General features: G+C 63.3%; 55 protein-coding genes and 1 pseudogene (1 of these 56 running past the window's edge). 27 read left to right on the plus strand and 29 right to left on the minus strand.

The features are described 5' to 3' along the window. Positions 1-3363 (minus strand): ATP-dependent RNA helicase HrpA (gene hrpA / locus AAHE99_RS21195; RefSeq protein ID WP_342119345.1); only part of this gene is annotated, 3363 nt, incomplete at its 3' end. 56 nt (positions 3364-3419) lie between these two features. Between hrpA and argA the strand changes: the two genes are divergently transcribed. Then, positions 3420-4730, plus strand: coding sequence for an amino-acid N-acetyltransferase (gene argA / locus AAHE99_RS21200; RefSeq protein WP_342119346.1), 1311 nt, complete (start codon positions 3420-3422; stop codon positions 4728-4730). A 25-nt stretch (positions 4731-4755) separates the two neighbouring features. After that, positions 4756-5028 (plus strand): oxidative damage protection protein, encoded by a 273-nt coding sequence (locus AAHE99_RS21205; RefSeq protein WP_057261247.1) that lies wholly within the window; start codon positions 4756-4758, stop codon positions 5026-5028. 49 nt (positions 5029-5077) lie between these two features. Here the strand turns inward: AAHE99_RS21205 and AAHE99_RS21210 are convergent, their stop codons facing one another. Both AAHE99_RS21210 and rpiA read right to left on the minus strand, forming a co-directional pair. Next, positions 5078-5455, minus strand: coding sequence for a hypothetical protein (locus tag AAHE99_RS21210; protein WP_342119347.1), 378 nt, complete (start codon positions 5453-5455; stop codon positions 5078-5080). 24 nt (positions 5456-5479) lie between these two features. Further along, the gene (rpiA, locus tag AAHE99_RS21215; RefSeq protein ID WP_342119348.1) at positions 5480-6157 is read right to left on the minus strand and encodes a ribose-5-phosphate isomerase RpiA; all 678 of its coding nucleotides are present in this window, start codon (positions 6155-6157) and stop codon (positions 5480-5482) included. 81 nt (positions 6158-6238) lie between these two features. On the opposite strand from rpiA, the gene AAHE99_RS21220 reads away from it, so the two are divergent. Genes AAHE99_RS21220 through AAHE99_RS21235 form a run of 4 tightly spaced genes read left to right on the plus strand, consistent with a single transcriptional unit; the run spans position 6239 to position 8721 of the window. After that, a complete protein-coding gene (locus AAHE99_RS21220; RefSeq protein ID WP_342119349.1) occupies positions 6239-6604 on the plus strand; it encodes a response regulator in 366 nt (121 codons plus the stop codon). Between the two features lies 1 nt (position 6605). Continuing rightward, the gene (locus AAHE99_RS21225) at positions 6606-7235 is read left to right on the plus strand and encodes a chemotaxis protein CheC (RefSeq protein ID WP_342119350.1); all 630 of its coding nucleotides are present in this window, start codon (positions 6606-6608) and stop codon (positions 7233-7235) included. Beyond that, positions 7232-8188: a diguanylate cyclase gene (locus AAHE99_RS21230; protein ID WP_342119351.1), complete on the plus strand. Its 957-nt coding sequence runs from the start codon at positions 7232-7234 to the stop codon at positions 8186-8188. Before AAHE99_RS21225 ends, AAHE99_RS21230 begins: the two co-directional genes overlap by 4 nt. Next, the gene (locus tag AAHE99_RS21235) at positions 8185-8721 is read left to right on the plus strand and encodes a dihydrofolate reductase family protein (protein ID WP_342119352.1); all 537 of its coding nucleotides are present in this window, start codon (positions 8185-8187) and stop codon (positions 8719-8721) included. The genes AAHE99_RS21230 and AAHE99_RS21235 overlap by 4 nt, the downstream gene beginning before the upstream one ends. Here AAHE99_RS21235 and AAHE99_RS21240 read toward each other — a convergent pair. The 8 genes from AAHE99_RS21240 to edd are packed head-to-tail and all read right to left on the minus strand — an operon-like array spanning position 8718 to position 15173. Then, positions 8718-9068 carry a DUF3147 family protein gene (locus AAHE99_RS21240; protein WP_342119353.1) on the minus strand — a complete coding sequence of 117 codons (351 nt, stop codon included), beginning with the start codon at positions 9066-9068 and terminating at the stop codon, positions 8718-8720. The two genes, AAHE99_RS21235 and AAHE99_RS21240, sit on opposite strands and share 4 nt — an antisense overlap. A 9-nt stretch (positions 9069-9077) precedes the next feature. Beyond that, the gene (locus AAHE99_RS21245) at positions 9078-9458 is read right to left on the minus strand and encodes a hypothetical protein (protein ID WP_342119354.1); all 381 of its coding nucleotides are present in this window, start codon (positions 9456-9458) and stop codon (positions 9078-9080) included. Continuing rightward, a complete protein-coding gene (locus AAHE99_RS21250; protein ID WP_342119355.1) occupies positions 9455-10480 on the minus strand; it encodes an acyl-CoA dehydrogenase in 1026 nt (341 codons plus the stop codon). Before AAHE99_RS21250 ends, AAHE99_RS21245 begins: the two co-directional genes overlap by 4 nt. Further along, positions 10480-11694 (minus strand): DUF3667 domain-containing protein, encoded by a 1215-nt coding sequence (locus AAHE99_RS21255; RefSeq protein WP_342119356.1) that lies wholly within the window; start codon positions 11692-11694, stop codon positions 10480-10482. The genes AAHE99_RS21250 and AAHE99_RS21255 overlap by 1 nt, the downstream gene beginning before the upstream one ends. A 51-nt stretch (positions 11695-11745) precedes the next feature. Beyond that, on the minus strand, positions 11746-12129 hold the full coding sequence (locus tag AAHE99_RS21260; RefSeq protein ID WP_342119357.1) for a hypothetical protein: 384 nt from the start codon (positions 12127-12129) through the stop codon (positions 11746-11748). Then, on the minus strand, positions 12126-12629 hold the full coding sequence (locus AAHE99_RS21265) for a Rhs element Vgr protein (RefSeq protein WP_342119358.1): 504 nt from the start codon (positions 12627-12629) through the stop codon (positions 12126-12128). Before AAHE99_RS21265 ends, AAHE99_RS21260 begins: the two co-directional genes overlap by 4 nt. Next, on the minus strand, positions 12629-13249 hold the full coding sequence (gene eda, locus AAHE99_RS21270) for a bifunctional 4-hydroxy-2-oxoglutarate aldolase/2-dehydro-3-deoxy-phosphogluconate aldolase (RefSeq protein WP_057261271.1): 621 nt from the start codon (positions 13247-13249) through the stop codon (positions 12629-12631). Before eda ends, AAHE99_RS21265 begins: the two co-directional genes overlap by 1 nt. Position 13250: 1 nt before the next feature. Further along, positions 13251-15173 (minus strand): phosphogluconate dehydratase, encoded by a 1923-nt coding sequence (gene edd, locus AAHE99_RS21275; protein WP_342119359.1) that lies wholly within the window; start codon positions 15171-15173, stop codon positions 13251-13253. 191 nt (positions 15174-15364) lie between these two features. Between edd and pgi the strand changes: the two genes are divergently transcribed. The 5 genes from pgi (at position 15365) to AAHE99_RS21300 (ending at position 21327) form a co-directional block, all read left to right on the plus strand. Next, positions 15365-17014 (plus strand): glucose-6-phosphate isomerase, encoded by a 1650-nt coding sequence (gene pgi / locus AAHE99_RS21280; RefSeq protein ID WP_342119360.1) that lies wholly within the window; start codon positions 15365-15367, stop codon positions 17012-17014. After that, positions 17011-17904, plus strand: coding sequence for an SMP-30/gluconolactonase/LRE family protein (locus tag AAHE99_RS21285; protein ID WP_342119361.1), 894 nt, complete (start codon positions 17011-17013; stop codon positions 17902-17904). The genes pgi and AAHE99_RS21285 overlap by 4 nt, the downstream gene beginning before the upstream one ends. Positions 17905-17922: 18 nt before the next feature. Beyond that, complete coding sequence (gene zwf, locus AAHE99_RS21290) at positions 17923-19395, plus strand: glucose-6-phosphate dehydrogenase (RefSeq protein WP_342119362.1); 1473 nt, start codon at positions 17923-17925, stop codon at positions 19393-19395. After that, the gene (locus AAHE99_RS21295) at positions 19395-20249 is read left to right on the plus strand and encodes an SIS domain-containing protein (RefSeq protein WP_342119363.1); all 855 of its coding nucleotides are present in this window, start codon (positions 19395-19397) and stop codon (positions 20247-20249) included. Before zwf ends, AAHE99_RS21295 begins: the two co-directional genes overlap by 1 nt. 136 nt (positions 20250-20385) lie before the next feature. Continuing rightward, positions 20386-21327, plus strand: a complete 942-nt coding sequence (locus AAHE99_RS21300) for a diguanylate cyclase (RefSeq protein WP_342119364.1) — start codon at positions 20386-20388, stop codon at positions 21325-21327. Here AAHE99_RS21300 and AAHE99_RS21305 read toward each other — a convergent pair. From AAHE99_RS21305 to AAHE99_RS21315, 3 genes are read right to left on the minus strand one after another with little or no spacing between them, the layout of a single operon-like run. After that, entirely contained in the window at positions 21324-21599 is a 276-nt protein-coding gene (locus AAHE99_RS21305; protein WP_342119365.1) for a DUF4242 domain-containing protein, read from the minus strand. The two genes, AAHE99_RS21300 and AAHE99_RS21305, sit on opposite strands and share 4 nt — an antisense overlap. A gap of 59 nt (positions 21600-21658) precedes the next feature. Next, a complete protein-coding gene (locus tag AAHE99_RS21310; protein WP_342119366.1) occupies positions 21659-22909 on the minus strand; it encodes a D-amino acid dehydrogenase in 1251 nt (416 codons plus the stop codon). Positions 22910-22911: 2 nt separating this feature from the next. Continuing rightward, a complete protein-coding gene (locus AAHE99_RS21315) occupies positions 22912-23286 on the minus strand; it encodes a hypothetical protein (RefSeq protein WP_342119367.1) in 375 nt (124 codons plus the stop codon). A gap of 80 nt (positions 23287-23366) precedes the next feature. On the opposite strand from AAHE99_RS21315, the gene tal reads away from it, so the two are divergent. From tal to AAHE99_RS21350, 7 genes are all read left to right on the plus strand, one after another. Beyond that, the gene (gene tal / locus AAHE99_RS21320) at positions 23367-24296 is read left to right on the plus strand and encodes a transaldolase (protein ID WP_342119368.1); all 930 of its coding nucleotides are present in this window, start codon (positions 23367-23369) and stop codon (positions 24294-24296) included. 129 nt (positions 24297-24425) lie between these two features. Then, the gene (locus AAHE99_RS21325; protein ID WP_342119369.1) at positions 24426-25616 is read left to right on the plus strand and encodes an efflux RND transporter periplasmic adaptor subunit; all 1191 of its coding nucleotides are present in this window, start codon (positions 24426-24428) and stop codon (positions 25614-25616) included. A gap of 12 nt (positions 25617-25628) precedes the next feature. Continuing rightward, positions 25629-28775: an efflux RND transporter permease subunit gene (locus AAHE99_RS21330; protein WP_342119370.1), complete on the plus strand. Its 3147-nt coding sequence runs from the start codon at positions 25629-25631 to the stop codon at positions 28773-28775. Further along, positions 28772-30220, plus strand: coding sequence for an efflux transporter outer membrane subunit (locus tag AAHE99_RS21335; RefSeq protein WP_342119371.1), 1449 nt, complete (start codon positions 28772-28774; stop codon positions 30218-30220). The genes AAHE99_RS21330 and AAHE99_RS21335 overlap by 4 nt, the downstream gene beginning before the upstream one ends. Next, positions 30220-31293 (plus strand): patatin-like phospholipase family protein, encoded by a 1074-nt coding sequence (locus AAHE99_RS21340; protein WP_342119372.1) that lies wholly within the window; start codon positions 30220-30222, stop codon positions 31291-31293. The genes AAHE99_RS21335 and AAHE99_RS21340 overlap by 1 nt, the downstream gene beginning before the upstream one ends. Before the next feature lie 89 nt (positions 31294-31382). Then, positions 31383-33185, plus strand: a complete 1803-nt coding sequence (locus tag AAHE99_RS21345) for a methyl-accepting chemotaxis protein (protein WP_342119373.1) — start codon at positions 31383-31385, stop codon at positions 33183-33185. A gap of 141 nt (positions 33186-33326) precedes the next feature. Next, positions 33327-34400, plus strand: a complete 1074-nt coding sequence (locus AAHE99_RS21350; RefSeq protein ID WP_342119374.1) for a hypothetical protein — start codon at positions 33327-33329, stop codon at positions 34398-34400. 69 nt (positions 34401-34469) lie between these two features. On the opposite strand, the gene hemW is transcribed toward AAHE99_RS21350, so the two are convergent. From hemW to AAHE99_RS21375, 5 genes are read right to left on the minus strand one after another with little or no spacing between them, the layout of a single operon-like run. Continuing rightward, a complete protein-coding gene (gene hemW / locus AAHE99_RS21355; RefSeq protein WP_342119375.1) occupies positions 34470-35708 on the minus strand; it encodes a radical SAM family heme chaperone HemW in 1239 nt (412 codons plus the stop codon). After that, complete coding sequence (gene rdgB, locus AAHE99_RS21360) at positions 35705-36289, minus strand: RdgB/HAM1 family non-canonical purine NTP pyrophosphatase (protein ID WP_342119376.1); 585 nt, start codon at positions 36287-36289, stop codon at positions 35705-35707. The genes hemW and rdgB overlap by 4 nt, the downstream gene beginning before the upstream one ends. Before the next feature lie 9 nt (positions 36290-36298). Continuing rightward, on the minus strand, positions 36299-37027 hold the full coding sequence (gene rph, locus AAHE99_RS21365) for a ribonuclease PH (protein WP_342119377.1): 729 nt from the start codon (positions 37025-37027) through the stop codon (positions 36299-36301). Between the two features lie 7 nt (positions 37028-37034). Next, positions 37035-37967: a PP2C family protein-serine/threonine phosphatase gene (locus AAHE99_RS21370; RefSeq protein WP_342119378.1), complete on the minus strand. Its 933-nt coding sequence runs from the start codon at positions 37965-37967 to the stop codon at positions 37035-37037. Positions 37968-37979: 12 nt separating this feature from the next. After that, positions 37980-38972, minus strand: coding sequence for a serine/threonine protein kinase (locus AAHE99_RS21375; protein ID WP_342119400.1), 993 nt, complete (start codon positions 38970-38972; stop codon positions 37980-37982). A 97-nt stretch (positions 38973-39069) separates the two neighbouring features. Between AAHE99_RS21375 and AAHE99_RS21380 the strand changes: the two genes are divergently transcribed. Next, on the plus strand, positions 39070-39960 hold the full coding sequence (locus AAHE99_RS21380) for a YicC/YloC family endoribonuclease (RefSeq protein WP_342119379.1): 891 nt from the start codon (positions 39070-39072) through the stop codon (positions 39958-39960). A gap of 65 nt (positions 39961-40025) precedes the next feature. On the opposite strand, the gene AAHE99_RS21385 is transcribed toward AAHE99_RS21380, so the two are convergent. After that, positions 40026-41327, minus strand: a complete 1302-nt coding sequence (locus tag AAHE99_RS21385; RefSeq protein ID WP_342119380.1) for a M20/M25/M40 family metallo-hydrolase — start codon at positions 41325-41327, stop codon at positions 40026-40028. A gap of 49 nt (positions 41328-41376) precedes the next feature. Between AAHE99_RS21385 and AAHE99_RS21390 the strand changes: the two genes are divergently transcribed. Then, positions 41377-42120, plus strand: coding sequence for a DUF72 domain-containing protein (locus AAHE99_RS21390; RefSeq protein WP_342119381.1), 744 nt, complete (start codon positions 41377-41379; stop codon positions 42118-42120). 19 nt (positions 42121-42139) lie between these two features. Here AAHE99_RS21390 and AAHE99_RS21395 read toward each other — a convergent pair whose 3' ends face one another. Both AAHE99_RS21395 and AAHE99_RS21400 read right to left on the minus strand, forming a co-directional pair. After that, the gene (locus AAHE99_RS21395) at positions 42140-43024 is read right to left on the minus strand and encodes an alpha/beta hydrolase family protein (RefSeq protein WP_342119382.1); all 885 of its coding nucleotides are present in this window, start codon (positions 43022-43024) and stop codon (positions 42140-42142) included. After that, on the minus strand, positions 43021-43605 hold the full coding sequence (locus AAHE99_RS21400) for a TetR/AcrR family transcriptional regulator (RefSeq protein ID WP_342119383.1): 585 nt from the start codon (positions 43603-43605) through the stop codon (positions 43021-43023). Before AAHE99_RS21400 ends, AAHE99_RS21395 begins: the two co-directional genes overlap by 4 nt. Before the next feature lie 104 nt (positions 43606-43709). On the opposite strand from AAHE99_RS21400, the gene gmk reads away from it, so the two are divergent. From gmk to AAHE99_RS21415, 3 genes are read left to right on the plus strand one after another with little or no spacing between them, the layout of a single operon-like run. Continuing rightward, entirely contained in the window at positions 43710-44348 is a 639-nt protein-coding gene (gene gmk / locus AAHE99_RS21405; protein WP_342119384.1) for a guanylate kinase, read from the plus strand. 27 nt (positions 44349-44375) lie between these two features. After that, a complete protein-coding gene (gene rpoZ / locus AAHE99_RS21410) occupies positions 44376-44579 on the plus strand; it encodes a DNA-directed RNA polymerase subunit omega (protein WP_005665923.1) in 204 nt (67 codons plus the stop codon). A 24-nt stretch (positions 44580-44603) separates the two neighbouring features. Beyond that, positions 44604-46883: a RelA/SpoT family protein gene (locus tag AAHE99_RS21415; protein ID WP_342119385.1), complete on the plus strand. Its 2280-nt coding sequence runs from the start codon at positions 44604-44606 to the stop codon at positions 46881-46883. 50 nt (positions 46884-46933) lie between these two features. Here AAHE99_RS21415 and AAHE99_RS21420 read toward each other — a convergent pair whose 3' ends face one another. The 7 genes and pseudogenes from AAHE99_RS21420 to greB all read right to left on the minus strand — a co-directional run bounded on the left by AAHE99_RS21420 (position 46934) and on the right by greB (position 51905). Beyond that, on the minus strand, positions 46934-47101 hold the full coding sequence (locus AAHE99_RS21420) for a hypothetical protein (RefSeq protein WP_342119386.1): 168 nt from the start codon (positions 47099-47101) through the stop codon (positions 46934-46936). Between the two features lie 70 nt (positions 47102-47171). Continuing rightward, positions 47172-47351: pseudogene (locus AAHE99_RS26820) on the minus strand (transposase); the annotation flags it as partial. 104 nt (positions 47352-47455) lie between these two features. Then, positions 47456-48679, minus strand: coding sequence for an ABC transporter permease (locus AAHE99_RS21425; RefSeq protein WP_342119387.1), 1224 nt, complete (start codon positions 48677-48679; stop codon positions 47456-47458). Between the two features lie 4 nt (positions 48680-48683). Next, positions 48684-49367 (minus strand): ABC transporter ATP-binding protein, encoded by a 684-nt coding sequence (locus AAHE99_RS21430; protein ID WP_342119388.1) that lies wholly within the window; start codon positions 49365-49367, stop codon positions 48684-48686. Beyond that, positions 49364-50578: an efflux RND transporter periplasmic adaptor subunit gene (locus AAHE99_RS21435; RefSeq protein ID WP_342119389.1), complete on the minus strand. Its 1215-nt coding sequence runs from the start codon at positions 50576-50578 to the stop codon at positions 49364-49366. The genes AAHE99_RS21430 and AAHE99_RS21435 overlap by 4 nt, the downstream gene beginning before the upstream one ends. 10 nt (positions 50579-50588) lie before the next feature. Then, entirely contained in the window at positions 50589-51269 is a 681-nt protein-coding gene (locus tag AAHE99_RS21440) for a YIP1 family protein (RefSeq protein ID WP_342119390.1), read from the minus strand. Between the two features lie 72 nt (positions 51270-51341). Beyond that, entirely contained in the window at positions 51342-51905 is a 564-nt protein-coding gene (gene greB, locus AAHE99_RS21445) for a transcription elongation factor GreB (RefSeq protein WP_342119391.1), read from the minus strand. 18 nt (positions 51906-51923) lie between these two features. On the opposite strand from greB, the gene AAHE99_RS21450 reads away from it, so the two are divergent. The 4 genes from AAHE99_RS21450 to AAHE99_RS21465 form a co-directional block, all read left to right on the plus strand. Beyond that, the gene (locus AAHE99_RS21450; protein ID WP_342119392.1) at positions 51924-53003 is read left to right on the plus strand and encodes a sensor histidine kinase; all 1080 of its coding nucleotides are present in this window, start codon (positions 51924-51926) and stop codon (positions 53001-53003) included. Beyond that, a complete protein-coding gene (locus AAHE99_RS21455; RefSeq protein ID WP_342119393.1) occupies positions 52996-53643 on the plus strand; it encodes a response regulator transcription factor in 648 nt (215 codons plus the stop codon). Before AAHE99_RS21450 ends, AAHE99_RS21455 begins: the two co-directional genes overlap by 8 nt. Positions 53644-53760: 117 nt before the next feature. Further along, entirely contained in the window at positions 53761-55341 is a 1581-nt protein-coding gene (locus AAHE99_RS21460; RefSeq protein WP_342119394.1) for a GGDEF domain-containing protein, read from the plus strand. 364 nt (positions 55342-55705) lie between these two features. Further along, positions 55706-56030, plus strand: partial view of a flagellin N-terminal helical domain-containing protein gene (locus AAHE99_RS21465; RefSeq protein WP_342119395.1) — the 5' portion only. The gene runs 1163 nt beyond the window's last position; only the first 325 of its 1488 coding nucleotides appear in the window; its start codon is at positions 55706-55708; its stop codon lies beyond the right edge, outside the window.

A 56030-nucleotide genomic window follows, 5' to 3' on the forward strand; every position in this document is an offset into this window, starting at 1 on the left:
GGCGCCAGCACCGCTGCCGATGCCGCCGCCCGCGAGCTGGGCCAGTTGCGCGGCGGAGGCAGGCGTGTTGCCGCCTTCGGCCATGCGCTGGAAGCTCTGGCGCGCCTGCAGGCCGTATTCCGCCTGCAGGGTGGCCAGGTTGCGGCCCATGTCGAGCTGGCGGCCATGTTCATCCACCACCTTGAAGTTCATGAAGTGGTGCGCCGGCAGCTGCTCCGGCTTGAAGTCGGAGGTCAGCACGCTGATCGTGATCTGCTTGCGGATATCGGCAATGATGGCGTCAATCAGGTCGCCGCGACCGAACTCGGTACGTTCGCAGAACTTGGCGGCGTAGTCCGGCAACGGCACCATGTGGCGGCGCTGCTTCTGCGGCAGGGTCTTGAGCAGCAGGTGCACCTTCTCCTTCAGCATGCCCGGCACCAGCCACTCGCAGCGTTCGCGCGAGAGCTGGTTCAGCGCGTACAGCGGCACCGTCAGGGTGACGCCGTCGCGCGGGGTGCCTGGCTCGAAGTGGTAGGATAGCTGCATCTCCATGCCGGCTGCCATCATCTTCTTCGGGAACAGGTCGGTGGTGATGCCGGCAGCTTCGTGGCGCATCAAATCGTCGCGGATCAGGAACAGCAGCTTCGGATTATCGGCCGAGGCGTCCTTGTACCACTTCTCGAAACCGGCGCCGTTCACCACGTCAGCCGGAATCTCCTTGTCGTAAAAGGCTTCGATCAACTGGTCGTCCACCAGCACGTCCTGGCGGCGCGACTTATGCTCGAGGTTCTCGATCTCGCGCACCAGCTTGTGGTTATGGGCGAAGAACGGCGCGCGGGTATCGTAATCGCCGCCGACCAGCGCGTCGCGGATGAAGATTTCGCGCGCCTCGGCCGGATTCCTGGCGCCGTAGTTGATGCGGCGCTGGCTGTACACCACGATGCCGTACAGGGTGGCGCGTTCGGAGGCGGTGACCTGCGCCGGGCGCTTCTCCCAGCGCGGCTCGCCCCAGGATTTCTTCAGCAGGTGGCCGCCGATCTTCTCGATCCATTCGGGTTCGATGCGGGCCACGCAGCGGGCGTAGAGGCGCGTGGTTTCCACCAGTTCGGCGGAGACGATCCACTTGCCGGGTTTCTTCGACAGGTGCGAGCCTGGCCAGATGTGGAACTTGATGCCGCGCGCGCCAAGGTAGGCGCCGCCCGGTTCATCATCGCCCTTGAAGCCGATGTTGCCCAGCAGGCCAGTGAGCAGGGCCATATGCAGCTGGTCGTAAGTGGCCGGCAGCTCGTTGGTGCGCCAGCCCTGCTCTTTCACGATGGTGAGCAGTTGCGAGTGCACGTCGCGCCATTCACGCAGGCGCAGCTGGTTCAGGAAAGTGGCGCGGCAGGTGTCCATCAGCTGGCGGTTGGACTTCTTGTGCTCGATGGCGTTCTCGAACCACTTCCAGATTTTCAGGTAGCTGAGGAATTCGGATTTTTCGTCGGCGAATTTCTTGTGCGCTTCGTCGGCGGCTTGCTGGTGTTCGACCGGGCGGTCGCGCGGGTCCTGCACGGACAGCGCAGAAGCGACGATCAACACTTCGGTCAGGCAATGGTATTCCTGCGCGGCCAGGATCATGCGGCCGACGCGCGGGTCGAGCGGCAGTTTGGCCAGCTTGCGGCCCAGTGGGGTCAGCGCGTTGTCGTCATCGACGGCGCCCAGTTCCTGCAGCAGCTGGTAGCCGTCGGCGATGGCGCGGCCCAGTGGCGGTTCGATGAACGGGAAAGTCTCGACATCCGTCAGGTGCAGGGACTTCATGCGCAGGATGACGGAAGCCAGCGAGGAGCGCAGGATTTCCGGGTCGGTGAACTTTGGGCGCTGCAGGAAGTCCTGCTCGTCGTACAGGCGGATGCAGACGCCGTCGGCCACACGGCCGCAACGGCCGGCGCGCTGGTTGGCTGCCGATTGCGCCACTGGCTCGATCTGCAGCTGTTCGACCTTGTTGCGGTAGCTGTAGCGCTTGACGCGCGCCAGGCCGGCGTCCACCACATAGCGGATGCCGGGCACGGTCAGCGAGGTTTCCGCCACGTTGGTGGCCAGGACGATGCGGCGCGCGTTGGTGGTGCGGAATACGCGGTCCTGTTCTTCCACCGACAGTCGGGCGAACAGGGGCAGGATTTCCACGTGCGGCGGGTGGTGCTTGCGCAGGGCTTCGGCGGCGTCGCGGATTTCGCGTTCGCCGGGCAGGAAGACCAGCACGTCGCCGCTGCCGATGCGGCAGACTTCATCGACGCCGTCGACAATGGCTTCCATCAGGTCGCGCTTTTCGCGCGCGGCGGCGGTACGGGCGCCTTTGGCGTCCGGACTTGGCTGGGCGCCTGCTGCGGTGACCTGCTCGCGCTCCACGGGGCGGTAGCGCACTTCGACCGCGTACAGGCGGCCGGAGACTTCAATCACCGGTACTGGCGGCATGCCTTCCTGCGTGAAGTGGCGGGCGAAGCGTTCAGCGTCGATGGTGGCGGAGGTGATGATCACCTTCAGGTCCGGGCGGCGCGGCAGGATCTGCTTCAGGTAGCCAAGCAGGAAGTCGATGTTCAGGCTGCGTTCGTGGGCTTCGTCGATGATGATCGTGTCGTAGCCTTTGAGCAGCGGGTCGGTTTGGGTTTCTGCGAGCAGGATACCGTCGGTCATCAGCTTGACCGACGCGCCTTTGCTCAGGGTGTCGTTGAAGCGGACTTTATAGCCGACGTTTTCGCCCAGCGGGGTGCCCAGTTCTACGGCGATGCGTTTGGCAGTCGATGATGCGGCGATCCTGCGCGGTTGCGTGTGGCCGATCAGGCCTTTCTGGCCGCGCCCCAGTTCCAGGCAGATTTTCGGGAGCTGGGTGGTCTTACCGGAGCCGGTTTCGCCGGAGACGATCACTACCTGGTGTTTCGTCAGGGCTTCGGCGATTTCCGCACGACGGCCCGAGACAGGCAGGTCTTCAGGGAAGGTGATCGGGGGCAGCGGGTTACGGAAGGCTGCGGCGGCCTCACGGGCGGCGCGCTGTTCCGGCGTCTCCCGCTCACGGCGGCCTTCACCCCGCTCGCCAGAGCCTTGCTGTGGGCGCGCAGCGTCACGGCGTCCATCCTCGCGGCCAGGCGCGTTGCCCGGCGCACGGTCGGCGGCGCCTTGGGAACGGCCTTGCGGGCGGCGTTCGGCGGCTGGGCCGGCGGATTGCGGCTGGCGCGCACCTTCCTGGCGAGCCTCGCGGCGCGGGGAGCCTGCGGCGTCACCAGATGCGCGGGCGGCGGCATCGGCGGCACCAGGCGTGCGGACGCCACCTTGCGCAGGGGCGCGGCGGGCTTGCGGGCGCTGGGAACCGGGTTGCTGGGGAGGATTCTTCTTGCTTGCTTCTGACATCGTTTTTTACATAGTTTGGGCGCGAAAACCGCGCAGCGCATTATAATGCGCGGATAATGGAAAACCCTATCCAATTCGTCTCCTGGCTGCGCTCCGTCGCTCCCTATGTCCACGCCTTCCGCGGCAAGACCTTCGTGGTGGCATTCCCCGGTGAACTGGTGTCGGCAGGCGCCCTGCCGGTGCTGGCGCACGACCTTTCGCTGCTGCACGCGCTGGACATCAACGTCACCGTGGTCTACGGCTCGCGCCCCCAGGTCGCCGAGCAGCTCGCCCTGCGTAACGTCGAAGGACGTTTCCATAATGGCATCCGCGTCACCGACACCGCCGCCATGGAATGCGCCAAGGAAGCCGCCGGCGAGCTGCGCCTCGATATCGAGGCCGCCTTCAGCCAGGGCCTACCGAACACCCCGATGTCGCACGCCGCCGTCCGTATCATTTCCGGCAACTTCATCACCGCCCGTCCCCTGGGCGTGATCGACGGCGTCGACTTCGAACTGACCGGCGTGACCCGTAAGGTCGATGCCGAAACCCTGCATTCGATCATGGGATCGGACGGCGTGGTGCTGCTGTCGCCACTGGGCTTCTCGCCCACCGGCGAAACCTTCAACCTGACGATGGAAGACGTAGCCTGCACCGCCGCCATCGCCCTGCACGCCGACAAGCTGGTCTTCATCACCGAAACCGAGATGATGACCGACGCTGCCGGCGTGGAAATCCGCGAACTGTCCTCGCACCAGGCCGAGGCCGTGCTGCAAGCCGGCTTCCTGCCGGATAACACCGCCTACTACCTGAAACACTGCGTCAAGGCCTGCAACAACGGCGTCGAACGTTCCCACATCGTGCCGTTCGCAATGGACGGCTCGGCCCTGCTGGAACTGTTCACCCACGACGGCGTGGGCACCATGATCTCGCACGAGAACCTGGAATCGCTGCGCCCTGCCACCATTGAAGACGTGGGCGGCATCATCAAACTGATCGAGCCGCTGGAAGCCGACGGCACCCTGGTCAAGCGCGGCCGCGAGCTGATCGAGCGCGAAATCGAGATGTTCTCGGTCATCGAGCACGACGGCGTGATCTTTGGCTGCGCCGCCCTGTACGCCTTCCCGGAAGAAAAAATGGCCGAAATGGCATGCCTTACCGTCAACCCTGATGTGCAAGCCCAGGGCGACGGCGAGCGCATCCTGAAGCATATGGAAAACCGCGCCCGGGCGCAGGGCATCAGCAAGCTGTTCGTGCTGACCACCCGCACCGCGCACTGGTTCATCAAGCGCGGCTTCGTGCCCGCCACTGTCGACGCGCTGCCGAAAGACCGCCAACGCCTGTACAACTGGCAGCGCAAGTCGCAGGTGTTGATCAAGACCTTATAATCGTATTTTTGAGGAGTACCGAAAGATGGCCCGTACCGTCCACTGCATCAAACTGAACAAGGAAGCCGAAGGCCTGGACTTCCCGCCATATCCGGGCGAGCTGGGCAAGCGTATTTATGAATCCGTGTCCAAGGAAGCCTGGGCTGCCTGGATCAAGCACCAGACCATGCTGGTCAATGAGAACCGCCTGAACCTGGCGGATGTGCGCGCGCGCAAATACCTGGCGGCGCAGATGGAGAAGCACTTCTTTGGTGAAGGCGCGGACCAGGCGGCGGGTTACGTGCCGCCTTCGGCCTAAACCGGTAAACCAGGGTCAGACCCAAGGGTCTGACCCAGATTTGCCGGGTTTAGCGGCTCGCCACAGTCGAATACATCGGCTTACACTGGCGCAGCTCACAACGCGCCAGGAACACCTTCCCATTATCGCAAGCCATCCGGTACACCTCCACCGGACCAGCCTCCGTCACCAGCCCTGCCCCCTGCCCACCGCGGCACTGTTCGGCCTTCGCCAGTTTTTCCACCGTCGCCGATGAAATCCCCGGGCGGAACTCCACCTTCTGCACTTCCACGCCGTCCACGACAATCCGCTTGGCGCTTTCGTGCTCCTGGGCAGTCTTGCGCTTCACGGGCGCCTGGGCGACCTTGGAATCTTTATTCAGGAAAGGGATGTAAGAACAGGCACTCAACAAACCAGCAGCAAGCAACAGCAGGGACAGTCGTTTCATGGGCTCTTTCTAAGGGAAAGGAAATTAGTACTTAACGGTACGCACACCGTCAGCGGTGCCCAGCAGGCACACATTGGCGCCACGGGCCGCGAACAGGCCCACAGCCACCACGCCGACGATCTGGTTGATCCGGGTTTCCAGCGCTACTGGATCGGTAATCGACAAGCCAGCCACGTCAATGATATTGCCGCCATTGTCGGTCACGAAGATCTCATCCGAACCGGCCTTGGTACGCACTTTCGGCTGGCCGCCCAGGGCCGCCAGCTGGCGCATCACCGCATTGCGGGCCATCGGCAGCACTTCCACCGGCAGCGGGAATTTGCCCAGGGTCTCTACCAACTTGGAACCATCAGCGATGCAGACAAACTGCTTCGATACCGACGCCACGATCTTCTCGCGGGTCAGCGCCGCGCCGCCGCCTTTGATCATGTGGCCGGCCGCGTTGATCTCGTCGGCGCCATCAATGTACACCGCGATCTCCGAAACCTCGTTAAGATCATAGACAGGGATGCCGTGGCCGGCCAGGCGCGCCGCAGTGGCTTCCGACGAGGCAACCGCACCCTTGATACGGTGCTTGATCTTGCCTAATTCATCAATGAAGAAGTTTGCGGTGGAACCGGTGCCTACGCCGATGATTTCGCCGTCGATGACGTATTCGATAGCGGAAATAGCAACAGCCTGTTTCAATTTGTCTTGCGTCATAGTTACAATGGATTCAAGGAAGCGGATAAAAAGGATGGCGTATTTTATCCGAACTGCCACACTAACCCGGGAAAAACAGCAATGAAGCCAAGTACCGTACTCATCGTGGATGACAGCCGCGTGTCGCGTATGCTGACCCGCCAGCACATCCAGGTGCGCCATGCCGACTGGGTGGTTGAAGAAGCCGCCAACGGCGATGAAGCCATCGCCAAGGCCCAGGGCCTGCAGCCCGACCTCGTGCTGCTGGACGTGAACATGCCGGGCATGAGCGGGGTCGAAGCCGCTGCCGCCTTGCGCGTGATGCTGCCCAATGCCCACATCTCACTGCTGACCGCCAATGTGCAGGCTGCCACCCGGCAGCGGGCCGAGGCGCTCGGTGTCGGCTTTATGGAGAAACCAATCACTGCCGAACGCATCGCGCAGCTGATCGCACCGCTGGAAGCCTGATATGGTCAGGCTGACCGACCTCGAACACGACGCCCTAGTCGAGTTGTTCAATATTGGCATCGGCCAGGCGGCCCTGGCCATGAGCGAGATCGTCAACGAAACCGTCACCATGTCGGTGCCGGCGATCAGCTTCCTGACCCGCGCCGCCGCCGCCAAGCTGCTGGCTAGCCGCAGCACCGGCAACGGCCGCCTGTGCGGCATCAGCCAGCACTACAGCGGCGCCTTCGAGACCGAAGCCATCCTCATGTTCCCCGAGGAGAAGAGCCAGGAAATCGTGCGCCTGATGGTGGGCGAGTCGATGCCCCTGGCCGAGCTGTCGGCCATGGAACAGGAGGCCATGAGTGAGATCGGCAATATCCTCTTGAACAGCTGCGTGGGTTCCCTGGCCAACCTGCTGGGCCGCGAGCTGAATGGCTCCCTGCCCGACTACCACGTCGGTTATAGCGAAGAGATCCTGGTGCAGGCCGGCAGCGGCGAAACCGCCGTGCTGATGCTGCATATCGAATTCACCATCGAGCGCCAGCATATTACCGGCGACGTCGCCTTCATCATGGACATGACGGCGCTGCAGGACTTGAAACAGCACGTGGCGGAGTTCCTCGAACGCACCGTCGGCGGAGAGCAGCCATGAGATGCTCGGTCGAGTCCCTGCCCCTGCTGCAGGGCGTCATCGATTGCATCGATGTGGGCACGCTGGTGCTGGACTCCAACCAATGCATCGTGCTGTGGAACCGCTGGATGAGCCAGCACTCCGGCGTGCTCAGTGCCGAAACGCTGGAGCGCAATTTCTTCGACCTGTTCCCCGAACAGCGCGACAAGCGGCTCGACACCGCCATCAACCAGGCCTTGCGCAGCAATATGCCGGCCCTGCTGTCGCAAACCCTGAACCGCTGGCCGCTGCCGCTGTACGCCAACAAGGCCGCCGCGGAAAAGGGGGAGCGCATGCAGCAGCAGATTACCGTCACCCCGCTCAACCTCGCCAACAGCGAGCGCTATTGCCTGATCCAGGTGAGCGATGTCAGCGCCGCCGTGCAGCGTGAAAACCTGCTGCGCGAGCAAGCCATGGCGCTGCGCTCGCAGACCCTGCTGGACGACCTGACCGGGGTCGCCAACCGCCGCCATTTCGACATGGCGATCGACCGCGAAACTCGGCGCGCAAGGCGCATGGGTACCCCGTTGTCGCTGATGATGCTCGATATCGATTTCTTCAAGGCTTACAACGACCACTACGGCCACCAGCAAGGCGACGCCTGCCTGGAGGCGGTGGCTTCGGCCCTGTCGACCATGCAGCAGCGCCCGGCCGACCTGTTCGCGCGCTACGGCGGCGAGGAATTCGCGGTGATCCTGCCCGATACCCCGGGCGATGCGGCGGTGATGATGGCCAATGCCATGTGCCGCAAGGTGCGCGACTTGCGCATCCCGCACCAGGCGGCCAAGACCGACGAACGCATCGTCACCATCAGCATCGGCGTGGGCAGCACCGACAGCGGCCTTGCGGGCGAAGTGTATGACCTGATCAACGCCGCCGACCGCGCCCTCTACCAGGCCAAAGCTTGCGGCCGCAACCGGGTCGAATCGATATGAAAACTTGCGTCTTCATCGCCAGCAGCCTGGATGGCTTTATCGCCCGCGAGGATGGCAACCTGGACTGGCTTATGGAGCGCACGCCCGCTTCCAGCGATACCGGCTACGACAGCTTCATGGCGGGCATCGACGTGATCGTCATGGGGCGCTACACCTTTGAGACGGTGCTGGGCTTCGACGATTGGCCATACGAGGGCAAACGGGTGGTGGTGCTGAGTCGCATGCTGGACGAGATACCCGCCTCGCTGGTGGATAAAGTATCGGTGCATCCCGGCCCGGTGCGCGCCCTGTACGATTCGCTCGCCTCGAGCGGCTGCCAGGGCTTGTATGTCGATGGCGGCCAGACGGTGCAAAGCTTCATCCGCGAAGACCTGGTGGATGAACTGACCATCACCACCATCCCTATCCTGCTGGGGCGCGGCATTCCGCTGTTCGGCCACACCGGCCACGATATCCCGCTGCGCCATACCGGCACGCGCCAGCTGCCGGGCGGCCTGGTGCAGGACACCTACACCACCCGGGTTATCGGTTAAAGCAGTTCGATCCCGAAGCGCCGCACGCCCGCTGCAAACGCGGCAAAGCTGGCAACCGTCAGCAGCACGCAGGCGCCCAGCGTCGGCCAGAAGCCAAGGCGCGGCAGCAGCCATGGGAAGACCAGGAACATCGGCAGCGTCGGCACCACGTACCAGAAGGTGTACCAGGCGTGGTTGGCGATCTTCTCCTGCGGCTGCTGCTCGATGTAGAGCCAGATCAGGGCCAGCACCGTGACCATCGGCAGCGCGGCGATCAGGCCGCCCAGGCGGTCGCTGCGTTTGGCAAATTCCGACACAGCCACCACCACGCCCGCCGTCACCAGATACTTGAACACCAGCCAGGTCATGGCGACTCCTTACTGTGCGAAGATGAAACGGACCAGCGCCAGCGACAGCGCGAACACATAACCATAGGCGAAACGGTCGATGCGCAGCAGCGCATCGCCGCGCCGCGCGCGCCAGGCGCCCATCAGGCACATCATGCCGCCGGCCGCCAGAGGTGTCAGCAGCAGGTTGAGCTTGCGCAGCACTTCATTGCGCACCAGGTGGTCCGGCAGCAGCCAAAGCGTGATGCCGCCAGCTACCGCGCCGAAGATGGCGTAACCAAGGCCTGCCAGCCAGGGATTGGGCTTCTTGCGGAACGGCTCACCCAGCGAGTGCAGGCCAAGCTCGGCCAGCGCCTCCAGCACGAGCTGCAGCACGAACTCGCCGACGATCTCGAACAGGAATTCAATCATGGCGTGAACAGGGCATGCTGGCTGGCGGTGTGGAAATCGCGCCAGACGCGGTTGATGTCGGAATCTTCCTGCGCCGCACGCAGGCCGCAGTAAGGATAAATATCCCCCACCGCCCTCCGCGCCGCCAGTACCAGCGCCTGCGAAGCCTCGCGCAAACGCGCATCCAGTACCGCCTCCATACCGCCGCCAGCGCTATCGGCTTGCGCCCAAGCCTGGTCCAGCAGCGCGTACATGCGTTCGCGCGCGCCCTCCAGCGCCATGGCCGCCCGCGCCAGCGCATCCTGCGCGCTGGCCGGGGGCTGGCGCCTCGCCGCAACGATCTCCCCAGCCAATTGAAGGAAATGCCGCGCCATGCCGGACAAATTGGCCGCCAGCGTCACCCAGGCCAACAACATGAACGGAAAGCGATACAAAGTCCCCGGCGCCGTAGCAAACGCAGGATCAATCGTGAATCCCTGGCTGGCCGGCACCCACGCCCCATCGATACGGTAACTGTGGGAGGCCGTCCCGCGCATGCCAAAACTGCGCCAGGTCGGCTCCACCACCACCTGAGCCGCCGGCACAACGAAAGCACGGACGAACTCCTCGCCCTCCCCTCGCACGACCGCGTTCAATGTGAAATGCGTCGCCATCGGCGCCCCGCTGGCGATATCCCAGCGCCCGCTGATGCGATACCCATCGCCCTCGCGGTCCGCAAACCCAGTAGGCGCACCGCTGCCCGCCAGGCAAACGCGCGGGGTCGAAATCACCGAGCGCGCCGTGTCCGGCGGCAGGAAGCCGGCAAACCAGCCCGCGCCCGCGCAGAGAGTCACCACCCACCCCATGCTGCCGTCCGCCTCCGCGATGGCCTCCTCCAGCCGCACCGCCTCCGGCAACGGCATCTCCGCCCCACCCGCCGCGCGCGGCGCCAGCATCTTCAGCCAGCCTCGCTCATGGATCAGCGCCTGCTGGTCCGGCAGCAGGAAGCCCGCCAGGTCAGCCGCCGCCGCTCCCGCGCGGATCCGTTCAACATCTGCCTGCATCAAGTAGCCGACAGCGCCAGTACGACCAGCGCGTACATGGTCAGCACGATGAAGGTCACGAGCAGCAGTGCGCAGGTGCGCCAGATTGCGCCGAAGCGCGACAGGCTATAGGTACCGCGCAGTTGCAGGTACATGTGCACCGGTGGGACAAAGGCGAACAGGCTGGCGGCCCAGCCGCCGAATTCGAAGTAGCCCAGCGTCGCCACAACGGTGAACAGCAGCGACATGAACGACAGCGAATACAGCGAGAACACCGCGTGGTCATACATGGTGATGCCGCGGCGCCAGAAGAACATCAGCCACAGGAACGGCATCGAGATCGGCACCAGCAGGAACGAGTACTTGTACGCCGCATTTTTCAGCTTGTACTTGGCCAGCTCGGGATTGTCGACAGCGTGCTTGATGCCTTTGTTGATCCAGCTGACATCGGAATACGTGCCGCTCTTCTTGCCGGCTTCGCCGGCCTTCGGCGTTACATCAATCTCCACGTCGCGCAGGATGTCCTGAAGAATTCCCGCGTCCTTCGTCGCCTCGGCTGGCTTGCCCGGCGTTTCTCCCGGCTTGGGTGTTTCGGTGAATTTGGCAGTACCGGACATGGCGATCTTGCCGGCGGCGAGAGCGCTGTTCAAAGCGTCCAGCTCCTTCTGCGCCTTCACGATCTTGCTCTTAAATTTGGCTTCTTGCGGCGAACCGGCTTCGAACTCCTTCAGTTCCTTTTCATACTCGGCGATCAACTCTTTCTGGTGAGTGATCTTGTCGTTCATTTTCTCTTCGAACTGCGCCTTGCCGTTCTTGCCCTCGGTGACGGTGGTCGGGCCCGAGCTGGTGCCCATCGTCAGCGAGAAGACGAAGAACATGAAGAACATCATGAACAGGAACAGCGCCAGCGGCGAGACAAAGCGCGTACGCTGGCCATCGATGTAGCGGCGGGTCAGCTCACCCGGTTTCGCCACCAGCAGCGGCAAGGTGCGCCAGCCCTTGGTGTCGAAATGCAGCAGGCCGTGGATCAACTCCTCGCCCAGGTGCAGCACGGATTTGTGCAGGTGGCCCTTCTGGCCGCAGTTCGGGCAGTAGTTCCCGGTGACGGGCGTGCCGCAATTGGCGCAAGGTTCGCCGCGGCTATCCTCGCCATGTGTGCCCTTATTGCCTTCAACTTCTTTTGCTACCAGACCTGCGGTAACCAGGTCTGCTGCCGCTTCCATCTCGAGTCCCATCGCTGCTGCTCCGACAAATGCAAAGTTTGCATCTTAGCAAATTATTGATCTTTAATGCAGCGCCACCCATCCCGCCAGCAGGCCGACGCCCAGGAACGGTATCCAGGAATAGTGTTTGCCGCGTGCGCCGACCAGCGACGTAGCGCCGTGGACCAGGAAGGTCAGCGCCACCACCAGCGCTATCGTGCGTGGGTTGGCGGGAGGATGCGCCAGCAGCAGCAACACGCCTGCCAGACCAAGCCAGGCCACCGTGGTCAGGTGCCATGCAAAACGCAAGATGCGCCTGGTGTAATCGCTGCTGCCAAAGATCTTCGGCAATTCGCAGCGCCGGAAGATCCGCTGCAGAAGGTAGCGTTCACCAAGATAAGAATGGCCCATGCCGACAACCAGCAACAGCAAGGCAGCCAAGTAGAGTGCGGCGGTATCGAGTGTCATGCCCGCGAGGATAGCACGCGTGGCAAATTGGCTGGCGACGCCGGATCGCGCAGGAAGTCGCGCAGCATATCGGCATACACGCCGACATCCAGCTTGTGCAGGCAGGACAGCGCAAAGTAATCGGCCAGCACTTCCGCCTGCGCCTCCATATTGAAGTCGCACAGCCGCAGCTCGGGCGACACCTCGTAGTCATAATCCAGTCCCAGCCGGATGGCGCCGCGCCACAGCACAGGATAGCCTAGCTGGTGCTGCCATACGTGCGCCATCTCGTGCATGAACCAGTGCTGCTCGCGCTCGGAAGCCTGCGAAAAGTCTTCGCGGTAGCGGGATACGTGGAAATACAGTTCGCCGTTGGGCGTGATGCAGACGTCTTTACGCTGCAGGAAGGGAAGGAAGCGGGTGTTATGGACGCGCACCCGCTTGTAGTCGATCGCGCTGCCGAACACCTGCCGGGCCAGCGCTATCTCGCCCGACGTCAACGGCCGGGCGATGATTTCCATCAGTGGCGCAGCGCGCTGGCTGCCTTGGCGATGGCGGTGATGCGGTCCCAGTCGCCGGCCTGCATGGCGTCTTTCGGGGTCAGCCAGGAGCCGCCCACGCACGCCACGTTTTTCAGCGACAGGAAGGCCGGTGCCGTGTCCTGCGAAATGCCGCCGGTCGGGCAGAACACTACATCCGACAGCGGGCCGGCAATTGCGTTCAGCATGCCCACGCCGCCCGCAGGCACCGCCGGGAACAGCTTGAGCTGCTTGAAGCCCTGTTCGCGTGCCTTCATCACTTCCGACGGGGTCATCACGCCCGGCAGCAGCGGCAGGCCGCTGGACTTGGCGGCGCCGATCAGCGCATCGGTCAGGCCCGGGGAGACGCCGAACACCGCACCGGCATCGCGCGCGGCGGCGAATTCTTCCGGCTGGGTCAGCGTGCCGACGCCGACGATGGCGCCTTCCACCTGGCTCATGGCGCGGATCGCGCCCAGGCCGTGCTGGGTGCGCAGGGTCACTTCCAGCACGCGGATGCCGCCCGCCACCAGGGCCTTCGCCAGCGGCACGGCATGGTCAGGGTCGTCGATCGCGATCACCGGGATCACGGCGGAAGTACGCATAATTTCAAGCAGGGTCATATCAGGCTTTCTTAGCGAGGAAGTCTTCATCGGAACCGGGCACGGTGTTGCCCACATTGTCTACGCCGTGCAGCGACACGGTGGTCTGGATCGGCGACGGCAGCGGGAACATGGTGGCGCCCTGCTCCGCCGCACAGACGCTGTGGCGGAACATGGAGAACAGTTCGCGGCCCATGCCGATCTGGTTCGGCGACAGGTCGGCCTGCGCCATCGAGCGGCCATGCCATACGTCGGACGACACCAGCGCTTCCAGCGTGCCGGTGGCGGCATCGAGGCGGATGATGTCGCCGTCGCGCACCAGGCCCAGTGGGCCGCCAGCCAGGATTTCAGGCGATACATGGATCGCGGCCGGCACCTTGCCCGATGCGCCGGACATGCGGCCATCGGTCACCAGTGCAACCTTGCGGCCGGCATCCTGCAGGTTGGCCAGCGCCGGGGTCAGGGCGTGCAGCTCCGGCATGCCGTTGGCTTTCGGGCCCTGGAAGCGGATCACGGCGACAAAGTCGCGATCCAGCTTGCCGGCCTTGTAGGCAGCCATGAAGGCTTCCTGCGAATCGAATACCAGCGCAGGCGCTTCCACCGTGCGGTGTTCTTCCTTGACTGCCGAAACCTTCATGATGGCGCGGCCCAGGTTGCCCTGCACCAGCACCATGCCGCCGTCTTTCGAGAACGGATCGGCGGCGCCGCGCAGCACCTTCTCGTCGGCGCTCTTGGCCGGCGACTCGCGGAACACTACACCGGTGGCATCGTCGTTCAGGAACGGCTCGGCGCAGTGCGCGCGCAGGCCCTTGCCCAGGATGGTGTTGACGTCGTCATGCAGCAGGCCGGCATCCAGCAGCTCCCGGATCACGAAACCGGTGCCGCCGGCGGCGTGGAAGTGGTTCACGTCCGCATCGCCATTCGGGTAGATTCGGCACAGCAGCGGCACCACGGCCGACAGCTCGTTGAAATCGTCCCAGTCGATCACCACGCCGGCCGCCTTGGCGATCGCCACCAGGTGCAGGGTGTGGTTGGTGGAGCCACCGGTGGCCAGCAGGCCCACCACCGCATTGATGATGGACTTCTCGTCGACGATACGGCCGACCGGCAGGTATTCGGCGCTCATTTCGGTGATCTGCGCCGCGCGCTGGGCAGCAGCGGCAGTCAGCGCATCGCGCAGCGGCGTGCCCGGGTTGATGAAGGCGGCGCCCGGCAGGTGCAGGCCCATGATCTCCATCAGCAGCTGGTTGGAGTTGGCGGTACCGTAGAAAGTGCAGGTGCCGGCGCCGTGGTAGGACTGGGACTCGCCTTCCAGCAGTTCTTCGCGGGTCGCTTTGCCTTGCGCATAGCGCTGGCGGATCGCCGCCTTATCCTTGTTCGACAGGCCGGAAGTCATCGGACCGGCTGGCACGAACACCGCCGGCAGGTGGCCGAAATGCAGCGCGCCAATCAGCAGGCCCGGCACGATCTTGTCGCATACGCCCAGGTACAGCACGGAATCGAACATATTGTGCGACAGGCCGATTGCCGCCGACATCGCAATCGCATCGCGCGAGAACAGCGACAGTTCCATGCCTGCCTGGCCCTGGGTCACGCCGTCGCACATGGCCGGCGTGCCGCCCGCGTACTGGGCCACCGCGCCGACCTTGCGTACCGCATCCTTGATGATGGCAGGGAAAGCTTCGAACGGCTGGTGCGCCGACAGCATGTCGTTATAGGCCGAGATGATGGCCACCGATGGCTGCTTCACTTCCTTCAGGATCAGCTTATCGTTCGCCGGGAACGCTGCAAAGCCGTGCGCCAGGTTGGTACAGGACAGGGTGCCGCGCTGGGTGCGGCCTTTGACGCGGGCCGCCTCCATGTGCGCCAGGTAGGCGGCGCGGGAGCTGCGGCTGCGCTGGGTGACGCGCGCGGTGACTTTTTCCAGGACTGGATGCAACGGCATGATCGTTCCTTTTCAATGAATTTCCGGAAATTTTACTACAAAATTTCCCGGCGCGAGCGCCAATGACGCGCCAAATTGCGCGAAATAACGCTGCAAAGCCCCTGAATCAGCCAATATGCGAAAAGATTTGTAGTGAATTTACCTGAATTTATTGTATAGTTAAGCACTACGATTCAACTTCACTGGACATTATGCGCCTGCCCGCCCTAACCTCCACTGCCGCCTACCAGGCCCTTGAAACCCACGCCCACGACGCCCGCGAATGGCATATGCGCCAGCTGTTCCAGAAGGATGCTGGCCGCTTCCCGCGCATGACCGTCGATGCGGCCGGCCTGTTCCTGGACTATTCCAAGAACCGCGCCGACGAAGAAACCATCAAGCTGCTGGTGCACCTGGCGCGTACCCGTGGCGTGGCTGAGCAGCGCGACGCCATGTTCGCCGGCGAAAAAATCAATATTACCGAACGCCGCAGCGTGCTGCACACCGCCCTGCGTATGCCGCGCGGCAAGTCGCTGAAGGTGGACGGCCAGGACGTCAGCGCCGACGTGCACGCAGTACTGGACCGTATCAAGGTCTTCACCGACAAGGTGCGCAACGGCGGCTGGCTGGGCTACACCGGCAAACCGATCACCGATGTGGTGAATATCGGCATCGGCGGCTCCGACCTGGGCCCGAAGATGGCGGTGCTGGCACTGCGTTCCTTCTGCCACCCGCGCCTGAAGATGCACTTCGTCTCCAACGTGGACGGCCACGATATGGAAGCCGCCCTGGCGCAAGTTAATCCGGAGACCACGATGTTCATCGTCGCCTCCAAGACCTTCACCACCGCCGAGACCATGCTGAACGCGCAGACCGCGCGCAACTGGTTCCTGGGCCGTGCGCGCGAAAGCGACCTGCCGCGCCACTTCGTCGCCGTTTCGACCAATACCGACGCGGTACGCAACTTCGGCATCGATCCGGAAAACATGTTCCCGTTCTGGGACTGGGTTGGCGGCCGCTACTCGGTGTGGTCGGCGATCGGCCTGTCGGTTGCGCTGGCCGTGGGCTTTGGCTACTTCCAGGCATTCCTGGAAGGCGCGCACGCCATGGATGAACACTTCCGCGAAGCGCCGCTGGAAGCGAATATGCCGGTGCTGCTGGCATTGGTCGGCTTCTGGAACCGCGAATTCCTGGGCGCCAGCTCGCTGTCCATCGCGCCTTACCACCAGGACCTGAACCGCTTCCCGGCCTACCTGCAGCAGCTCGATATGGAGAGCAACGGCAAGCGCGTGACCAAGACCGGCCAGCCGGTCGATACCGCCACCTGCCCGGTCGTCTGGGGCGAGTGCGGCACCAACGCGCAGCACGCCTACTTCCAGCTGCTGCACCAGGGCACCGACCCGACGCCGATCGACTTCATCGCCGCCCTGCGCGCGACGCACGACCTGCCGGGCCACCACGAAGCCCTGCTGGCCAACTGCTTCGCCCAGTCGGAAGCATTCATGAAGGGCAAGACCGAAGACGAAGTGCGCGCCGAACTGAAAGGCGCTGGCCTGTCTGCTGCGGAAATCGAAGAAATGGTGCCGCATAAGACCTTCCCTGGCAACCGCCCGTCCAACATGATCCTGATGGACCAGCTGACGCCTGCCACCCTGGGCGCGCTGATCGCGCTGTACGAGCACAAGACCTTTGTACAGGGCGTGATCTGGAACATCGCCAGCTTCGACCAGTGGGGTGTTGAGCTGGGCAAGGTGCTGGCCAAGAAAATCCAGTCCGAACTGGGCGGCAAAGTCGATTCCGAGTCGCACGACAGCTCGACCAATGGCCTGATCGTGATGGCCAAGGCGGCGCAGATCCAATGAGCAGCTACGAAATCAACGTCGCCTGCGATGCCACCATGACCGTGGGCGAAAGCCCGCTGTGGGCGCCCGACGAGAAAGCGCTGTATTGGGTCGATATCGAAGGCTTCGCCATCCACCGCCTGTGCACGGCCAGCGGCCAGCACGAGCAATGGAAGGTGGACAGCGAGGCGTCCTCGCTGGCGCGCGCCGCGCGCGGCGGCCTGATGGTTGCCCAGCGCCGCGGCTTCTCGCACTTCAATCCGGACACCGGCGAGATCAAGCTGGTGGCGGAAGCGCCGTTCGACCAATCCACCACCCGTTTCAATGACGGCAAGTGCGACGCGGCCGGCCGCTTCTGGTGCGGCACCATTTACGAACCGCGCGACAAACCGGCTGCCGAGATGTTCGTACTGGAACGCGGCCAGATCCGCAAGGTCTGGTCGGGCGGCATGACCAACTCCAATGGCCTGGGCTTCAGCCCGGACAACAAGACCATGTTCCACGCCGAGACCGCGAGCCACCGCGTGACGCGCTTCGCCTTCGACCTGCTGTCGGGCACCGTCAGCGATGAACGCGACGTGCGCCGCTTCAGCACCGACAAGAGCGCCCCCGATTACGGCGGCCGTCCGGACGGCGCGGCGGTGGACAGCGAAGGCAATTACTGGGTTGCCATGTTCGAGGGCGGCCGCATCCTCAAGCTCTCGCCGCAGGGCGACCAGCTGGACGAAATCCGCCTGCCGGTGCGCTGCCCGACCATGGTGGCATTCGGCGGCAACGACCTGCAAACCCTGTACATCACCACCGCCGGAAAACGCCCGGCGGAGGAACTGGCAGCCATGCCCCTGAGCGGCAAAGTGCTGTCGGTACGCGTGCCTGTGGCAGGCCGCATCGAACCTGCATATGTAGACTAACCTTTATTGAAGACGATTATGGCTCTCTCTGATTTCGACCTGGTTCTGTTTGGCGGCAGCGGCGACCTCGCAATGCGCAAATTACTGCCTGCTATGTTCAGCCGCGATGTATGCGGCGACCTGCCGCCGACCGCGCGCATCGTGTGCGTAGGCCGCCAGGAAAGCACCCAGGAAGAGTTCATCAATATGGTGACCACTACCTCGCGTCCGCACATCAAGTCGGCCACGGCGACGGACGAAAACTGGAGCCGCTTCATCGCCCGCATCACCTACGTCGCGCTGGATGCCACGGACGCCACAACCTACGAGGGCCTGGTTGACGCGCTGCGAAACGATCCCGCCATCACCCGCGTGTACTACCTGGCCACCCCGCCTGCCTTGTTCTCGCGCATCTGCGACAACCTGAAGGAAAAGGGCCTGGCCACGCCGAATTCGCGCGTGGTGCTGGAAAAGCCGCTGGGCCGCGACCTGGCCTCGGCCAAGCAGATCAACAAGGAGGTGGGCAAGGTCTTCGAAGAATCGCAGATCTACCGTATCGACCACTACCTCGGCAAAGAAACGGTGCAGAATCTGCTGGCCCTGCGCTTCGGTAACATCCTGTTCGAACCGCTGTGGCGCCGCGAATGGATTTCCGACGTGCAGATCACCATCGCCGAGAAGCTGGGCGTGGGCAACCGCATTGGCTACTACGACACCTCCGGCGCGCTGCGCGACATGCTGCAGAACCACCTGCTGCAGCTGCTGTGTATCGTCGCCATGGAACCGCCGACTTCGACCTCGCCGGACGCGGTGCGCGACTCCAAGCTGCAGGTACTGCGCTCGCTGAAGCGCTTCACTCCGACCACGCTGGCGCAGAACATCGTACGCGGCCAGTACCGCGCCGGCCACGTCGACGGCAAAGCCGTGCCGAGCTACCGCGACGAACCGGAAGCACCGCAGAATTCGCGCACCGAGACCTTCGTGGCGATGAAGGCCGAAATCGACACCTGGCGCTGGGCCGGCGTGCCGTTCTACCTGCGCACCGGCAAACGCATGGCCGACGGCCTGGCAGAAATCGTGGTGCGCTTCAAACAGATCCCGCACTCGATCTTCAACCAGCCGACCTCCAGCTTCCAGCCGAATTCCCTGGTGATCCGCCTGCAGCCGGACGAAGGCCTGCGTATGAACCTGATGGCCAAGACCCCGGGCGAAGGCATGCGCCTGAAGCCGGCCGAGCTGGAACTGGACTTCCGCGAAACCTTCAAGGCCCCGCGCATGGATGCTTACGAGCGCCTGCTGCTGGACGTACTGCGCGGCCAACTGACCCTGTTCATGCGCGGCGACGAGCTGGAAGCGGCATGGGAATGGGTCGAACCGATCCTGAACAACTGGGAACAGGACGACACGGCGCCGCTGCCATACGCCTCCGGCACCTGGGGCCCGGCAGCCGCCAGTGCCCTGATCGGCCGCGACGGGCTACAATGGCGCGAAGAAGCCTTACCTGAAGACTAATGCTGCTCGACTCCATCCGCACCCAGCTCGACTCGCTCTCCAAATCGGAGCGCAAGGTCGCGCTGGCGGTGCTAGAAAATCCGGCCCGCACCGTGGGCGCCAATATCACTGCGCTGGCCAAGAGTGCGCAGGTGTCCGAACCGACCGTGGTGCGCTTCTGCCGCACGCTCGGCTACGACGGCTGGCACGAATTCAAGCTGAAGCTGGCGCAGGGCCTGGCGCTCGCCCTGCCCGGCCTGAACGACCAGCCGGCGCAGGATGATTTGGCCTCCGACCTGGTGAACAAGATCTGCAGCCGCTCGATCAACACGCTGCTGGACTTGCGCAACAACCTGAATGCGGAACCGGTGCAGAAAGCGCTCGACATCCTGTCGCGCGCCCGCAAGATCGAGTTCTACGGCCACGGCACTTCCGGCATTGTCGCAGCGGATGCGCAGCACAAATTCTTCCGCTCCGGGGTACCGACCGTAGCGTATGCCGACCCGGCGATCCACAGCATCTCCGCCGCCCTGCTGCACGCGGGCGACGCCGTGGTAGCGATCTCCCAGCGCGGCAACAGCCCTGCCCTGGTGCGCTCGGCCAAGCTGGCGAAGGAAGGCGGCGCCGACGTGATCGTCCTCGCCCCCTCGGGCACCCCGCTGGCGGAAGCCGCGACAGTACTGATCCCGATCGACCTGATATTCAACACCGACCCCTACACCCCGATTTCCGCCCGCCTGGCCTACCTGGTGGTGATCGACGTCCTCGCCGTCGGTCTGGCCTTGAAGCGCGGCCCCGAATTCCGCAAGAAAATGCAGAACGCCCAGAAAGCCCTGCAGGAATTCGACATGCAGTTCGACTCCTTCATCGGCTAACAACAGTCGAGCCCGTGTCCACCTTGGGGTCAGGCTCTTTAGTAGACACGAGCTCTGCCGCCCATGCGGCAGAGTTCGTGTCCACTAAAGAGCCTGACCCCAAGGTGGACACGGGCTGTGCCGTATAATCGGCGGCATGCAAGAAACTACCCTCTTCGGCCGCGTGCTCGGCCTGGCCAATCTTGGCTTGATGGTGCTGGATTCGGACCAGCGTATCGTCTTTTGGAACCAGTGGCTGGCCAGCCGCTCGGGCATGGCGGCGACCCGCATGCAGGGTTTGACGCTGCTGGAGGCTTTTCCGGAACTGTCCGGGCAGCGCATCGAGCAAGCACTGCATACTGCGTTGGCGAATAACCTGCCGTCCGTCCTGCCGCAGAATCAGAACCGTTCGCCCTTCCCGCTGTTCGCAGCCGGCACTTGGGGCGGTGAGCGCATCGAACAGGCCGTCACCCTGACGCCATTCAATGAAGAAAAAGAGCGCTTTTGCCTGGTCGAGGTGGCGGACGTCAGCAATACCGTCGGCCGCGAACGCCTGCTGCGCGGCCAGGCCGAGGCCCTGCGTGCGCAGTCGTATGTGGACGGCCTGACCGGCATCGCCAACCGCCGCCATTTCGACGTGGCGCTGGACCGCGAACTGCGCCGCGCCCACCGCCAGGGCACCCAACTGTCGCTGCTGCTGATGGATATCGATTCCTTCAAGGCCTATAACGACCATTTCGGCCACCAGCAGGGCGATGCCTGCCTGACCCTGGTGGCGGAAGCCTTCGCCTCGCGGCTGCAGCGCCCGGCTGACCTGGCGGCACGCTACGGTGGCGAGGAATTCGCTGCCGTGCTGCCGGACACCACGCCCGAGCAGGCTGTCCAGCATGCGGAAGTCATCCGCGCTTACGTGGAATCGCTGCAGATGGCGCACGCGCCCAAAGCCGTGCATCCGCACGTCACCCTCAGCATCGGCGTGGCCAGTTTCGACAAGGAACGTCTGAACGACGCCAAGTCACTGCTGGAGGCGGCCGACCGCGCGCTCTACACCGCCAAGCGCGAGGGCCGCAACCGCGTCATGGTCGAACAGCCGGCCTAACCCTTGTAGAAGTAAGGGTCGAGCTCTGTCACCGCTGTGATCTTATCCACCGGCAGGTGGTTCAACTCGGCCGTTTCGCGGATCGCGTCGGGCGACGGTGCTTCGTACAGGCAGTAGGTTTTGCGCAGGTCGTCGCTCACATAGGAATGGATCCAGGTGACGCCGCTCTGGGCATTGGTGCCGATGACGCCCTCACAGGCCTTGGCGCCGTCCGCCGTGATAGGGATGTGCAAGCCTTCCGGGAAAGTGCGTTCAACAATATAGCGGGGCATGATGGCCTCCTTCAGGTGTGGCGGCCGCTGCCGCCATTCTTCACCTTAGACCATAAAACTCAGGCGGCCAATGGTGTGCGGTTCTGCAGTGCGCACGCCGCTTCCACCTGCGCGGCGATCAGCTCTGCCGTGGCGGCGGATAGGGTCCAGCCAAGGTGGCCGTGGCCTGTGTTGTAGAACACGCCTGGCCGCTTGCCGGGCCCTACGCGCGGCACCAGATTGGGCATCATCGGGCGCAGGCCGGCCCACGGCACCACCTGGCGTGTACTGACGCCGGGGAAGCATTGCTGCACCCAATCCACCAGCGGCGCGATACGGTCGGCGCGGATGTCGCGGTTGTGGCCATTGAACTCGGCCGTTCCCGCCACCCGCAGGCGGTCGGCGCCCAGGCGGCTGGTCACCAGTTTGGCGGCATCGTCGACCAGGCTGGCGTGCGGCGCCGCGGCACGGCTGGCAGGGCCGTCCAGCATGACGGTGATCGAGTAGCCCTTCACGGGATAGACGTTGACCCGGTCGCCCAGCATGGCGGCCAGGGCGCGGCTGGCCGTGCCGGCGCAGATCACCACGGCGTCGAAATCCGCCGCCCGCTGCGGGCCGTCGCCGTCGCTGGCGTAGGCGACGCGCACGCCGCCAAGTGGCTGCAGGCGCCGGACGTCGGCGCCGTACACCATCCGCACGCCGCGCCGTTCGGCCGCCTGCGCCAGGCCGACGGTGAACTTATGGATATCGCCCGTACTATCACTTTCGGTAAAAAAACCACCATAGAACTGCCCCGCCAGCGCAGGCTCGATCGCCTGCATTTCGAGCGGCGTGACAGCGCGCCGTTCCAGGCCGCCCTGCGCCAGCAACCGGCTGACCCGGGCCGCATGCTCGAAGCCCGCCTTGTCGCGGCAGACGTGCAGGATGCCCTGCTGCCGCTGGTCGAACTGGATACCCTCCTCGCGTGCCCAGCCGAACAGGTGTGCGCGGGCTGCAATCGCCAGCCGGGTACAGGCAACAGTATTTGATTCGTAATGGGGAATGGCCGCCAGGAATTCGGCGAACCACGACAACTTATGCCAGCTCGGCATAGGATTGACCAGCAAAGGCGCATCGCCACGCAGCATCCACGCCAGCCCCTTGCGCACGGTCGACCAGCTATTCCACGCCTCCGCATTGGAAGCGGAGAGCTGGCCGCCATTGGCGAACGAGGCCTCCAGCGCCGGATAGCGGTGACGCTCGAACAGCGTCACCTGCAAGCCGCGCCGCGCCAGGGCATAAGCCGTTGTGACGCCGGTAATGCCGCCGCCGATGACTGCGATGGAAGGCACGCCTACTGCACCGCCACCTTGCCGTGCGAAGCGGCGCCAGTCGCGCCCAGCACGCCAGCGATCAGCAGCACATACCACAGCGCACCCGTACCGCCGCGCAGGGCCATCAAGGCGGTGGCGTCGGCCACCAGGGCAACCGCGCACCCCAGCGCCAGCAGCAGCAACGCAATCGACACCCCAAACGACAGCACGCGGAAGTTGGCCACGCGCGCCCCGGTGGCGAACATCAGGTAGCCCACCACGCTGAACAGGGGGAACATCAACCACAGTGAAGCGCTTGCTTCCAATCCGCCCACACCCAGTTGCGCCATGACCAGCGCAGTGCCAGAAAACAAGCCCAGCGCCAGGATCAGCGCTCCAATAATTGCCAGGACCATGACGGCCTCCTCAAAACTCAAGATGTGGAAATGTAATAGTACAATAGGTTCTTTTCGTCCCTAACGTTTCCAGGACTGCAATGAACCAGCTCGAACAGCTCAAGCAATACACCACCGTCGTTGCCGATACCGGCGATTTCCAGTCGATCAAGGCCTACGCGCCGCAAGACGCCACCACCAACCCGTCGCTGATCCTGAAGGCGGTGCAGAAGGATGAGTACAAGCCGCTGCTGGAAAAAGCAGTGCGCGACAACCCAACCGCCTCCACCGGCGAGATCATCGACACGCTGCTGATCGCCTTCGGCACCGAAATCCTGAAGTACGTACCAGGCCGCGTATCGACCGAAATCGACGCCGCCCTGTCCTTCGACGTGGCCGGCAACGTCGCCAAGGGCCGCGAACTGATTTCCCTGTACGAAAAAGCCGGCATCCCGCGCGAGCGCGTACTGATCAAGATCGCCTCCACCTGGGAAGGCATCCGCGCTTCCGAGCAGCTGGAGAAGGAAGGCATCCGCACCAATATGACCCTGCTGTTCTCCCTGTGCCAGGCGATCGCCTGCGCGGAAGCGGGTTCGCAGCTGATTTCCCCGTTCGTCGGCCGTATCTACGACTGGTACAAGAAGTCCACTGGCATCGATTACCAGGGCGCCGAAGATCCGGGCGTGCAGTCGGTCAAGCGCATCTACAACTACTACCGCAAGTTCGGCTACAAGACCGAAGTGATGGGCGCGTCCTTCCGCAACACCAGCCAGATCCTGGAACTGGCCGGCTGCGACCTGCTGACCATTTCGCCGGACCTGCTGCAAAAGCTGGCCGACACCCAGGGCGCGGTCGAGCGCAAGCTGAACCCGGCCGATTCCGGCACCGCCGTCAAGATCTCGGTGGACGAAAAGACCTTCCGCTTCATGCTGAACGAAGACGCGATGGCGACCGAAAAGCTGGCCGAGGGCATCCGCGCCTTCGTTGCTGATTCCAACAAGCTGAAGCAGATGATTTCGGCAATGCGTTAAGCATTTCCCGCTTCGCTACAAAAGGGCGCTTCGGCGCCCTTTTTTGTCATTTGATACTGTACAAAACGTTACAATTGACAGTGATATACAATTTTCGGCGCAGTCCCACCCCACAATAAGAGACGCCCAATGAAACCTGTATTGCGCCCCCTGCCCCTGGCGGCAGCCGCCCTGACGCTTACCCTCGCGGCCTGCGGCGATAAAAAGGATGCCAACAAAGCTCCTCCGCCACCTCCCACCGTTTCCGTCATCACCGCCACCGCAGGCGAAGTCACCGTCACCAATGAGCTGCCGGGCCGCGTCGAGGCTTCGCGCATTGCGCAGGTACGGGCGCGCACGCCGGGCATTGTGCTGCAGCGCGTGTTCAGGGAAGGGGGCGATGTACGGGCCGGCGAAGTGCTGTTCCGTATCGATCCGGCGCAGTTCCAGGCCAATGTGGATAGCGCGGATGCGGCGGTGGCGCGGGCCGAGGCCAACCTGGCCCAGGCCGACCTGAAAGCGCGCCGCTACAAGCCGCTGCTGGCGGCGCAGGCGGTCAGCCAGCAGGAGTACGACGATGCGGTGACGGCACAGAAGCAGGCCGGCGCCGAGCTGCAATCTGCCCGTGCGGCACGCAAGAATGCGGGGCTGACGCTGGGCTATGCCACCGTGACCGCGCCGATCTCCGGCCGCGTGGGCCGTGCGCTGGTGACGGAGGGTGCGCTGGTTGGGCAGAACGAGGCCACGCCGATGGCTACCGTGCAGCAGCTCGATCCGATCTACGTCACCATCACCCAGTCCTCGGCGGAGCTGCTGCGCCTGAAGCAGGCGCTGGCCAAGGGCACGCTGAAGAGCGCAGGCAAGGACCAGGCACGCGTTACCCTGTTGACCGAGGATGGCCAGGAATATCCTCGTCCCGGCAAGCTGCTGTTCTCCGATGTGGCGGTGGATGAATCGTCCGGCGCGCTGTCGATGCGGGCGGAATTCCCGAATCCTGACCGCACCCTGCTGCCGGGCATGTATGTGCGCGCGCGCCTTGAGCAAGGCGTCAACGAGGCGGCCATCACGGTGCCGCAACAGGCCGTGGTGCGCGGTGCGGAAGGCGCGTCGGTGCTGGTGGTCGGCAGCGAGAACAAAGTCAGTTCGGTGCCGGTCAAGGCCGATGCGGCGGCCGGCGGCAAATGGGTGGTCAGCTCGGGCTTGAAAGGCGGTGAGCGCATCATCGTGGAAGGCTTCCAGAAGACCAAGCCTGGCGGCACCGTCAATCCGGTGCCGTGGAAAGGCCCGGCAGCATTGCCCGCTGGCGCCACGCCTGCGGCATCCGCCCCGGCGGCCAAGTAAAGGGGCCGCCAGATGGCAAAATTCTTTATCGACCGCCCCGTCTTCGCGTGGGTGATCGCCCTCTTCATCCTGCTGGGCGGGGCGTTGGCGATTACCGTGCTGCCGGTGGCGCAATACCCGACCATCGCACCGCCTTCCATCGTCATCAGCGCCGCCTATCCAGGCGCCTCGGCGCAGGTGCTGGACGACGCCGTCACCTCGGTGATCGAACAGGAGATGAACGGCGCCGATGGCTTGCAGTATGTTGAGTCGCAAAGCGATTCGAACGGTTCCGTCAGCATCACCGTCACCTTCCAGCCCGGCACCAACCCGGACCTGGCGGCGGTCGATGTGCAAAACCGCATCAAGCGCGTCGAATCACGCCTGCCGCAAGCGGTGATCCAGCAGGGCGTACAGGTCAACAAGGCGCGCTCCAATATCCTGATGTTCGTCGGCGCCTCGTCCACAGACGGCAGCATGGATACCACGGCCATCGGCGACTACCTGGCCCGTAACGTGGTCAACGAAATCAAGCGCCTGCCGGGCGTCGGCCAGGCCGAGTTGTTCGGCACAGAGCGCTCCATGCGTATCTGGGTCGACCCCGACAAGCTGACCGGTTACAAGCTCAATATGAGCGATGTGACCACCGCCATCCGCCAGCAGAACGTCCAGGTGGCGGCCGGCACGGTGGGCGACCTGCCGAACCAGCGCTCGCAAACCTGGTTCGCGCCCGTCGTGGTGACGGGCCAGCTGACTTCCGTCGAAGAATTTGGCCGGATCGTGCTGCGCGCCAACCGCGATGGCTCGCTGGTGCGGCTGCGCGACGTGGCGCGCCTGGAACTGGGCGGCGCCAGCTACCGCGTCAGCGCGCGGCTGAACGGCGAGCCGTTTGTCGCCATCGCCGTGCAGCAGTCGCTGACCGGCAATGCGCTGGCCACCGCCAACATCGTGCGCGAGAAGATGGACGAGCTGCAGAAGTACTTCCCGCCCGGCCTGAAGTACACCGTGCCTTACGATACCTCGCTGTTCGTCAAGATCTCCATCGAGGAAGTGGTCAAGACCCTGCTCGAGGCGGTGGCGCTGGTGTTCCTGGTGATGTATATCTTCCTGCAGAACTTCCGCTACACGCTGATCCCGACCATCGTGGTGCCGATTGCCTTGATGGGCACCTTCGCCGCGATGCAACTGTTCGGCTTCTCGATCAACGTGCTGACCATGTTCGGCATGGTGCTGGCAATCGGCATCCTGGTCGACGACGCCATCGTGGTGGTGGAAAACGTCGAGCGCATCATGAGCGAGGAAGGCCTGTCGCCGCGCGATGCGACGCGCAAGGCCATGTCGCAGATTACCGGCGCCATCATCGGCATTACGCTGGTGCTGATCGCGGTGTTCATCCCAATGGCCTTCTTCGGCGGCGCGGTGGGTGCGATCTACCGCCAGTTCTCGCTGGCGATGGTGGCCGCCATGGCCTTCTCGGCGCTGATGGCGCTGTCGCTCACCCCGGCGCTGTGCGCCACCATGCTGAAGCCGGTGCAGGCTGGCCATGCACATGCCAAGACCGGCGTGTTCGGCTGGTTCAACCGCGGCTTCGCTTCCACGGCGACGCATTACCAGGGCTGGGTGGCCAAGATCCTCAAGCGCACGGGGCGCTTCATGCTGGTCTTCGCGGCGCTGCTGGGCATTGTGGCCTGGCTGTACGTGCGCCTGCCCTCCTCTTTCCTGCCGAATGAGGACCAGGGCTATATCATCGCCAACGTGCAGTTGCCGCCGGGTGCGGCGCGCGGCCGTACCGAAGCGGTGCTGGCGGAAGTGGATAAGTATTTCCGCAGCCAGCCGGGTGTGGCGCGCACCATTGCGGTGGCGGGCTTCAGCTTCTCCGGCAGCGGCCAGAATGCGGGCCTGGTGTTCGTGCCTTTGAAGGACTGGAAGGAGCGCGGCCCTGACCAGTCGGCCGAAGCGATTGCCGGCCGTTCCTTCGGCGGGCTGGCGCACATCCAGGATGCGCAGATCTTTGCTTTGAGCCCGCCGCCGATCCGCGAACTGGGCAACGCTACCGGCATCACGGCGCGCTTGCAGGACCGGGGCGGTCTGGGTCACGAGGCGCTGCTGGCGGCGCGTAACCAGCTGCTGGAACTGGCGGGCAAGAGCAAGGTGTTGACCGGCATGCGTCCGGAAGGCCTGGAAGACGCGCCACAGATGCAGGTGGATGTGGACCGCGAGAAGGCCAATGCGCTGGGCGTGTCCTTCACCGACATTTCTGCGACGCTGGGTACGGCGCTCGGTTCGTCTTATGTGAATGATTTCGCCAACAGCGGCCGCCAGCAGCGCGTGATTGTGCAGGCGGAGCAGGCGCGCCGTATGCAGCCGGAAGATATCCTGCGGCTGCAGGTGCGCAGCAATAGCGGGACGATGGTGCCGTTTGCCTCCTTCGCCACCACGCGCTGGGTGACGGGGCCGATCCAGCTGCTGCGCTATAACGGCTATCCCGCCTATCGCCTGAGCGCCAACGCGGCGCCGGGCTATTCGACCGGCGAGGCGATGGCGGAGCTGACCAGCCTGGCCGAGCAGTTGCCGCCGGGCTTCGGTATCGAGTGGACCGGGCAGTCGGCCGAGGAGCGTTTGTCAGGTTCGCAGGCGCCGATGCTGTTTGCGCTGTCGCTGCTGGCGGCTTTCCTGGTGCTGGCGGCGCTGTATGAGTCGGAGTCGATTCCGGTGGCGGTGCTGCTGGTGGTGCCGCTGGGCGTGCTGGGTGCGCTGCTGGGCGCCCACCTGCGCGACTTGCCGAATGACGTGTACTTCAAAGTGGGCCTGATTGCGATCATTGGATTGTCGGCCAAGAATGCGATCCTGATCATCGAGTTTGCCAAGGATTTGCAGGCGCAGGGCATGGGGTTGATCGAGGCGACGCTGGAGGCGGTGCATTTGCGCTTCCGGCCGATCATCATGACTTCGCTGGCGTTTATCCTGGGCGTGCTGCCGCTGGTGATCGCCTCCGGCGCTGGTTCGGCTTCGCAGCGTGCGATCGGTACTGGCGTGATGGGGGGCATGATTACCGCGACCGTGCTGGCGGTGTTCCTGGTGCCGGTGTTCTTTGTCGTGGTGCGCCGCATCTTCAAAGGCAGCGAACGCCAACGCCGCCTCGCCGCGCATGAACTGGATTTACCGGAGCAAAAGCCATGATGACGTCCTTCCCCCGCGCCGCCGCGCTGCTCCTGTGCGGCGCGATCTCCGGCTGTTCGATGGCTCCTGCCTACCAGCGCCCCGCCGCGCCAGTGTCCGACGCCTTCCCCGCCACGCCAGCCGCCGCTGGCGCAGCCGGCGCGCCGTCCAGCGACGCGCCATCCGCCGCCGACACGGCTTGGCGCGCGTTCTTCCCTGATGGCCGCCTTCAGCAACTGATCGCCACAGCGCTTGAAAACAACCGCGACCTGCGCATCGCCGCCCTGCGCATCGAAGAAGCGCGCGGCGCCTACCGCATCCAGCGCGCCGACCGCCTGCCGACGCTGAACGCCTCGCTGTCCGGCTCCCGCAGCCGCACGCCAGCCTTCGCCGCCGCCAATGGCCAGTCGCAGGTCAGCGAGCGGTACGATGCTGGCCTTGGCATCTCTGCCTTCGAACTGGACTTCTTCGGCCGCGTGAAAAGCCTGAGCGACGCTTCACTCGCCAGCTATCTCGCCACTGAGGAGGCCCAAAAAGCCGCGCAAATCAGCCTGGTGGCGGAAGTCGCCAAGGCCTACTACACCGAACGCGCCCTCGCCGAGCAGCAGGCGCTGGCCGAGCGCACGTACGACGCCCGCAAGCGTACCTTTGACCTGACCCGTCAACGCGTTGAAGGCGGCGCATCCTCACGCCTTGACCTGCGCTCCAACGAGCAGCAGATGGAAACCGCCCGCGCCGCAGCGCTCAGCCTGGCCCGCCAGCGCACGCAAGCCGCCAACGCCCTCACCCTCTTGGTCGGCCAGCCGCTGCCGCCCGCTGGCGGCGCGCCGTACGCCGGCGCTGCCGCGCAGCAGGCGGCGGACGCTCAGGCCGACGCGATGGCCCAGCTGACGGCCGGCCTGCCCTCCGACCTGCTGGCCAACCGCCCCGACATCCGCGCCGCCGAGCAGCGGCTGAAGGCGGCCAACGCCAATATCGGCGCCGCGCGCGCCGCCTTCTTCCCGCGCATCACGCTGACCACAGCCATCGGCAGCGCCAGCCGCGAATTCAGCGGCCTGTTCGACAGCGGCAACGACACCTGGAGCTTCGCCCCGCAACTGGTGCTGCCGATCTTCGACACCGGCCGCAACCTGGCCAACCTCGACGTCAGCCACGCCCGCAAGAACATTGCCGTCGCCGACTACGAGAAAACCATCCAGCAAGCCTTCCGCGAAGTCGCAGACGCCCTGGCAGCGAGAACCTACCTCGCCGAACAGGTCGCCGCCCAGCGCGCCGTGCAGGACGCCCAGGCCGAACGCCTGCGTCTATTACAATTACGCTTTGAGAACGGCGTCGCCAGCTCGCTCGACGTGCTCGACGCCCAACGCGAATTGTTCAGCGCAGAACAGGCCCTGGTCCAGGCTCGCCTGCTGCGCACAACCAGCGCCATCGACCTGTATCGCGCGCTTGGAGGAGGTTTGAAGTAGTGGATTCACCAATCAGCATCCGGCTCGGCCAGCGCGCCCGCCAGCGCATCGAACGCGAGGGCCTGCAGGCTGCCGACATCGCCATCATCCCCGCCGCAGCGGGCGGCCCCAAGGGCCTGATCCTGAACGGCATCGACCAATGGATGTTCGGCGAGTGGCTGAAACAGGCGCCGCGCCAGCGCCGCCTGATCGGCGCCTCGATCGGCGCCTGGCGCATGGCAGCATCCGCCTTCCACGACCCGGTCGCCGCGCACCGCCGCCTGGCCCACCACTACGCCCACCAGACCTACCCGGCGAAAGTGGATGCCGCCTACGTCAGCCGCACCATCCGCAGCTTGCTGGACAGCGTGCTGGATGGCCGTGGCGAGGAAATGCTGACCAACCCCGATTACCGCCTGTCCGTCATCACAGTGCGCGGCATCGGCCCGCTGGCCGAAACGCGCGGCAGCCGCTGGCGCGAAATCGCCGGCTTCCTGCGCGCCGCCGCCGGCAACACCGTCTCGCGCAGCCGCCTGGCCAGCGCCATGGAGCGCGTCGTTTTCCACGACGTGCGCGACGATGCCGCCTGGCTGCGCACCAGCTTCGACGCCTTCGCCTCGCACTTTGTCGGGCTGTCGGAACAGAACCTGCACTCCGCCCTGCTGGCCTCCGGCTCCATCCCGCTGGTGCTGCAAGCCGTCAGCGGCATCCACGGCGCACCGCAGGGCGATTACTGGGACGGAGGCCTGATCGACTACCACCTCCACCTGCCCTACCAGCGCGACGAAGGCCTGGTGCTGTACCCGCACTTCACCGACCATATCGTGCCGGGCTGGCTGGACAAGTCGATGCCTTGGCGCCGCGCCCGCGACAGCGCGCTGGAAAACGTGATCCTGGTCTCCCCTGCTCCAGCCTTTGTTGCCCGCCTGCCGAACCGCAAACTGCCCGACCGCAGCGACTTCAAACACTATGGACAGGACCACGCCGCCCGCATCCGCGACTGGACCTACGCCATCGGCGAAAGCCAGCGCATGGCCGACGCCCTGGCGCAATGGGCCGAAAAACCCGACCTGCGCCTGGCCCAGTCCTTCTGACCCGGCAGCACCTGTTGCAGTCCTGCAACGACATGTCAAGGCTGCACTATTCAGGCGCATACTAGTCTTCCAACCTCCGGGAGGCATGTATGCAATTCCTGACGCAACTGCGCATTGGGCCCCGCCTGGCAGCGGGTTTCGGCATCGTCCTGCTACTGTCCGCACTGGGCACCGGCTACGCCCTGTACCATTCCAACGACACCGCCAACGCCACGCGTGCCATGATGGACCGCCCGCTGGCCAAGGAGCGCATCGTGTCGGACTGGTATGTGCTGATCTACTCGGCCATCGCCCGCACGCACATGATCGCGCGCAGCAGCGACGGCGAACTGTCCAACACCTTCGCCACGGTCATTGCCGACAGCAGCAAGAAAGGCGGCGAGTTGTTCAAGTCGATCGAGGCCCTGCTCGACTCGGACGAGGAACGCAAGATCTATAACGATGCTATCGCGCTGCGCGCCAAGTACCAGGACGCGAAGAACCAGGTGATGAATGCCAAGACGTCGGGCGATTCCGCCGCCGGCGAACGGCTGTACCGCGACGTGTTCGACCCGTCCGCCAGGGCCTACCAGGACAAGGTCAAGGAGCTGTTGGCGCAGCAGCGCAAGGCCATCGATGCCACGGCGGCCGCCATCGATGCGGCCCACCAGCGCAGCACCAGGCTGATGATCACGCTCAGCATCCTGATGCTGGCCTTCGGCGCCTGGGCGGCGTGGATCATTTCGCGCAGCATCACACGGCCGCTGAACTCCGCGCTGGGCATCGCCAATACCGTGGCCGAAGGCGACCTGACCACACGCTTCGACGAGCAGACGGCGCGCGACGAGATCGGCGATCTGATGAAGGCCTTGCGTGGCATGAACGACGCGCTGCGGCGCGTGGTGAGCCAGGTGCAGACCGGCACCACGGCGATCGCCAGTGCTTCCAGCGAGATCGCATCCGGCAACCTTGACTTGTCTTCGCGCACCGAGCAGCAAGCCAGCTCGCTGGAGGAAACCGCATCCTCGATGGAGGAGCTGACTTCGACCGTGCGGCAGAACGCCGACAACGCCAATCAGGCCAACCAGCTGGCGCAGGCCGCCTCCGACGTGGCCGCGCGCGGCGGCGAGATTGTCGGCCAGGTGGTGGAGACCATGGGCTCCATCGATGCTTCCTCGCGCAAGATTGTGGACATTATCGGCACCATCGACGGCATCGCTTTCCAGACCAATATCCTGGCTTTGAACGCTGCGGTGGAAGCGGCGCGTGCGGGCGAACAGGGGCGCGGGTTCGCGGTGGTCGCCTCCGAGGTGCGCAACCTGGCGCAGCGTTCGGCCGCTGCGGCGAAAGAGATCAAGGAACTGATCGACAATTCGGTGATGCAGGTGAACGCGGGTACCTCGCTGGTACAGCAGGCCGGGACCACCATGGGCGAGGTGGTGACCAGCGTGCGGCGCGTCACCGACATCATGGGCGAGATTACGTCCGCCAGCCGTGAGCAGAGCGTCGGCATCGACGAGGTGAATCAGGCGATTGGGCAGATGGACCAGGTGACGCAGCAAAATGCCGCACTGGTGGAGGAAGCTGCGGCTGCAGCGGCCAGCATGCAGGAGCAGGCGGCGCAGCTGGCGCAAGTGGCCGCATCGTTCAGGCTTGGCACGGAAGCTGTGGCACGCTGGAGCGCGCAGCCGCGCCAGCAGGCGGCGGCGGAGGCGGAGGCCGCTGTGGCGCCGCCGCAGCAGCGGCTCGCCGCGCCGGAGCAGTGCGCCAAGCCACGCACTGCTGCACGGGCCGCAGCCCCCCGCGCCAGCGACAACGCTAACCGCAGCCAAGCGGCACACGGCCCGGAGCGCCGCAGCAAGACCGAGCGTCGCGCGCCTGCTGCCAGCAACGACGAATGGGAAGAGTTTTAACCGGAAAGTGCCTTTTTCCTACGTATCAATTGGATACAACGCATTCATTCATTCAGCACAACTTTCGCATTTCTTGTTAATATCAAAATGTAATGCCAGGTTACTTATGGCAAACTACTTTTTGAAAGAAATCGAAAAAAAATGTCAGAGAATCCTAAACCTTGGGGATCAAACTTTGTTGTTGGTGCAGACCACAACGGTCAAAAAATTGCACAAATTTATACAAAAGGTGTCGACTATTGCATTTATCGCTTTGAGGGTCACGATGGATTCCGATACTCCTGGAGCCACGTTAACAAAAACAAAGCGAACTCTGAGCTTCTTGATCGCGCAATTAGAAGGTTCGAGCTTTTAGTGAATAAAGCTCAGAAGAGGTTCAAACGCGTCCATATCGACACGATCAACTCAGCTGAAATTAGCGCTTTACGTAGCATTTTCAGAGCAAACTACGAGTCTGAAATAGACCAAATCCTCGCGGACCTTGATTCCGAAATCAATGATACTCCAGCGGTTGCACGTACCCTTGGGGTAAGCAAAGATTACTGCGTTTGGATGAATAAGGAGAACAATGTCAGCTATCGAATAAGAGAAGGGTCAGAATTTGAACAAGTGACAGCTGAATATACGCGGATCAAGGCGTTAGCTCATGCACTACTTCCTGACAAACATCTCGCTCCATTTTATACGCGTCTTGGCGCGGCTTTGGTTGTGGCATGTAAAAACAAGGATAGGCAAAACGTTGCCGACATCTTTTCCCCACTGGAGAGCTTGCTGAATGAATTGGTACAAAATGAGCTCAGAACTAAGCTTATCCTTATTACTGTAGCTCTCTCAGCAATATTGATTGGAGTTGGCCTCCTCGTGTTTTACAACATCGCAATGCCAAACTTCCTGAAACTAGGTACAGTCGCGGCTACTGCCGGAGTAGCTGGCGCTCTCATTTCTTTCTTGGAGCGCTCCAAGAAAGCTGACATACGAATTAATGACCTGCCAGTCCTAACAATTCTTGGAAGCACATGCAGGGTCGGGCTTGGTGCATTATTCGGAGTTATTGCTTTTTCCGCCACTGAGATCGGATTGGCCTTTTCAGTATTTAAGGGCAATAGCTATGGGCTCCTTCTACTTGGTGTGGCAGCCGGGTTCAGCGAACGCTTAATTCCTGACATGCTAATCTCTATTGCGAAAGACACGCCCAGCAAAGAGAGCACCGTCTAAAATTTCGCGCACGACAGCCGTTGAGTACTAATGCGGATTTTGAACACCGAGGACGACAATTCCGAAAGGTTAAGCAAGAAACATCTGCTGCAGGTCGTTCAGGAAGCGCTGGCCTAATTCGGTCGGTTTGATCAGCATATGGTCGCGGTACAGCAGGCCTTTGGCCTCGGCCGCGTTCAGCTGCTTCTCGATGGCGTTGAGCGCCACGCCGGTACGTTCGGCAAACAGGTTCGGCTCAAAGCCATCCTGCAGGCGCAAGGTGTTCAGCATGAACTCGAAGCCCATCTCATCGCGCGCCAGTTCGCGCTCTTCCTGCACCGGATTGCCGGCGGCCACAGCGTCCATATAAGACTTGGGCTGCTTGAAGCGCGCCTGGCGCAGCACACGGTGCGGGAAGGACAGCTTGCTGTGCGCACCCGCGCCGATGCCCAGGTAATCGCCAAACTGCCAGTAGTTCAGGTTATGGCGCGCCTGGTGGCCCGGCTTGGCGTAGGCCGACACCTCGTAATGGCCGTAGCCATTGGAGGTGGTCAGCTCCGCGATCATGTCCTGCATATCCGCGCTCAGGTCGTCGTCCGGCAGCTGCGGCGGATACTTGGCGAACACCGTGTTCGGCTCCATCGTCAGGTGGTACAGCGACAGGTGCGGCGGCTTGAAGCCGATGGCGGTTTCGATATCCTGGCGCGCCTGTTCGAGCGACTGGTTCGGCAGCGCATACATCAGGTCCAGGTTGAAGTTATCGAAATTCGCCAACGCGATTTCCACCGCGCGCTTCGCCTCGCCGTCATCGTGGATGCGGCCCAGCGCCTTCAGGTGCTCGCTGTTGAAGCTCTGGATACCGATCGACAGGCGGTTGATGCCGCTGTCGCGGTAGGAACGGAACTTCTCCGCCTCGAAGGTGCCAGGATTGGCCTCCATCGTGATTTCGCAGGCGCCGTCCAGCGGCAGCAGGCTGCGCAAGTCCGACATCAGGCGGTCCATGCCGGCCGCCGACATCAGGCTCGGCGTGCCGCCACCGATGAAGATGGTGTAAATCTTGCGCCCCCAGATCAGCGGCAGCGACATTTCCAGGTCGCGCCGCAGCGCGTCCAGGTATTCCTGCTCGGGTACTTCGCCCTTCGCTTCATGCGAATTGAAATCGCAGTAAGGGCATTTGCGCACGCACCACGGCCAATGGATGTACAGCGAAAGCGGCGGCAAGGCCTGCAGGTTCAGCGCGCCCGGGCGCAGGTAGGTTGCAGCGACGCCGGCGGCGCTGTCGATGGTGCGGCTTGGTACGGCAATGCCGACCGGCTTAATCGGGATCATTTCAACTTCTCAACCAGGGCACGCAGGGCCTGGCCGCGATGGGACAGGCGGTTCTTCTCATCGGCAGCCAGTTCGGCCACGTGCTTGCCGAGCGCAGGCACCAGGAAATACGGGTCGTAGCCAAATCCGCCCTCGCCGCGTGCCTCCGGACGGATCTCGCCATTCCAGCGGCCATCGGCAATCACCGGCTGCGGATCGTCGGCATGGCGCACGAATACCAGCACGCAGTAATAGTAGGCCGACTTATCGGCATGCGCCGCCAGGTCGGCGATCAGCTTTTCGCTGTTGCGCGCATCCGATTTCGGCTCGCCCGCGTAACGCGCCGAGTACACACCCGGCGCACCGCCCAGCGCATTCACGCACACGCCCGAGTCGTCCGCCAGCGCCGGCAAGCCGGTCAGGCGAGACGCATGGCGCGCCTTGGTCAATGCATTTTCGACAAATGTATGGAACGGCTCTTCCGCCTCCGGCACGTCGAATTCGGCTTGCGGGTGGGCGGTCAGGCCAATGGTCGAGAGCAGCTCGTTGAATTCCTTCAGCTTGCCCTTGTTGTTTGATGCGAGAACGATTTTCTGGGTCATGACGCTATTTTACAGGCCGAGCGCCTGCTTCTGCAGTTTGACCAGGTCGCGGATGCCGCCTTCGGCCAGGTCCAGCAGGCGGTTCATGGCGGCGCGGTCGAAGGCTGCGCCTTCGGCGGTGCCCTGCACTTCCACGAAGGCGCCGGCGTCGGTCATGATCACGTTCATGTCGGTATCGCAGTCCGAATCTTCCAGGTAGTCCAGGTCCAGTACCGGCACGCCTTGGTAGACTCCGACCGAGATCGCCGCCACGAAATGCTTGACCGGGATGGTCTCGATGGCGCCGCGCGCCTTCAGCTTGGAGAAGGCGTCATACGCCGCCACCATGGCGCCGGTGATCGACGCGGTGCGGGTGCCGCCGTCAGCCTGGATCACGTCGCAGTCCAGCTGCAGGGTGCGTTCGCCGAAAGCTTCCAGGTCGAAGGCAGCGCGCAGCGAACGGCCGATCAGGCGCTGGATCTCCTGGGTGCGGCCGCTCTGCTTGCCCTTGGCTGCCTCGCGGTCCATGCGCGAATGGGTGGAGCGCGGCAGCATGCCGTATTCCGCCGTCATCCAGCCCTGGCCCTTGCCCTTCAGGAAGCCAGGCACCTTCTCTTCGATGCTGGCGGTGCAAATCACCTTGGTGTCGCCGCACTCGATCAGCACTGAACCTTCAGCGTGCTTGGTGTAGTCGCGGGTGATGCGGATATTGCGCAGCGCATCGACGGCGCGGCCACTTGGGCGGTTCACAGAGCTCATGTAATTCCTATTTCAATAATTGGGAGGATTTCTCGATGGCGCCGCGGATTTCCGCGATCGCCTTTTCAATTTCGTCGTCGTCGAACACGTCGACTTCGGTCTTGGCGCCGTGGATGGTGGTGCTCACCACATCCTCCGGCAGCGCCTCGGTCGAAATCACGGTCGAACCGGCATGCGTGGTCGGTGTGCCGTCCGACACCAGCTGTCCCTGCCACACGATGGCCAGCGCCGTCACATTGTCGCTATGCTCGCCGGCGCGGCGCAGCGCGGTCGCCAGCATGTCCGGCACCGCCCGCACCACGGTCTGGGTGGTCAGCATCTGTACCAGCTCATCATCGGTGACAACCGACCACAGGCCATCGGAACACAGCATCAGCGAATCGCCCGGCAGCAGGTTGGAGCGGCCGGAAATCTCGATGCGCGGCGCACTGCCCGCCCCCAGGCAGGAGAACAGCTTGTTGCGGTCCGGGTGAGTATTTCGGGCCGAAGCCGGAATCAAACCCTTCTCGATCATGTTCTCCACATGCGAATGGTCGCGCGTGCGGCCATGGATCTGCCCATTGCGCACCCAGTACAGGCGCGAGTCACCGCAATGCGCCCACACCGCCGTATTGTGCTGCACCAGGCAGGCAACAACTGTGGTGCGCGGCGACTCCGGCATATTGTGGGCCGCCGTGTATTTATGGATCTCATGGTGCGCCGACTGCAACGCCTCTTCCAGGAAGCGCTCCGCCCCCTTCACATAAGGCGTGGCCTGCTGCTGGAACATCTTCGAAATGGTGCTGGTGGCGATGGTGGCGGCGATCTCGCCGCGCGCGTGGCCGCCCATGCCATCGGCCAGCACCAGCAGCAGCGCGTCGCGCGTGAAGCTGTAGCCCATCCGATCCTGGTTGACCTTACGGCCGCCAATATGCGTTTCCTGATAAACGGCGAATTGCATGGCGTGCCCTCCTTAATGTTGCGTGCCCGGCGCCGCATCCTTCTTGCGGCCGAATCCGAGCTTACCTGCCAGCTTGCCCAGCTTTTCCAGCGCCCCTGGCGGCGGTGGCGGCTCCGTGGGAGTCGGCGGCTGCTGCAACAGCTTTTGCAGTTCAAACAAGCTTTGCGGGCGCGCCAGCGGATCGATCTGCAGCGACCATCGTACCAGTTTCACCAGCTCCGGCGAATAGTGGCCATCCAGCTTCTGGAAGTGCGGTTCCATCTTGTCTTCCTTGCGGCGCTGATCGGCCGGCTGCGGCGGCTGGCCCAGCATGCAGGCGAACATCGAGGCGCCGATCGAATACACATCGGTCCACGGACCCAGCGCCTCGGTTTTGCTGTACAGCTCTGGCGGCGCGAAGCCGGGCGTGTACATCGGCATCAGCTTCGGGCTGTCCGAATTGACGGTCTGGCGCGCTGCGCCAAAGTCCAGCAACATGGGGGTGCCATCGGTGCGCAGGTAGATATTGGCCGGTTTCAGGTCCAGGTGCAGCAGCTTATTGGTATGCACTTCCCTCAAGCCTTTCAGCACCTGCGTGAAAATCTGGCGCACGAACGCCTCGCTGCAATTGCGGCCTTTTGAGCGCTGGCGCTGGATATGGTCCTGCAGCGAATGGCCCGATTCATACGCCATCACCATATACACGGTTTCATTGGCGCGGAAAAAATTCAACACTCTTACAACATTTGGGTGTGAAATTTTCGCAAGTGCACGGCCCTCTTCAAAAAAGCATTTCAGCCCGATTCTAAAGACCGGAAGGTTAGCTTTCGTTACCACAGGCACCATTTCGCCCTCTTGACGCAATGCAAGAGTGCTTGGTAAATATTCTTTAATTGCAACCGCATTGCCTTCTGCGTCGTAGGCAAGGTACACAATACTGAACCCGCCTGACGCAATTTTCTTTACAATGCGGTATCCAGCAATTTCCAGACCATCCGGTAATGGAGCGTTGTTCTGAGCTGCCATAAGTTTCCTCGCTTCAACTAAACCGGATTGTGTGGGACAAAGCAATATATTGTAAAGACAAAGACAAAATCGGGGATATCCTTTGAGCATTTCCAGCATGACTGGCTACGCAGTGGCCACCAGCGAAAGCGCTGCGGGCACACTGACAATTGAAATCAAGAGCGTCAATTCGCGCTTCCTTGACCTGCAGTTCCGCATTAACGACGATCTGCGCGCCCTCGAACCCGATTTACGATCCGCCATTATGGGCGCCATTACCCGTGGCAAGGTAGAACTGCGCCTCAGTTTTGGCCGCAAAGCCGCCGCCGCTGGCACCCAAAAGCTGAATGAAGCCCTGCTGAACGAGCTGGTACGCCTGCAGGGCGAGGTCAGCCAGCACTTCTCGGGCGCCGCCCAGATGAGTGTTGCCGAACTACTGCGCTGGCCTGGCGTGGTGGAAGAAGCCCAGATCGGCCAGGAATCGCTGCAGGCCGACGTTTCCGCCCTGATGACCAAGACCCTGGCCGCCTTCGTCCAAAGCCGCCAGCGCGAAGGCGCGGCACTGGAAGCGATGCTGATTTCCCGCATCGAGTCGATGGAAGGGATTGTGAAGCGCATCACCCCGCTGATCCCGCAAGTAGTTGCACAATTCCAACAAAAAGCCGTGGAGCGCATGCAGGAAGCGCTGGGTCTGGCCTGCCAGGGTTCCAACACGGCCATGTCGCGCCAGGACGCGATGGAGCGCATCCGCCAGGAAGTGATCCTGTACGGCATCCGTATCGACGTCGCTGAAGAACTCGGCCGCCTGTCGGCCCACCTCGGCGAAACCCGCCACATCCTGAAAAAAGGCGGCCAGGTCGGCAAGCGCCTGGACTTCATGATGCAGGAACTGAACCGCGAAGCGAACACCCTCGGCGCCAAAGCCTCCGTCAAGGAACTGGCCGACGCCTCGATGGAACTGAAGCTGCTGATCGAGCAGATGCGCGAGCAGGTCCAGAACCTCGAATAAAATTCATATAAGAAAAACAGGGACGTAACGCATTATTTAAATAATGTGTTACGTCCCTGTTTTTTTTAGCGCGTCAGGCGGTAAAGCAGGATGGCGGTGCGGATGGCGCCTTGCTCGATCGATTTGACGTCGAGGTCTTCGCCCGGGGCGTGGGCGGCTTTGCCGGTGGCGCCCAGGCCGTCCAGGCTGTCCACATAGGGGGCGGCGAACTGGACGTCGCCGGCGCCGCGCAGGCCGGGCGGCAAGGCGGCGATCGGGCCCAGCCCGGCGTCGGCGCTGGCTTTGGAATACAGCTCCAGCACCTTCAGGTTGCCTTCGGTCGGCGCCATCGGCGGATAGCTGTCCTGGAAGCTGATGGTGGCGCTGGTGCCGGGCAGGCTTTGCGCGACAATGGCACGCATCTTGGCGCGCACTTGCTCGCCCTGCTCCGGCGTCAGGAAGCGCAGGTCGCCCATCACCTTGGTGGTATTGGCAATCACATTGGTCTTGCCGAAGGCGCCGCCCTTGGCCGACATGTCGTCGTACGAAACCTCCGTGCCGCCCAGGATCACGCCCGGGTTGTAGGTCAGGTTTGGCTCGGGCAGTTGCTGGCGGAAGGCATCCAGGATACGCGCCGCTTCGTACACCGCGCCGTAGCCTGCGCTGGCGTTGAAGATGCCGGATGAGTGGCCTTGTTTGCCCTTCACCTCCAGCTGCCAGGAAGTCGAGGAGCGGCGGCCTATGGTGCCGGTGGCCTTGCCCTGTTCGTCCAGCACAGTGCCTTCGAAGGCCAGCGCGACGTCGCTGCGTTTGGCCATGTCCACCATATCGCGGCGCGAGATTTCTTTCGGATTGCCGGCGTTTTCCTCGTCGCCAGTGAAGATCACGCCGATATTGGTGTTCTCCAGCGCGCCCACCGCGTGCAGTGCGCGCAGCGCTTCGATGATGATCACGTCGCCGCCCTTCATGTCGTTGACGCCCTGGCCGCGTGCGCGGTCGCCCTGGCGCTCCCACTTCTGCACCGGGCTGTCGGCTTCGAACACAGTGTCGAGGTGGCCGATCATCATGACGCGCTTGCCCTGCTTGCCGTCGCGCGTAGCGACCAGGTGGCCGGCGCGCTGCATTTCCTTCGGCATGTCGATCCACTGGGTCTTGAAACCCAGCTTGTCGAATTCGGCGCGGAACAACTTGCCCACTTCGCGTACGCCCGCGTGGTTCATGGTGCCGCTGTTGATGTTGACCGATTTTTCCAGCAGCTCCAGCGCCTTGCCGGAGTTGGCTTTGACGATGGCGACAATGCGCTCTTCTTCGGGCGTCAGCGATTGGGCGGCGGCGCCGCCCATCAATCCAGCGGCGAGCAGCGAAACGAACAAGCGGGTCAAACGCATTTCTGGCATCCTCCATAAAGTGTGAGCGCAACTTTACTACGGATCCGCAATGAATATTCGCGTTGGCATCGGCGGCTGGGACTTTCCTCCCTGGCGCGAAACTTTCTATCCTCCCGAGGTGCCGCTCAAGCGCGCATTGGAATACGCCAGCAGCGTGCTGACCAGCATTGAGATCAACGGCACCTTCTACCGCAACGCCAAGCCGGAGCACTTCGCCGGCTGGGCCGAGCGCACGCCGGACGATTTCGTGTTTGCGGTGAAGGCGTCGCGCTACGCCACCAACCGCAAGGTGCTGGGCGAGGCGGGAGAGTCGATCGAGCGTTTCATGGAGAGCGGGCTGACGGAGCTGGGCGACAAGCTGGGCCCGATCCTGTGGCAATTGGCCGCCACCAAGCGCTTCGATCCGGACGATATGGAGGCTTTCTTCAAACTGCTGCCGCCAAAACTGGGCAAACGCAAGCTGCAGCATGTGCTCGATGCGCGGCACGAAAGCTTCATGTGCCCCGAATACGTGAAATTGGCGCGCAAGTACAAGGTCGCCACGGTGCTGACGGATTCGCCGAAATTCCCGAACTTCACCGAGCTGACCGGCGGCTTCGTCTACGCGCGCCTGATGGATGCGCGCAGCGAAGTGGCGACAGGCTACACACGGCCGGCACTGAAGAAGTGGGCCGCGCAGGCGCAGGAGTGGTCTGGCGGTGGGAAGCGCGATGTCTTCGTCTATTTCATCAACGGCGCCAAGGAGCGGGCGCCGGCGGCAGCGCAGCAACTGCTGCGCGAACTGGCCCGCTGACGGGACGGCCCGGCGGGGCTTACCGCCCCAGGCCGTCGAACCAGTCCAGCGCGCGCACCCACAGCGGCTGCGCATGCTGGCGGAAGTAGCCCATATGCCCCAGTTTTCCCAGGCCGGCGGCTGCAGGATCGATGTCCACGCCATGCCACGGCGCATTGCGGTAGCCCGACATCAGGGCGTCGCGCGACAGCGGCGGCGCCCACAGGTCGTCGGTCGCATTCACCGCCAGGATAGGCGTGCGCACGGTGGCAAAGCCTTCTGCAATCTCCGGCACTTTCGGATCGTCGAGGAAGTAGCGCGGGAAGCTGCACCAGCGCTTCCACTGGTGATACACGCCAAGCGGCAAATCCTCGCCCATGCCAAGCTTGCTCCAGGCCAGCCTGCCCTTCCAGCGCGTGACGATCGGGCCGACGATATGCCACATGGCCAGCACGCGCAGGCGCTCCAGGCGCGGCATCCAGCCATGCCAGCCGGCGCCGACGCCAAACAGGTAGACACCGGCAATTTTCGAGTGGTTCGGCAGCAGGCCCAGTGCATGGCCACCGTAGGAGTGCCCCACCATGTACAGCGGCGTGCTGTCTTTCGGCGCGAAGTATTCGATGACGGAATTCAGGTCGAGATGCGCCCAGTCGAGGAAGCTGGCCTCGAAGCCGCGCAGCGATTTCGGCGCCGATCCGCCCACGCCGCGGTAGTCGAAGGTCAGCACGGTATAGCCCTGCTCCGCCGCGAATTCGGCAAAGCGGCGGTAGAAGCCCTGCGGCACGCCGGTCGCACCGGCTACCAGCAGGCGCGCCTTTTCCGGCCCACGGGCGCGATAGCACATGGCCGCCAGCGGATAGCCGTCGGCAGCACGCAGCTCCAGTTTTTCCGCCAGCAGCAAGGCGGCGGGTGGCAAGTTGCTCATGTTTTCTTCTCCACTTTCAGCATTGGCATCAGGGCGTCCATGGTCTGTACCATTGGCGCGGTGTCGCCCGCCACGCGGGCTTGCAGCAGGCCGCCTTCGTAGGCAGCCAGGATCAGGGCGGCGATGCCCTCGGCACGGTGACGCTCATGGCCTGCCTGCACCAGCGCGTCGGCCATGCGGCCGCGCAGGCTCGCAAAGCCGATGCGCAGCGCGCCCCGGATCTCGACATCGTCGGCGGTCGATTCCAGCGCCACCGCCGCCAGCGGGCAGCCCAGCTCAAACTCGCTGTCGTCCAGCCCGCGCAGCGCACGCAGGATCCAGGCCTGCAGCGCAGCCACCACGTCCGGCTCGCGCTCCATATACACATCCAGCTTGTGCACCAGGAAGCTGAAGGTCGCCTCAATGGCGGCCACCGCCAGCTGGTCCTTCCCGCCGGGGAAATGGTGGTACATCACGCCCTTCGGCGCCTTGGCCGTGGCCAGGATCTCGCTCAGGCCGGCGCCGTGCAGGCCGCGGTGTTGCAGCGTGGTAATCATGGCGTTGATCAGGCGTTCGCGTGTGGTGAGGGTGTGCGCAGTCATACAATTCACTCTATAGACCGGTCGGTCTATTGTCAAGCGCTGCAAAAACACTTGCTTTGGTAAAATACCTCTTTGGGCGACGCCCTAGCTTTCGAGACTTGCAAATGAGCCAACATTTTTCCGGCAGCCTGTTTATGGTCGCTGCCCCATCCGGCGCCGGTAAATCGACCCTGGTGAATGCCCTGCTGGCCCAGGAACCTGCGATCAAACTGTCGATTTCGACCACCACCCGCCAGCCGCGCCCGGGCGAGCAGCACGGCCGCGAGTACTTCTTCACCACCGCTGAAGACTTCAAGAAGCGCGCCGAACAGGGCGAATTCCTGGAGTGGGCCGAAGTGCACGGCAATTACTACGGCACTTCGCGCATCTTCGTGGAAGAACAGATGAAAGCCGGCACCGACATCCTGCTGGAGATCGACTGGCAGGGCGCGCGCCAGGTCAAGAAGCAATTCCCGCAAGCGGCCGGCATTTTCATCCTGCCGCCCTCCTTCGCGGCGCTGGAAGAACGCCTGCACAAGCGCGGCCAGGACGAGATCCACGTGATCAACCGCCGCCTGCTGGCGGCGGGCGGGGAAATCGCCCACGCGCCCGAGTTCGAGTATGTTATTATCAACGAAGAGTTCCCGGTCGCCTTGTCGGAGCTGAGCGCGATCGTCCGATCGGCACGTTGCCGGTTCGCGCAACAAGCCGCCCGCAATGCCAAGTTGATGTCCGAGCTGGGCATCCACGCCGACGCAGAATAATCACCGTATATATCCAGGAGTTTTAGCATGGCCCGTATTACTATTGAAGATTGCCTGAAGAATGTTCCGAACCGCTTCCAGCTGACCCTGGCAGCTACCTACCGCGCGCGTCAGCTGCTGCAAGGTCACACCCCTAAGGTCGAAGCCAAGGACAAGCCAACCGTGGTGGCACTGCGTGAAATCGCAGCAGGCAAAGTAGGCCTGGAAATGCTGAAAAAGGTCCCTATGTAAGCTGGGAACCTTACTGTTCCCGATATGAACCTGACTTCCGCCGATACCAACATCAGCGAACAGCCCGCACGGCGGGCACGGCGCCCGGCTAAGCAACAGCCGGGCGTTGACGTTTCTGCAGCTGCAATTTCCACTTCCCCGCTGGCCGCGCCGACCGTGACCACGGGCGTCGCCACCATCACCCATCTCACCGAAAAACTGGCCGAGTACATGAACGAGGCCGACCTGAAAAAGGTCAAGGAAGCCTATCGCTTCTCGGACGAGATGCACCTGGGCCAGGTGCGCAAGTCGGGCGAGCCGTATATCTCGCACCCGATCGCCGTGGCCGAGATCTGCACCGAGTGGAAGCTGGACGCGCAAGCCATCATGGCCGCGCTGCTGCACGACGTGATGGAAGACCAGGACGTCAAAAAGGATGAGCTGATCGAACGCTTCGGCGCCCAGGTGGCGCACCTGGTCGACGGCCTGTCCAAGCTGGAAAAAATCGAGTTCCAGAGCCAGATCGAAGCGCAGGCGGAAAACTTCCGCAAGATGCTGCTGGCCATGGCCTCGGACGTGCGCGTGATCCTGATCAAGCTGGCCGACCGCCTGCACAATATGCGCACGCTGGAAGTGATGGCGCCGGCCAAGAAGGCCCGCATCGCGCGCGAGACGATGGAAGTCTACGTGCCCATCGCACACCGCCTTGGCCTGAACAATATCTACCGCGAACTGCAGGACCTGTCGTTCTCGCACCTCTACCCGACCCGCTACAACGTGCTGTCCAAGGCCGTGAAAGCGGCGCGCGGCAACCGGCGCGAGGTGGTGACCAAGATCCTGGATGCGGTGAACCACACCTTATCGTCGGCCGGCATCCACGCCGAAGTCTACGGCCGCGAAAAGACCCTGTACGGCATCTACAAGAAGATGCGCGCCAAGCGCCTGTCGTTCTCGCAGGTGCTCGACGTGTACGGCTTCCGCGTGGTGGTGGACAGCTTCCCGAATTGCTACGTCGCGCTGGGCACCCTGCACTCGCTGTACAAGCCGATGCCGGGCAAGTTCAAGGACTACATCGCGATCCGTAAGCTGAACGGCTACCAGTCGCTGCACACCACCCTGATCGGCCCATACGGCACCCCGGTGGAGTTCCAGATCCGCACCCAGGAAATGCACCGCACCGCCGAATCGGGCGTGGCCGCGCACTGGCTGTACAAGAACGGCGAAGCGAATATGTCGGACCTGCAGCAGCGTACCCACGCCTGGCTGCAATCGCTGCTCGACATCCAGCAGCAGACCGGCGATTCGGCCGAATTCCTGGAACACGTCAAGGTCGACCTGTTCCCGGATTCGGTCTATGTGTTCACGCCGAAGTCCAAGATCATCGCCCTGCCGCGCGGCGCCACCCCGATCGATTTCGCCTACGCCATCCACACCGGCATCGGCGACCACACGGTCTCGGTCAATATCAACGGCGACGCGGCCCAGCTGCGCACGGAGCTGCGCAACGGCGATATCGTGGAAATCGTCACCGACCCGAATTCGCGCCCAAGCCCGACCTGGCTGTCGTTTGTCCGCACCGGCAAGGCGCGCTCCGCGATCCGCCACCACCTGCGCACCATCAACCTGCCGGAGTCGATCAGCCTGGGCAAGCAGCTGCTGGACCAGGCGCTGAAGTCGATCAGCGTATCGGCCGAACTGACCGCGCCGATGATGGAACGCCTGCTGAACGAATCGTCCGCCAAGTCGGAAGAAGAATTGTATGCCGATATCGGCATCGGCAAGCGCATGGCCGCGCTGGTCGCGCGCCACATCTTCGGCCTGCTGGGCGGCGAAGCACCAAGCGCCCCGGTGCAGCACACCAGCCCGAAAGAGCTGGATCCGGTCACGATTTACGGCAGCGAAGGCGTGTCGGTGCAGCTTGCCCCTTGCTGCCTGCCGATCCCGGGCGACCATATCGTCGGCCAGCTGCGCCGCGACCAGGGCTTGCAGGTACACACCGGCGACTGCGCCGTCGCCAAGCGCCTGAAGCAGAAAGAGCCCGAGCGCTGGATCGCCGTGAAATGGGGCACCGAGATCAATCGCCGCTTCGACAGCCGGATCCGCCTGATCATCAACAATGAGAAGGGTATCCTGGCGCGTGTAGCCGCCGAAATCGGCGAAAGCGACGGCAACATCACCTTCGTCGGCATGGACGAGGATAGAGAACACGTCCTGCACCAGCTAAGATTTACCATCCAGGTAAAAGACCGCGTCCACCTGGCAGCCCTGATCCGCAACGTCCGAAAAGTAGCCGGCGTCAACCGCGTCACCCGCGAGCGCGCGTAGAAACGTTTGGGTCTGACGGGACGGCCTACCGGCTTGGGTCAGACCCGGGTTTACCGGGTTTCACGTAAAGCAAAGTCATTCTGCACCGCAAACCGAATTTTCCGCAGATCCTTTTCAGAAACCGGCAAATCAAACAGCGCCCGATAAGCAGTTTGCCGCGCCGCCGCCTCCCGACCCAGCGCCAGGTAAACGGGATGAGGCGTCAGCAAGGAGTCCACCCGGCCCTCCGCGTTCGCCCGATGGCTGGACCACTTGTACGCCGCGGGCAACTCCACCATGGATGTGGATATGGTTGGTCATTAGCACGTAGGCGTGCAGGTCGCAGCCGTACTTGCGGCTATACGTAGCCATCAGCTCAAGGTAGCGCAGGCGCTCTTGGTCATCGTGAAAACAGATGCGGCGGTTGTCGCCACGTTGGACTATGTGGAGGCAGCTGCCAGGCGGATAGTTGCGGAGGGGGCGGACCATTTTGCGCTCCTTTAAACCGGTAAACCAGGGTCCGACCCGAAGGGTCGGACCCGCCTGTTCAAAGGATAGCGGTGCTGTTTTCGCGCACTTTGTGCGTGCTCAAACTATTCGTAGCGGAGGGCTTCGATGGGGTCCAGTTTGGCGGCTTTGGCGGCGGGGAGGACGCCAAAAACCACGCCTACGGCGGCGGAGAACATGACCGACAATGCCACCGCCCACCAGGGCACGTAAGCCCCAGGGAAGTCGGGGATCACGCTGGCGATGGCATGGCCCATGCCGTAGCCTAGCAGCACACCTATTGCGCCGCCCAGCATCGACAAGGTCACGGCTTCGATCAGGAACTGCATCAGGATGTCGCGGCTGCGGGCGCCGATCGCTTTGCAGATGCCGATCTCGCGCGTGCGTTCGCTGACCGATACCAGCATGATGTTCATGATCCCGATCCCGCCCACCAGCAGCGCAATCCCGACCACGCCGCCCATTACCAGCGTCACCGTGGTGGTGACCGTCTCGAAGCTCTTGAGGAACTGGTCCGAGGACTCGATCTCGAAGTCGTCGCCCTGGTCCGCGCGCAGGCGGTGCGACTGGCGCATCACGGTGGCGATGCGGGCCTTGATCTCTTCGGTCTTGGCGATGTCGCTGATCGCCACCGTGATCGACATGCTTGGTTTGCGCGCCGCGCCGATCATGCTCTGGCCGGTGCGGAACGGCACCAGCACCTGGTCGTCCTGCGACATGCCAAGGATCTCGCCCTTCTTCTCCATCACGCCGACGATCTTGAACCATTCGCCATTGAACTGGATGAATTCACCGAGCGGATTTTCCGGCAGGCGCAGCATCTCGATCAGCTTCTCGCCGATCACGCATACGCGCCGCGCGCCGGCATTGTCCGATTCGCTGATGAAGCGTCCCAGGCGCGGGTAGGCGCCGTTGACTTCCATGTACGCCGACGTCGCCGCCAGGTACTGGCGGCTGGTGGCGCGCTGGTTGCCGTAGCGGATTTCGCCCGGCGGCAGCATGAACACCGGACTCAGTTCACGGATGCCTTCCACCCGCCCGCGCAACTGCTCCACATCTTCGAACTGCAGGTAGTTGACCTTCCCGCGCATCACGTCCTTGAAATCGTTCTTGGCGTGGATCGACAAGGCATTGCCGCCCAGGCCTTCGAACTGGCGCGTGATCGATTGCGACAAGCCCTGGATCAGCGAAATCACGGTAATCACCGAGGCCACGCCGATGATGATGCCGAGCGAGGTCAGGAAGCTGCGCATGCGGTGCGCGCGGATCGCTGCCATGGCCGAACGCAGCGCTTCGATAAAGATATACATCGCCTTAACCTCCGCTCACCAACTGGTCCGACAGCACGCGGCCATCCTGCAGCCGCACGATGCGCTGGCATTGGCCGGCGATATCCGGCTCGTGCGTCACCATCACCACCGTCTGGCCGTTCTGGTGCACGTCCTTGATCAGCGCCATGATCTCGCGCGTGGTGGCCGAATCGAGGTTGCCGGTCGGTTCGTCGGCCAGCAGGATCGACGGCTTGCCCACCAGCGCGCGCGCAATCGCCACGCGCTGCCGCTGGCCGCCGGACAATTCGTTCGGCCGGTGGTGCGTACGCGAGCCCAGTCCCACATGCTCCAGCGCCTCGCGCGCCATGCGCTTGCGCTCGGCCGGCGGGATGCCGCGGTAGATCAGCGGCTGCGCCACGTTGTCCAGCGCCGTATGGCGCGGCAGCAGGTGGAAGCTCTGGAAGATGAAGCCGATTTCCTCGTTGCGCACCTGGGCCAGGTCGTCGCTGGCCATGGTCGCCACATCCTTCCCGTTCAGGAAGTAGGTACCGGCGCTGGGCCGGTCCAGGCAGCCGACAATATTCATCATGGTCGACTTGCCGGAACCGGAGGCGCCGATAAAGGCCACCAGCTCATTGCGCTCGATATGCAGGTCGACGCCCTGCAAGGCGTGCACGGTCTGGTCGCCCATCTGGTAGTGCTTGGTGATGCCCTTCAGCGTGATCACGGCTTGCTTCCGGCGGCGACCTTGAGCGGCTTTTCTTCCGCGGTCTTTGGTTTGACCAGGGCGCCTTCGCGCAGCTCGCGCAAGGTGCGCGCCGGGCCCACGGCCACCGTCTCGCCCAGCGCCAGGCCCTTGATGATCTCCTGGTTGCTGTCGTCGGAAATGCCCAGCTCAACGGTGCGCTTCTTCGCCACGCCGTCGACAATCGCGTACACGTAATTGGTGCGCTTGCCCTTGCCTTCCGAAGTTTCGGTCAGCTGCACGGCCTGCAGCGGCACCACCGGACGCGGTGCGCCGTCGCCGGTCACGATCTCGGCCCGGCAGGTCATGCCGGCGCGAAGCGCCAGCTGGTGCTCGGCCAGCTTGACCTTGACCACATAGCTGCGGCCCTGGTTGGCCTGGCCCAGGCCCTGCGCCTTGGGCGCCAGCGACACCGATTCCACGCTGCCGGTCAGCGGACGCTCCGGATAGGCGGACGGGAAAATCTTCGCGGTCAGGCCCGGCACCACCTTGGCGATATCGCCTTCATCCACATTCACTTCCGCGATCATCGAACCCAGGTCGGCGATGGTCATCAGGCTAGAACCGGCGATGCTGGTGGCGCTGGCCACTGCCGTCTCGCCGGCCTTGATCGGCACGGCGGTGGCGGTGCCGGAAATCGGCGCCTTCACTTCGGTCTTGGCCAGGCGTTCCTGCGCCAGCGACAGCATGGCGGTCGCCTGCTGGCGGCTTTCGCGCGCGCTGCGCAGGGCCACTACCGCCAGGTCCACCGCCAGCTTGGCTTCATCCAGGCGCGAGACATCGATGAAATTGTCGGCCGCCAGCTGGCGCGCGCGTTCCAGCTTGCGCTGCTGGTTGTCCAGGTCGATCTGGGCGCGCTCGACGCTGACGGCGGTGTTGCGCACCGCCGCTTCCTGCTGCGCCACGTCGGCCTTGTAGGTGCTCGGATCGAGGCGCAGCACAACCTGCCCCTTCTCGATCTTGTCGCCTTCCTTGACCAGCACTTCGGACACCTTGCCGATCACTTCCGGCGACAGCTGCACCTCCTGGCGGAATACCAGGTTGCCCGACGCCAGCACGGCTGGACGGATCGCCTTGTTCTCCACCTTGGCCAGCTCGGCCTCGACCTTGTTGGGCGACTTGGTGAATTTGACGGCGACAGGTACGCCAATCAGGGCCGCCACCACGGCCGCTGCAATGAGTTTGCGTTTCATGGTGTCCGCCTCAGTTCTTGATCAGGATCCAGGCAGCCCAGCAGCCGTAGATCGCCACGTAAGGCAGCGCCGCAATGACGGCGCAGGTGGTGGTGCTCTTGCCGGTCCAGGTGCGCAGGCCGATGGTGGCCAGGGCAATGACCCAGACATCGGTCAATTTCATGGCGCTGGCAAGGCTGAACCATGCCGTATGCGGGGCCGCGTGCACCAGCAGGAAGTTCAGCGACAGCATGTCGGCGTTCTCAAACGCCAGCTGGCCTTTGCTGGTGATGATTTGCAGGGCCATCAGCGGCACGCCGATCAGCGCCGGCAGCGAAGCCCAGGCCGCCAGCGAGAAACCGGACTTGAAGCTCAGGTCCATGCTGGCCAGCTTGCCGGCCAGCCAGTAATACAGGCCATACAAGCTGAAGATCACCAGCGTACCAATCACGGTGCCGCCGACACCCATGCCCAGCATGACGTTACGCGACATCATCTTGCTGGCTGCTTCACGCTGCTCGGCCGTCATTTCAGGCGGAAAGCCGTTACTGGCCATCCAGTCCATGTCCAGGGTCTGGAAGTACCAGACCAGCATGCCGATGGAGGCAGTCCACAGCAACAGCAGGGGCAGCCAGCCCCGCGGCTTTTCTTTCAGGGCCGCGAAGGCGGCGGAAGGGTCATAGAAGACTTGCGTCAGTTGAGCGAATGCCATGTGCGCACCTTGCCAAAAAAGTAATTGAAAGTTGATTATAACAACTTGGCAACGTTGCGCAAAAACATCTTTTTAGGCGGTGGGCGCGGGGTAGCTGACCTCCAGGATATCGAGTTCCTCCGCGCCATTCGGCGTGTGCAGCAGCACGGTATCGCCCTCGCGCGCCTTGGTCAGGGTGCGGGCTACCGGACTGATCCAGCTGACCTTGCCCTTCAACGGATCGAACTCGTCAATGCCGACAATGGTGATGGTCTGTTCTTCGCCGTCACGCTTGGCGTAGGTCACAGTGGCGCCGAAGAAGATCTGGTCGTTGCCGTGGTGGATGCTGGGGTCCACCACTTCCGCCAGGTCCATGCGCTTGGTCAGGAAACGGATGCGGCGATCGATCTCGCGCAGGCGGCGCTTGCCGTAGATATAGTCGCCGTTCTCGGAACGGTCGCCGTTGGAGGCGGCCCAGTGCACCACTTTCACCACTTCCGGGCGCTCGACGTCGATCAGCTGCAGCAGCTCATCCTTGATGCGCTGGTAGCCGGCCGGCGTGATGTAATTCTTGGAGCCGGCGGGGATCGGCGGCGCGCCTGGCGGCAGGTCGTCGTCATCGTCGGCATCGCTCTCTTTTACGAATGCTTTGTTCATGCCGTATTATGGCACGCTATGAACCAAGCCCCGACCAGCCTGGTGTCCCATACACCGGCCCTCGTCTACCAGTTCCAGCTCGCGCCCGGCGGCGCGGTCGCCTTTCCCTACCTCAGCGAGGGCTGCCTGGCCCTGCTCGGCCTGCCCGGTCCGGAATTGCAGGCCGCGCCAACCCGCTTTGAACAGCTGATCCTGCCGGAAGACCGCCCCTCCTACCTGGAATCGATGCGCGCTTCCGCCGGTTCGCTGTGGAGCTGGAACTGGGAGGGCCGCATCTGGGTCGAAGCCTGGAAAGACGTCAAATGGATCAACCTGCGCGCCACCCCGCGCCAGCTGCCCGATGGCGCCGTGCAATGGGACGGCATCATGTCCAATATCACGGAGAGCAAGCAGGAGCAGCAGGAAGTGCGCGCCAGCCGCGCCCGCCTGGCGGAACTGACTGCCCACATCGAAAAGGTCAAGGAACAGGAACGCGAACGCATCGCGCGCGAAATCCACGACGACCTGGGCGGCAACCTGACCGCCATCAAGATGGCGCTGGCCATGCTGGCGGCGCGCCTGCCGGAAGACGATCCGGTGCTGCAGCAAAAAGCCGCCTACGTCGACGCGCTGGTCGACCGCACCATCGACGCCGTGCACCGCCTGACCCTGGACCTGCGCCCTTCGGTGCTCGACTTCGGCCTGCTGCCGGCGCTGGAATGGCAGGTCAAGGAATTCGAAACCCAGGCCGGCATCGCCTGCACCCTGCAGGCCAGCATGAAGGAACTGGAGCTGGACCAGGAGCAGGCCACGGCCCTGTTCCGCATCGCGCAGGAAGCGCTGACCAATATCGCCAAGCATGCGCAAGCGAGCGCGGCGGCCATCAAGCTGACCCGCAGCCGCGGCGTGCTGACCCTGAAGGTGATCGACAACGGGCGCGGCATCCGCGCCGCCGACCGCAGCAAACCCGACTCGTTCGGCCTGCGCGGCATGGCCGAACGCGCGCGCGCGCTGGGCGGCACGTTGAACCTGGGCCACGCCGCCGGCGGCGGCACCGAGGTGGCGATCAAAATCCGGCTCCCGGCGCACGCGCCAGACGTTACAATTGGCCATGAGTGAAAAAGCTGTCATCAAAGTCTTCATTGCCGACGACCACGCCATCGTGCGCGAAGGCCTGAAACAAATCCTGGCCGAGACCAGGGACATCATCGTCGCCGGGGAAGCCGAAAACGGCCTCGACGCCATCAAGCTGTTCCGCAAGTCCGGCTGCCACGTCATGCTGCTCGACATCACCCTGCCCGACCGCAACGGCATCGAGGTGCTGAAACAGGTCAAGAAGGACAAGCCCGAGCTGGCCGTGCTGATGCTGTCCATGCACCGCGAAGACCAGTACGCCATCCGCTCGCTGAAAGCCGGTGCCGCCGGCTACCTCACCAAGCAAAGCGCACCGAAAGAGTTAGTAAATGCAATCCGCCAGGTCGCGGCGGGGTTAAAATACGTGAGTCCGGCACTGGCCCAGGAACTGGCCAACCATGTCGGCGAGGACCACCAGGCGGCACCGCACGAAACGCTGTCGGACCGGGAATACCAGACCCTGACCATGATTGCCTCCGGCAAAACGGTGGGCACCATCGCCAAGGAACTGTCGCTCTCGGTCAAGACCGTCAGTGAATACCGGGCCCGCCTGCTGGCCAAGATGAACCTGAAGAACAGCGCCGAACTCACGCACTACGCCATCAAGAACCAGCTGATCGATTAGTTCAGGAATAATGCTATGAAGTAAGCATATTTCCTCCCGTTTATCTCCGCTTCGGACAACTGGACGGTGGCATAAGATGCTGACAATCGGTAAACCTTTGTAAAGGCTGTACGTCAGATGTCTAGCAAACCCACCAATCCAGCCGCGGCGGACATGAATCCGGCTGATATCGCACGCGAGGCATTCCGCCGCCTCGCCGTACGACGAGTGGCCCCTACGCCCGACGCGTATCGCGACATCTACAATGAAATTGCCGGCATCATCACGCCGGCACCACCGGCCCCGGCCGTCCAGGAAAGCCCGGCCGAAACCATGCTGGCCCAATTCGCCGCGCGCCTGACCGACCAGCCGGGCGACCTGGCCGATTTTGGCCGCCGCTTCAACCGCGCGGTCAAGGCGCGCGACTGGGAACTGTATTCGCGCACCCTGGCCGCGCTGGCCGAACGTCCGCTGGTCAAGGTGGGCGCCGGCGGCCTGGTGGCCGAAGAAAACAATGAGCAGGCGCGCCAGCTGCGCGAACTGCTGAGCCGCACCCTGACCTTTGCCGTCGCTTCCCTGCTGAGCGGTGCGCCGGCCCTGGTGGCCGAGGCCGAGTCGCTCGGCGCCGCCACCAAGGAAGCCCACACCGAAGCCGCCCTGGCCGAAATCGGCACCCGCCTGAAACAGCTGTGCTACCAGATCGAACTGCGCAGCGGCGATACCGCCGAACAGCAGGAACTCCTGCTGCGCCTGTTCCGCCTGCTGCTGGAAAACGTCAGCGAACTGCTGGACGACGATTCCTGGCTGCGCGGCCAGATCGACGCCGTGCAGGACCTGATCGCCGGCCCGCTCGACCAGCGTGCGCTGGAAGAAGCCACCCGCAGCCTGAAAGACGTCATCTATAAACAGAGCCAGCTCAAGCACTCGATCACCGACGTCAAGGCCACCGTCAAGAATATGATGATGACCTTCATCGACCGCCTCGGCGCGGTGGCGACTTCGACCGGCGATTTCCACGAAAAGATTGGCGGCTATTCCGACAAGATCCGCGCAGCGCGCGATATCGGCGAACTGAACCAGATCCTCGACGAAGTGTTGAAGGAAACCCGCCTGGTGCAGAGCGAGGCCCTGAAAGCGCGCGACAATATGATGGTGGCGCGCCAGGAAGTGCAGGACGCCGAAGCGAAAATCCACGCGCTGGAAGCCAAGCTGCAGCACCTGAGCGAACTGGTGCGCGAAGACCAGCTGACCGGCTCGCTCAACCGCCGCGGCCTGGACGATGTGTTCGAGCGCGAAACCGCCCGTTCCGACCGCCGCGGCACCCCGCTGTGCATCGCGGTGCTGGACCTGGACGATTTCAAGAAGCTCAACGACACCCTGGGCCATATCGCCGGCGACAATGCGCTCAAGCACCTGGTCAAGGTGGTCAAGGAAACCCTGCGCTCGATGGACGTGATCGCCCGCTTCGGCGGCGAGGAATTCCTGATCCTGCTGCCGGAAACCACCATCGAAGCGGCCACCGCCACCATGACCCGCCTGCAGCGCGAACTGACCCGCCACTTCTTCATGCACGAAAACGAGAAAGTGCTGATCACCTTCTCGGCCGGCGTGGCCCTGCGCCGCCCGAACGAAAACCAGACCGACCTGGTCAAGCGCGCCGACGGCGCCATGTACAAGGCCAAGAAGTCCGGCAAGAACCGGGTCGAAGTTGCCGAGTAAGCAACATCGCCCCACCCAGCCCGCCCTTTGGCGGGCTTTTTGTTGAGGAAAAGTCGGGGTCATGTCTGACATTCGGACAATTTCGCACGCGAAATTGTCCGAATGTCAGACATGACCCCGACTTTTTTCGCATGAAAAATATTTTTTTAAGGCCTAAAGTTCAGTAAAAGGCCGCCGTCTTAGCGTGCGTCGCAGGAGCAACTTGAGGGGCATGAGAGGGCGATTTACCTGCTAAATCACCCTAAAGGTTCCCATAGGGCAACCGTTACCCAATTCAACAGCGGCTTGATCGTCACGGAACAGCGTGGCGGGCCAAAGTGAATGAGCAAATTGCCCAACCTAGCAGTACAAATGGAGAAATACCATGGCTTCCGTAATTAACACCAACATCGCTTCCCTGAACTCGCAGCGCAACCTGACCACCTCCCAGGGCAGCCTGTCCACTTCCCTGCAACGTCTGTCTTCCGGTCTGCGTATTAACAGCGCGAAAGACGATGCGGCAGGCCTGGCGATTTCCGACCGTATGTCGTCGCAGATCCGTGGCATGACCCAGGCGATGCGTAACGCCAACGACGGCGTGTCGCTGTCGCAGACCGCTGAAGGCGCCCTGTCGTCCTCCGGCGAAATCCTGCAGCGTATCCGCGAACTGGCAGTGCAGTCCTCCAACGCCACCAACTCCGCTTCGGACC

Origin of the sequence: Pseudoduganella sp. OTU4001 (genome assembly GCF_038440195.1) — a bacterium.
Lineage (GTDB): Bacteria > Pseudomonadota > Gammaproteobacteria > Burkholderiales > Burkholderiaceae_D > Rugamonas.

Bases quoted from the DNA above. Each gene is read 5' to 3' on its own strand.
- argA (WP_342119346.1), top strand. From the start codon at position 3,420: ATGGAAAACCCTATCCAATTCGTCTCCTGGCTGCGCTCCGTCGCTCCC.
- AAHE99_RS21205 (WP_057261247.1), top strand. From the start codon at position 4,756: ATGGCCCGTACCGTCCACTGCATCAAACTGAACAAGGAAGCCGAAGGC.
- AAHE99_RS21210 (WP_342119347.1), bottom strand. From the start codon at position 5,455: ATGAAACGACTGTCCCTGCTGTTGCTTGCTGCTGGTTTGTTGAGTGCC.
- rpiA (WP_342119348.1), bottom strand. From the start codon at position 6,157: ATGACGCAAGACAAATTGAAACAGGCTGTTGCTATTTCCGCTATCGAA.
- AAHE99_RS21220 (WP_342119349.1), top strand. From the start codon at position 6,239: ATGAAGCCAAGTACCGTACTCATCGTGGATGACAGCCGCGTGTCGCGT.
- AAHE99_RS21225 (WP_342119350.1), top strand. From the start codon at position 6,606: ATGGTCAGGCTGACCGACCTCGAACACGACGCCCTAGTCGAGTTGTTC.
- AAHE99_RS21230 (WP_342119351.1), top strand. From the start codon at position 7,232: ATGAGATGCTCGGTCGAGTCCCTGCCCCTGCTGCAGGGCGTCATCGAT.
- AAHE99_RS21235 (WP_342119352.1), top strand. From the start codon at position 8,185: ATGAAAACTTGCGTCTTCATCGCCAGCAGCCTGGATGGCTTTATCGCC.
- AAHE99_RS21240 (WP_342119353.1), bottom strand. From the start codon at position 9,068: ATGACCTGGCTGGTGTTCAAGTATCTGGTGACGGCGGGCGTGGTGGTG.
- AAHE99_RS21245 (WP_342119354.1), bottom strand. From the start codon at position 9,458: ATGATTGAATTCCTGTTCGAGATCGTCGGCGAGTTCGTGCTGCAGCTC.
- AAHE99_RS21250 (WP_342119355.1), bottom strand. From the start codon at position 10,480: ATGCAGGCAGATGTTGAACGGATCCGCGCGGGAGCGGCGGCGGCTGAC.
- AAHE99_RS21255 (WP_342119356.1), bottom strand. From the start codon at position 11,694: ATGGGACTCGAGATGGAAGCGGCAGCAGACCTGGTTACCGCAGGTCTG.
- AAHE99_RS21260 (WP_342119357.1), bottom strand. From the start codon at position 12,129: ATGACACTCGATACCGCCGCACTCTACTTGGCTGCCTTGCTGTTGCTG.
- AAHE99_RS21265 (WP_342119358.1), bottom strand. From the start codon at position 12,629: ATGGAAATCATCGCCCGGCCGTTGACGTCGGGCGAGATAGCGCTGGCC.
- eda (WP_057261271.1), bottom strand. From the start codon at position 13,249: ATGACCCTGCTTGAAATTATGCGTACTTCCGCCGTGATCCCGGTGATC.
- edd (WP_342119359.1), bottom strand. From the start codon at position 15,173: ATGCCGTTGCATCCAGTCCTGGAAAAAGTCACCGCGCGCGTCACCCAG.
- pgi (WP_342119360.1), top strand. From the start codon at position 15,365: ATGCGCCTGCCCGCCCTAACCTCCACTGCCGCCTACCAGGCCCTTGAA.
- AAHE99_RS21285 (WP_342119361.1), top strand. From the start codon at position 17,011: ATGAGCAGCTACGAAATCAACGTCGCCTGCGATGCCACCATGACCGTG.
- zwf (WP_342119362.1), top strand. From the start codon at position 17,923: ATGGCTCTCTCTGATTTCGACCTGGTTCTGTTTGGCGGCAGCGGCGAC.
- AAHE99_RS21295 (WP_342119363.1), top strand. From the start codon at position 19,395: ATGCTGCTCGACTCCATCCGCACCCAGCTCGACTCGCTCTCCAAATCG.
- AAHE99_RS21300 (WP_342119364.1), top strand. From the start codon at position 20,386: ATGCAAGAAACTACCCTCTTCGGCCGCGTGCTCGGCCTGGCCAATCTT.
- AAHE99_RS21305 (WP_342119365.1), bottom strand. From the start codon at position 21,599: ATGCCCCGCTATATTGTTGAACGCACTTTCCCGGAAGGCTTGCACATC.
- AAHE99_RS21315 (WP_342119367.1), bottom strand. From the start codon at position 23,286: ATGGTCCTGGCAATTATTGGAGCGCTGATCCTGGCGCTGGGCTTGTTT.
- tal (WP_342119368.1), top strand. From the start codon at position 23,367: ATGAACCAGCTCGAACAGCTCAAGCAATACACCACCGTCGTTGCCGAT.
- AAHE99_RS21325 (WP_342119369.1), top strand. From the start codon at position 24,426: ATGAAACCTGTATTGCGCCCCCTGCCCCTGGCGGCAGCCGCCCTGACG.
- AAHE99_RS21330 (WP_342119370.1), top strand. From the start codon at position 25,629: ATGGCAAAATTCTTTATCGACCGCCCCGTCTTCGCGTGGGTGATCGCC.
- AAHE99_RS21335 (WP_342119371.1), top strand. From the start codon at position 28,772: ATGATGACGTCCTTCCCCCGCGCCGCCGCGCTGCTCCTGTGCGGCGCG.
- AAHE99_RS21345 (WP_342119373.1), top strand. From the start codon at position 31,383: ATGCAATTCCTGACGCAACTGCGCATTGGGCCCCGCCTGGCAGCGGGT.
- AAHE99_RS21350 (WP_342119374.1), top strand. From the start codon at position 33,327: ATGTCAGAGAATCCTAAACCTTGGGGATCAAACTTTGTTGTTGGTGCA.
- hemW (WP_342119375.1), bottom strand. From the start codon at position 35,708: ATGATCCCGATTAAGCCGGTCGGCATTGCCGTACCAAGCCGCACCATC.
- rdgB (WP_342119376.1), bottom strand. From the start codon at position 36,289: ATGACCCAGAAAATCGTTCTCGCATCAAACAACAAGGGCAAGCTGAAG.
- rph (WP_342119377.1), bottom strand. From the start codon at position 37,027: ATGAGCTCTGTGAACCGCCCAAGTGGCCGCGCCGTCGATGCGCTGCGC.
- AAHE99_RS21370 (WP_342119378.1), bottom strand. From the start codon at position 37,967: ATGCAATTCGCCGTTTATCAGGAAACGCATATTGGCGGCCGTAAGGTC.
- AAHE99_RS21375 (WP_342119400.1), bottom strand. From the start codon at position 38,972: ATGGCAGCTCAGAACAACGCTCCATTACCGGATGGTCTGGAAATTGCT.
- AAHE99_RS21380 (WP_342119379.1), top strand. From the start codon at position 39,070: ATGACTGGCTACGCAGTGGCCACCAGCGAAAGCGCTGCGGGCACACTG.
- AAHE99_RS21385 (WP_342119380.1), bottom strand. From the start codon at position 41,327: ATGCGTTTGACCCGCTTGTTCGTTTCGCTGCTCGCCGCTGGATTGATG.
- AAHE99_RS21390 (WP_342119381.1), top strand. From the start codon at position 41,377: ATGAATATTCGCGTTGGCATCGGCGGCTGGGACTTTCCTCCCTGGCGC.
- AAHE99_RS21395 (WP_342119382.1), bottom strand. From the start codon at position 43,024: ATGAGCAACTTGCCACCCGCCGCCTTGCTGCTGGCGGAAAAACTGGAG.
- AAHE99_RS21400 (WP_342119383.1), bottom strand. From the start codon at position 43,605: ATGACTGCGCACACCCTCACCACACGCGAACGCCTGATCAACGCCATG.
- gmk (WP_342119384.1), top strand. From the start codon at position 43,710: ATGAGCCAACATTTTTCCGGCAGCCTGTTTATGGTCGCTGCCCCATCC.
- rpoZ (WP_005665923.1), top strand. From the start codon at position 44,376: ATGGCCCGTATTACTATTGAAGATTGCCTGAAGAATGTTCCGAACCGC.
- AAHE99_RS21415 (WP_342119385.1), top strand. From the start codon at position 44,604: ATGAACCTGACTTCCGCCGATACCAACATCAGCGAACAGCCCGCACGG.
- AAHE99_RS21425 (WP_342119387.1), bottom strand. From the start codon at position 48,679: ATGTATATCTTTATCGAAGCGCTGCGTTCGGCCATGGCAGCGATCCGC.
- AAHE99_RS21435 (WP_342119389.1), bottom strand. From the start codon at position 50,578: ATGAAACGCAAACTCATTGCAGCGGCCGTGGTGGCGGCCCTGATTGGC.
- AAHE99_RS21440 (WP_342119390.1), bottom strand. From the start codon at position 51,269: ATGGCATTCGCTCAACTGACGCAAGTCTTCTATGACCCTTCCGCCGCC.
- greB (WP_342119391.1), bottom strand. From the start codon at position 51,905: ATGAACAAAGCATTCGTAAAAGAGAGCGATGCCGACGATGACGACGAC.
- AAHE99_RS21450 (WP_342119392.1), top strand. From the start codon at position 51,924: ATGAACCAAGCCCCGACCAGCCTGGTGTCCCATACACCGGCCCTCGTC.
- AAHE99_RS21455 (WP_342119393.1), top strand. From the start codon at position 52,996: ATGAGTGAAAAAGCTGTCATCAAAGTCTTCATTGCCGACGACCACGCC.
- AAHE99_RS21460 (WP_342119394.1), top strand. From the start codon at position 53,761: ATGTCTAGCAAACCCACCAATCCAGCCGCGGCGGACATGAATCCGGCT.